The sequence below is a fragment of the Pseudomonas sp. UTLPPB19802 genome (assembly GCF_059730225.1).
This window is the reverse complement of the sequence record NZ_AP048545.1, coordinates 1,597,844-1,655,065: the sequence shown is the minus strand read 5'-3', so window position 1 is coordinate 1,655,065 and position 57,222 is coordinate 1,597,844. Positions and strand designations below refer to the sequence as shown.

52 protein-coding genes and 1 other RNA gene (2 of these 53 only partly in view) are annotated in these 57,222 nt (G+C 61.0%); 32 read left to right on the top strand and 21 right to left on the bottom strand.

The features are described from left to right. Positions 1–296, bottom strand: partial view of a ferric iron uptake transcriptional regulator gene (gene fur / locus AC6I6U_RS07500; protein ID WP_497881353.1) — the 5' portion only. The gene continues 109 nt to the left of window position 1, outside the view; only the first 296 of its 405 coding nucleotides appear in the window; it begins with the start codon at positions 294–296; its stop codon lies beyond the left edge, outside the window. Between the two features lie 98 nt (positions 297–394). On the opposite strand from fur, the gene AC6I6U_RS07495 reads away from it, so the two are divergent. After that, positions 395–922 (top strand): outer membrane protein assembly factor BamE, encoded by a 528-nt coding sequence (locus AC6I6U_RS07495; RefSeq protein ID WP_497881352.1) that lies wholly within the window; start codon positions 395–397, stop codon positions 920–922. A 121-nt stretch (positions 923–1,043) separates the two neighbouring features. On the opposite strand, the gene AC6I6U_RS07490 is transcribed toward AC6I6U_RS07495, so the two are convergent. Next, positions 1,044–1,358, bottom strand: a complete 315-nt coding sequence (locus AC6I6U_RS07490; protein WP_497881351.1) for an RnfH family protein — start codon at positions 1,356–1,358, stop codon at positions 1,044–1,046. Continuing rightward, positions 1,351–1,785 carry a type II toxin-antitoxin system RatA family toxin gene (locus tag AC6I6U_RS07485; protein WP_497881350.1) on the bottom strand — a complete coding sequence of 145 codons (435 nt, stop codon included), beginning with the start codon at positions 1,783–1,785 and terminating at the stop codon, positions 1,351–1,353. Before AC6I6U_RS07485 ends, AC6I6U_RS07490 begins: the two co-directional genes overlap by 8 nt. A 127-nt stretch (positions 1,786–1,912) precedes the next feature. On the opposite strand from AC6I6U_RS07485, the gene smpB reads away from it, so the two are divergent. Beyond that, positions 1,913–2,395: an SsrA-binding protein SmpB gene (gene smpB / locus AC6I6U_RS07480; protein WP_010447282.1), complete on the top strand. Its 483-nt coding sequence runs from the start codon at positions 1,913–1,915 to the stop codon at positions 2,393–2,395. 202 nt (positions 2,396–2,597) lie between these two features. Here the strand turns inward: smpB and AC6I6U_RS07475 are convergent, their stop codons facing one another. After that, the gene (locus AC6I6U_RS07475; RefSeq protein WP_497881349.1) at positions 2,598–3,365 is read right to left on the bottom strand and encodes a GntR family transcriptional regulator; all 768 of its coding nucleotides are present in this window, start codon (positions 3,363–3,365) and stop codon (positions 2,598–2,600) included. A 263-nt stretch (positions 3,366–3,628) separates the two neighbouring features. Between AC6I6U_RS07475 and AC6I6U_RS07470 the strand changes: the two genes are divergently transcribed. The 5 genes from AC6I6U_RS07470 (at position 3,629) to ssrA (ending at position 10,360) form a co-directional block, all read left to right on the top strand. After that, on the top strand, positions 3,629–5,323 hold the full coding sequence (locus AC6I6U_RS07470) for a lactate permease LctP family transporter (protein WP_497881348.1): 1,695 nt from the start codon (positions 3,629–3,631) through the stop codon (positions 5,321–5,323). An 81-nt stretch (positions 5,324–5,404) separates the two neighbouring features. Further along, positions 5,405–6,550 carry an FMN-dependent L-lactate dehydrogenase LldD gene (lldD, locus tag AC6I6U_RS07465; RefSeq protein WP_497881347.1) on the top strand — a complete coding sequence of 382 codons (1,146 nt, stop codon included), beginning with the start codon at positions 5,405–5,407 and terminating at the stop codon, positions 6,548–6,550. An 81-nt stretch (positions 6,551–6,631) separates the two neighbouring features. Then, positions 6,632–9,436, top strand: a complete 2,805-nt coding sequence (locus tag AC6I6U_RS07460) for an FAD-binding and (Fe-S)-binding domain-containing protein (RefSeq protein WP_497881346.1) — start codon at positions 6,632–6,634, stop codon at positions 9,434–9,436. 170 nt (positions 9,437–9,606) lie between these two features. Then, positions 9,607–9,885 carry a PA2433 domain-containing protein gene (locus tag AC6I6U_RS07455; protein WP_497881345.1) on the top strand — a complete coding sequence of 93 codons (279 nt, stop codon included), beginning with the start codon at positions 9,607–9,609 and terminating at the stop codon, positions 9,883–9,885. An 86-nt stretch (positions 9,886–9,971) separates the two neighbouring features. Beyond that, positions 9,972–10,360: a transfer-messenger RNA gene (gene ssrA, locus AC6I6U_RS07450) on the top strand. Between the two features lie 64 nt (positions 10,361–10,424). On the opposite strand, the gene AC6I6U_RS07445 is transcribed toward ssrA, so the two are convergent. The 6 genes from AC6I6U_RS07445 to AC6I6U_RS07420 all read right to left on the bottom strand — a co-directional run bounded on the left by AC6I6U_RS07445 (position 10,425) and on the right by AC6I6U_RS07420 (position 17,531). Further along, positions 10,425–11,774: an MFS transporter gene (locus AC6I6U_RS07445; RefSeq protein WP_497881344.1), complete on the bottom strand. Its 1,350-nt coding sequence runs from the start codon at positions 11,772–11,774 to the stop codon at positions 10,425–10,427. Between the two features lie 80 nt (positions 11,775–11,854). Further along, entirely contained in the window at positions 11,855–13,258 is a 1,404-nt protein-coding gene (bufA1, locus tag AC6I6U_RS07440; RefSeq protein ID WP_497881343.1) for a BufA1 family periplasmic bufferin-type metallophore, read from the bottom strand. 15 nt (positions 13,259–13,273) lie between these two features. Continuing rightward, positions 13,274–14,263 (bottom strand): LysR family transcriptional regulator, encoded by a 990-nt coding sequence (locus tag AC6I6U_RS07435; RefSeq protein WP_497881342.1) that lies wholly within the window; start codon positions 14,261–14,263, stop codon positions 13,274–13,276. A 169-nt stretch (positions 14,264–14,432) separates the two neighbouring features. Further along, on the bottom strand, positions 14,433–15,080 hold the full coding sequence (gene leuD / locus AC6I6U_RS07430) for a 3-isopropylmalate dehydratase small subunit (RefSeq protein WP_497881341.1): 648 nt from the start codon (positions 15,078–15,080) through the stop codon (positions 14,433–14,435). A gap of 17 nt (positions 15,081–15,097) precedes the next feature. Then, positions 15,098–16,525 carry a 3-isopropylmalate dehydratase large subunit gene (gene leuC / locus AC6I6U_RS07425; protein WP_497881340.1) on the bottom strand — a complete coding sequence of 476 codons (1,428 nt, stop codon included), beginning with the start codon at positions 16,523–16,525 and terminating at the stop codon, positions 15,098–15,100. 103 nt (positions 16,526–16,628) lie between these two features. Then, positions 16,629–17,531, bottom strand: coding sequence for a LysR family transcriptional regulator (locus AC6I6U_RS07420; RefSeq protein ID WP_497881339.1), 903 nt, complete (start codon positions 17,529–17,531; stop codon positions 16,629–16,631). Between the two features lie 359 nt (positions 17,532–17,890). On the opposite strand from AC6I6U_RS07420, the gene AC6I6U_RS07415 reads away from it, so the two are divergent. From AC6I6U_RS07415 to AC6I6U_RS07385, 7 genes are all read left to right on the top strand, one after another. Further along, complete coding sequence (locus AC6I6U_RS07415) at positions 17,891–19,021, top strand: iron-containing redox enzyme family protein (protein ID WP_497881338.1); 1,131 nt, start codon at positions 17,891–17,893, stop codon at positions 19,019–19,021. Between the two features lie 20 nt (positions 19,022–19,041). After that, complete coding sequence (locus AC6I6U_RS07410; RefSeq protein WP_497881337.1) at positions 19,042–20,319, top strand: pyridoxal phosphate-dependent aminotransferase; 1,278 nt, start codon at positions 19,042–19,044, stop codon at positions 20,317–20,319. Next, entirely contained in the window at positions 20,307–20,525 is a 219-nt protein-coding gene (locus AC6I6U_RS07405; RefSeq protein WP_497881336.1) for a tautomerase family protein, read from the top strand. Before AC6I6U_RS07410 ends, AC6I6U_RS07405 begins: the two co-directional genes overlap by 13 nt. A 52-nt stretch (positions 20,526–20,577) precedes the next feature. Next, a complete protein-coding gene (locus AC6I6U_RS07400) occupies positions 20,578–21,222 on the top strand; it encodes a glutathione S-transferase family protein (protein WP_497881335.1) in 645 nt (214 codons plus the stop codon). Between the two features lie 79 nt (positions 21,223–21,301). Beyond that, positions 21,302–22,336 carry a cyclase family protein gene (locus tag AC6I6U_RS07395; RefSeq protein WP_497881334.1) on the top strand — a complete coding sequence of 345 codons (1,035 nt, stop codon included), beginning with the start codon at positions 21,302–21,304 and terminating at the stop codon, positions 22,334–22,336. A 76-nt stretch (positions 22,337–22,412) separates the two neighbouring features. After that, the gene (locus AC6I6U_RS07390) at positions 22,413–23,648 is read left to right on the top strand and encodes an MFS transporter (RefSeq protein ID WP_497881333.1); all 1,236 of its coding nucleotides are present in this window, start codon (positions 22,413–22,415) and stop codon (positions 23,646–23,648) included. A 110-nt stretch (positions 23,649–23,758) separates the two neighbouring features. Continuing rightward, positions 23,759–25,711 (top strand): aconitase family protein, encoded by a 1,953-nt coding sequence (locus tag AC6I6U_RS07385; RefSeq protein WP_497881332.1) that lies wholly within the window; start codon positions 23,759–23,761, stop codon positions 25,709–25,711. Here the strand turns inward: AC6I6U_RS07385 and AC6I6U_RS07380 are convergent, their stop codons facing one another. Continuing rightward, the gene (locus AC6I6U_RS07380) at positions 25,712–26,500 is read right to left on the bottom strand and encodes an HvfC/BufC family peptide modification chaperone (RefSeq protein WP_497881331.1); all 789 of its coding nucleotides are present in this window, start codon (positions 26,498–26,500) and stop codon (positions 25,712–25,714) included. It lies immediately after the preceding gene. Then, positions 26,490–27,314: an MNIO family bufferin maturase gene (bufB, locus tag AC6I6U_RS07375; RefSeq protein WP_497881330.1), complete on the bottom strand. Its 825-nt coding sequence runs from the start codon at positions 27,312–27,314 to the stop codon at positions 26,490–26,492. Before bufB ends, AC6I6U_RS07380 begins: the two co-directional genes overlap by 11 nt. Before the next feature lie 694 nt (positions 27,315–28,008). Between bufB and AC6I6U_RS07370 the strand changes: the two genes are divergently transcribed. Continuing rightward, positions 28,009–29,718, top strand: coding sequence for a DUF262 domain-containing protein (locus AC6I6U_RS07370; protein ID WP_497881329.1), 1,710 nt, complete (start codon positions 28,009–28,011; stop codon positions 29,716–29,718). Between the two features lie 94 nt (positions 29,719–29,812). On the opposite strand, the gene AC6I6U_RS07365 is transcribed toward AC6I6U_RS07370, so the two are convergent. Beyond that, positions 29,813–30,070: an acyl carrier protein gene (locus AC6I6U_RS07365; RefSeq protein WP_497881328.1), complete on the bottom strand. Its 258-nt coding sequence runs from the start codon at positions 30,068–30,070 to the stop codon at positions 29,813–29,815. After that, on the bottom strand, positions 30,045–30,626 hold the full coding sequence (locus tag AC6I6U_RS07360; protein WP_497881327.1) for a hypothetical protein: 582 nt from the start codon (positions 30,624–30,626) through the stop codon (positions 30,045–30,047). The genes AC6I6U_RS07365 and AC6I6U_RS07360 overlap by 26 nt, the downstream gene beginning before the upstream one ends. Before the next feature lie 386 nt (positions 30,627–31,012). Here AC6I6U_RS07360 and AC6I6U_RS07355 point away from each other — a divergent pair, with 386 nt between their 5' ends. From AC6I6U_RS07355 to AC6I6U_RS07345, 3 genes are all read left to right on the top strand, one after another. Further along, a complete protein-coding gene (locus AC6I6U_RS07355; protein WP_497881326.1) occupies positions 31,013–31,612 on the top strand; it encodes a type IV toxin-antitoxin system AbiEi family antitoxin domain-containing protein in 600 nt (199 codons plus the stop codon). Continuing rightward, a complete protein-coding gene (locus AC6I6U_RS07350) occupies positions 31,609–32,526 on the top strand; it encodes a nucleotidyl transferase AbiEii/AbiGii toxin family protein (RefSeq protein WP_497881325.1) in 918 nt (305 codons plus the stop codon). Before AC6I6U_RS07355 ends, AC6I6U_RS07350 begins: the two co-directional genes overlap by 4 nt. A 264-nt stretch (positions 32,527–32,790) precedes the next feature. Continuing rightward, on the top strand, positions 32,791–34,098 hold the full coding sequence (locus AC6I6U_RS07345; RefSeq protein ID WP_497881324.1) for a Fic family protein: 1,308 nt from the start codon (positions 32,791–32,793) through the stop codon (positions 34,096–34,098). 32 nt (positions 34,099–34,130) lie between these two features. Here the strand turns inward: AC6I6U_RS07345 and AC6I6U_RS07340 are convergent, their stop codons facing one another. Continuing rightward, complete coding sequence (locus AC6I6U_RS07340) at positions 34,131–36,044, bottom strand: AAA family ATPase (RefSeq protein WP_497881323.1); 1,914 nt, start codon at positions 36,042–36,044, stop codon at positions 34,131–34,133. A gap of 231 nt (positions 36,045–36,275) precedes the next feature. Between AC6I6U_RS07340 and AC6I6U_RS07335 the strand changes: the two genes are divergently transcribed. The 4 genes from AC6I6U_RS07335 to AC6I6U_RS07320 are packed head-to-tail and all read left to right on the top strand — an operon-like array spanning position 36,276 to position 39,094. Next, positions 36,276–36,617, top strand: a complete 342-nt coding sequence (locus AC6I6U_RS07335; RefSeq protein ID WP_497881322.1) for a hypothetical protein — start codon at positions 36,276–36,278, stop codon at positions 36,615–36,617. 2 nt (positions 36,618–36,619) lie between these two features. Continuing rightward, positions 36,620–37,831, top strand: coding sequence for a PfkB family carbohydrate kinase (locus AC6I6U_RS07330; protein WP_497881321.1), 1,212 nt, complete (start codon positions 36,620–36,622; stop codon positions 37,829–37,831). Continuing rightward, positions 37,828–38,433: a 7-cyano-7-deazaguanine synthase gene (locus AC6I6U_RS07325; RefSeq protein WP_497881320.1), complete on the top strand. Its 606-nt coding sequence runs from the start codon at positions 37,828–37,830 to the stop codon at positions 38,431–38,433. Before AC6I6U_RS07330 ends, AC6I6U_RS07325 begins: the two co-directional genes overlap by 4 nt. Further along, the gene (locus tag AC6I6U_RS07320) at positions 38,411–39,094 is read left to right on the top strand and encodes a nitroreductase family protein (RefSeq protein WP_497881319.1); all 684 of its coding nucleotides are present in this window, start codon (positions 38,411–38,413) and stop codon (positions 39,092–39,094) included. Before AC6I6U_RS07325 ends, AC6I6U_RS07320 begins: the two co-directional genes overlap by 23 nt. On the opposite strand, the gene AC6I6U_RS07315 is transcribed toward AC6I6U_RS07320, so the two are convergent. Together AC6I6U_RS07315 and AC6I6U_RS07310 are read right to left on the bottom strand one after the other, a co-directional pair. Continuing rightward, entirely contained in the window at positions 39,091–39,861 is a 771-nt protein-coding gene (locus AC6I6U_RS07315; protein ID WP_497881318.1) for an 8-oxoguanine DNA glycosylase, read from the bottom strand. The genes AC6I6U_RS07320 and AC6I6U_RS07315 overlap by 4 nt on opposite strands. Continuing rightward, positions 39,861–40,694 carry a DNA adenine methylase gene (locus tag AC6I6U_RS07310; RefSeq protein WP_497881317.1) on the bottom strand — a complete coding sequence of 278 codons (834 nt, stop codon included), beginning with the start codon at positions 40,692–40,694 and terminating at the stop codon, positions 39,861–39,863. Before AC6I6U_RS07310 ends, AC6I6U_RS07315 begins: the two co-directional genes overlap by 1 nt. Positions 40,695–40,839: 145 nt before the next feature. Between AC6I6U_RS07310 and AC6I6U_RS07305 the strand changes: the two genes are divergently transcribed. The 3 genes from AC6I6U_RS07305 to AC6I6U_RS07295 all read left to right on the top strand — a co-directional run bounded on the left by AC6I6U_RS07305 (position 40,840) and on the right by AC6I6U_RS07295 (position 45,222). Continuing rightward, positions 40,840–41,223, top strand: coding sequence for a nucleotide pyrophosphohydrolase (locus tag AC6I6U_RS07305; RefSeq protein WP_497881316.1), 384 nt, complete (start codon positions 40,840–40,842; stop codon positions 41,221–41,223). 29 nt (positions 41,224–41,252) lie between these two features. Next, positions 41,253–43,154, top strand: a complete 1,902-nt coding sequence (locus tag AC6I6U_RS07300) for a DNA/RNA helicase domain-containing protein (RefSeq protein WP_497881315.1) — start codon at positions 41,253–41,255, stop codon at positions 43,152–43,154. Between the two features lie 316 nt (positions 43,155–43,470). Next, positions 43,471–45,222, top strand: coding sequence for a DNA/RNA helicase domain-containing protein (locus AC6I6U_RS07295; protein ID WP_497881314.1), 1,752 nt, complete (start codon positions 43,471–43,473; stop codon positions 45,220–45,222). A 79-nt stretch (positions 45,223–45,301) separates the two neighbouring features. Here the strand turns inward: AC6I6U_RS07295 and AC6I6U_RS07290 are convergent, their stop codons facing one another. Together AC6I6U_RS07290 and AC6I6U_RS07285 are read right to left on the bottom strand one after the other, a co-directional pair. Continuing rightward, positions 45,302–45,658, bottom strand: coding sequence for a hypothetical protein (locus AC6I6U_RS07290; RefSeq protein WP_497881313.1), 357 nt, complete (start codon positions 45,656–45,658; stop codon positions 45,302–45,304). A gap of 417 nt (positions 45,659–46,075) precedes the next feature. Next, complete coding sequence (locus AC6I6U_RS07285) at positions 46,076–47,758, bottom strand: AMP-binding protein (protein ID WP_497881312.1); 1,683 nt, start codon at positions 47,756–47,758, stop codon at positions 46,076–46,078. A 235-nt stretch (positions 47,759–47,993) separates the two neighbouring features. Here AC6I6U_RS07285 and AC6I6U_RS07280 point away from each other — a divergent pair, with 235 nt between their 5' ends. The 5 genes from AC6I6U_RS07280 to AC6I6U_RS07260 are packed head-to-tail and all read left to right on the top strand — an operon-like array spanning position 47,994 to position 52,221. Further along, on the top strand, positions 47,994–48,449 hold the full coding sequence (locus tag AC6I6U_RS07280; protein WP_497881311.1) for a type IV pilin protein: 456 nt from the start codon (positions 47,994–47,996) through the stop codon (positions 48,447–48,449). Beyond that, on the top strand, positions 48,449–48,913 hold the full coding sequence (locus AC6I6U_RS07275; protein WP_497881310.1) for a pilus assembly FimT family protein: 465 nt from the start codon (positions 48,449–48,451) through the stop codon (positions 48,911–48,913). Before AC6I6U_RS07280 ends, AC6I6U_RS07275 begins: the two co-directional genes overlap by 1 nt. Next, positions 48,897–49,310 carry a hypothetical protein gene (locus AC6I6U_RS07270; RefSeq protein ID WP_497881309.1) on the top strand — a complete coding sequence of 138 codons (414 nt, stop codon included), beginning with the start codon at positions 48,897–48,899 and terminating at the stop codon, positions 49,308–49,310. Before AC6I6U_RS07275 ends, AC6I6U_RS07270 begins: the two co-directional genes overlap by 17 nt. Beyond that, a complete protein-coding gene (locus tag AC6I6U_RS07265; RefSeq protein WP_497881308.1) occupies positions 49,307–50,044 on the top strand; it encodes a PilW family protein in 738 nt (245 codons plus the stop codon). Before AC6I6U_RS07270 ends, AC6I6U_RS07265 begins: the two co-directional genes overlap by 4 nt. Before the next feature lie 11 nt (positions 50,045–50,055). Further along, on the top strand, positions 50,056–52,221 hold the full coding sequence (locus AC6I6U_RS07260) for a beta strand repeat-containing protein (protein WP_497881307.1): 2,166 nt from the start codon (positions 50,056–50,058) through the stop codon (positions 52,219–52,221). Positions 52,222–52,256: 35 nt separating this feature from the next. On the opposite strand, the gene AC6I6U_RS07255 is transcribed toward AC6I6U_RS07260, so the two are convergent. Both AC6I6U_RS07255 and AC6I6U_RS07250 read right to left on the bottom strand, forming a co-directional pair. Next, positions 52,257–52,964 (bottom strand): dienelactone hydrolase family protein, encoded by a 708-nt coding sequence (locus AC6I6U_RS07255; RefSeq protein ID WP_497881306.1) that lies wholly within the window; start codon positions 52,962–52,964, stop codon positions 52,257–52,259. A 105-nt stretch (positions 52,965–53,069) separates the two neighbouring features. Beyond that, on the bottom strand, positions 53,070–54,710 hold the full coding sequence (locus AC6I6U_RS07250; protein WP_497881305.1) for a glycosyltransferase family 39 protein: 1,641 nt from the start codon (positions 54,708–54,710) through the stop codon (positions 53,070–53,072). A 237-nt stretch (positions 54,711–54,947) separates the two neighbouring features. On the opposite strand from AC6I6U_RS07250, the gene ggt reads away from it, so the two are divergent. Beyond that, complete coding sequence (gene ggt / locus AC6I6U_RS07245; protein ID WP_497882998.1) at positions 54,948–56,732, top strand: gamma-glutamyltransferase; 1,785 nt, start codon at positions 54,948–54,950, stop codon at positions 56,730–56,732. Between the two features lie 150 nt (positions 56,733–56,882). Continuing rightward, a protein-coding gene (locus tag AC6I6U_RS07240) for an ArnT family glycosyltransferase (RefSeq protein WP_497881304.1) crosses the window boundary here: on the top strand, positions 56,883–57,222 show its 5' portion. The gene runs 1,115 nt beyond the window's last position; the window shows 340 of its 1,455 coding nt (coding positions 1–340); its start codon is at positions 56,883–56,885; the stop codon falls past the right edge of the window.

Below are 57,222 nucleotides of genomic sequence, written 5' to 3'. Positions count from 1 at the left end.
ATGACTTCACCGGAATCCACGTTGACCATATGGTCGTGGTGGCCGCCGTCCGCCAGCTCGAACACCGCATGACCGCCATCGAAGTTGTGACGGACTACCAGCCCGGCCGCTTCGAATTGGGTCAATACGCGGTAGACCGTCGCCAGACCAACGTCTTCGCCAGCCTCCATCAACGCCTTGTAGACATCCTCGGCGCTCATGTGACGCTGCTCGGCAGAATCGAGCATCTGTAGAATCTTGACCCGTGGCAGAGTCACTTTTAAGCCAGCTTTGCGTAGTTCGCTATTTTCAACCATGGTCAGCTTTCTCGCGGATGCTGCTTCGCAGCTTCTCTTAATGCGGGTATGATCGGGGTTTACGTTGTCCCAGCCAAGATAGTGGAAGTCGCCCACCGATGCAAAACACCAAGCTCTTGCTAACCAGTTTCACCTTAGTGGGACTGCTCGCACTCGCCGGTTGTTCATTCCCCGGGGTTTACAAAATCGACATCCAGCAGGGCAATGTCGTCACGCAGGACATGATAGACCAGTTACGCCCCGGAATGACCCGGCGGCAAGTACGGTTTATCATGGGCAACCCCCTGCTGACCGACACGTTCCACGCCAACCGCTGGGATTATTTGTACAGCCTGCAACCCGGTGGCGGTGAACGCCAACAGGAACGTGTCAGCCTGATTTTCAGTGATGATGACAAACTCATGAGTCTGGCCGGCGATTTCATGCCTGGCGTGAGTCGTGACGAGGCCATCCTCGGCAAGGACAGCGGCACCACCGTCGATGCCCCGGCCCAGAATGCCGAAAAGCCGAAGGCGGAAAAGCCGGCCAAACCGGGTTCGCTGCTCGATCAGATCCAGAAGGACGTCGATGGCGTCAAGGCCGTGCCGGTCCCCACACCGGAACCGCTGGACACCTCGCCGCAGTAATATTGCAATACAAAAAAGCCCGGCATGCCGGGCTTTTTGTTGCCTGTGGATCTGTCACTGCCGAGCACACAACAGCTTTTTTTGTGAGAGCCGGCTTGCTGGCGATTACAGCCCAAAAGCACTAGGGGTTCTGCAGACGAGCCTGTGCCGCCTTCTCCGCCCGCAACCGCCTCACCTCTTTCGGATCCGCCAACAGCGGGCGATAGATTTCGATGCGATCGCCCTCGGCCACGACCCTGGCCTCAGGATCGCTGACCACCTTGCCGAAAATCCCCAGCGGGCAAGCCGCCAGATCAGCTTCGGGAAACTGCCCGGCCATCCCCGACAAGCCAACCGCCGCCCGCAACGTCGTCCCCAGCGGCACCGATACTTCCAGCAGGCACTGACGCCCAACCTCGGCGTACACCACCTCGACGGTGACCCGCGACTCAGCCATTAATCTGCTTCGCCCGCTGGCAGAACGCATCCACCAGGGTATTCGCCGCCTGGTTGAACAGCGGCCCAAGGGTCGCGCGCACGATCGGCCCGGCGTAATCGAAGGTCAGATCCAGGCTGATCTTGCAGGCCTTCTCCCCGAGCGCCTTGAACACCCAAACACCGTGCAACTGAGTAAACGGCCCTTCCTCGAGATTCATCTCGATCGACTGGCCCGGCACCAGGATATTGCGGGTCACGAACTGCTGGCTCAAGCCACCCTTGGCCACCGACAGCGTCGCGCGCATGTGCACGTCCGAGCTTTCCAGCACCTGGGAAGCCGAGCACCACGGCAGGAATTCCGGATAACGTGCGACGTCGCTCACCAGGTCATAAAGCGCCTGTGCCGGATAGGGCAGCAAGGCCGAACGTTGAATATGGGTCGTCATGTCAGCGTCAATTCCACGGCTGGGCAGCATACAAAAGAGGGCGCATTGTCCGGGATTCATCCTACGCGCTCAAGCACGCAGCTTCACCGTAGCCGACGGACGCGCAACCCCCTATAATGCCGCCCCTATGGCTAAACAGAAGAAACACCCCACAGGGACCATCGCGCAAAACAAAAAGGCGCGCCACGATTACTTCGTCGAACAACGGTTCGAGGCTGGCCTGGTCCTGGCCGGTTGGGAAGTAAAGAGCTTGCGGGCAGGCAAGGCACAACTGGTCGACAGTTATGTGTTGCTCAAGGATGGCGAAGCCTGGCTGTTCGGCAGCCACTTCACGCCGCTGACCACCGCCAGCACCCACGTCATCGCCGACCCGACGCGCACGCGCAAGCTGCTGCTCAACCAGCGCGAGCTGGAAAAGATCTTTGCCGGCGTGCAGCAAAAGGGCTACACCTGCGTGTGCCTCTCGCTGTACTGGAGCAAGCATCTGGTCAAGTGCGAGATTGCCCTGGGCAAGGGCAAGAAGGAATACGACAAGCGTGATACCGAACGCGAGCGCGACGCCGGTCGCGAGCTGCAGCGTGCGGTGCGCAACAAGGGCAAGGAAGACTGAGCCCGGAACACCACAGCCCCCCCCTGTAGGAGCAAGGCTTGCCCGCGAAGCTTTTGGCGGCCTCGAGGCCCTCTTCGCGAGCAAGCTCTGCTCCTACAGGTCAGTGCAGTACGCCAATTCCGAGTACGACTCGATCACCGCGGGAGCCGGCTTGCTGGCGATTGCAATCCAAAGCCCCTCCTGAACAAACGCCACCGCCCGCTCAAATCCCCTTGCGCCGCTCTGCTCGCGCCACCCGCTGTACCTCCTGCCGTACCTCCTCCAACACCTCCTGCACATACAGGATATGCCGGCTCGACACCTCGCGCGCCTGCTCCGCCCGCCCCTCGATGATCGCCAGGTACAACTCCCGGTGCTGCTCGATCAGCATGTCGCGAGTTTCCGTACGCTGCTTGTACATCCCACCGATGTTGGTCACCACATTGCGCTTGAGCAGATCGAACAATCCACGAATGGTGTGCAACAGCACCGCGTTGTGGCTGGCCTCGGCAATCGCCAGGTGGAAGTTCGCATCAGCCTCGCCCTCCTCCGCCCGACTCACCTCGTCCGCCCGCGCATAGCAGCTCTGCAACAGCTCGAACGCCACCCGCAGCCGGTCCCGATCCACCTCGGTGGCACGCAGTGCCGCGTAATAGGCGCAGGACGCTTCCAGCGTGTGGCGAAACTCCAGCAGGTCGCGCTGGGCCTCGGGATTGTTTTCCAGCAGGTGCAACAGCGGATCGCTGAACGTCGAGCCCAGCGTCTCCACCACATAGTTGCCGCCGCCCTGCCGGCTGGCCAGCAGCCCCTTGGCCACCAGCTTCTGGATCGCCTCGCGCAAAGACGGCCGCGACACACCGAACTGTTCGGCCAGCGCACGCTCGGCCGGCAGGCGCTCACCGGGCTTCAGCGTGCCTTCGAGAATCATCCCCTCGAGCCGCTCGACAATATCGTCAGACAAACGGCGCTGACGAATCTGATCAAACCCCATCACTTACTCCTCACGCTCCCGAACCCTTGCCGGGGCTGCCTATTCTGGCCTATTGGCGCCGCGCCAGCACCCACCAGGCAGTGCATAAATCACCCGATCAGCGCCTTCTCCCAACCGCGCCTGCGACGAAAGTTTCAGGGCGGCAAATTGACACATCCCCCACAAGGCTTTTAACCTAGCGCACAGCGATTGTAAATTGGTATTACCAATTATCCAAATCAGCTTGTCTGCGCCTGACCAACAACAATTAGGGGCCACCCCATATGCAAACCTGGCAACAGCTCTACAGCCCGCTCGGCAGCCTCGGCCTGTCCGCTCTCGCGGCCGTTATCCCCATCGTGTTCTTCTTCCTGGCCCTGGCGGTGTTCCGTCTCAAGGGTCACGTGGCGGGCAGCATCACCCTGGCGCTGGCGATCCTGGTGGCGATCTTCGCCTTCAAGATGCCGGTGGACATGGCCCTTGCCGCTGCCGGCTATGGCTTCGCCTATGGCCTCTGGCCGATTGCCTGGATCATCGTTGCCGCGGTGTTCCTCTACAAACTGACGGTCAAGAGCGGCCAGTTCGAAATCATCCGCAGCTCGGTGCTGTCGATCACCGATGACCAGCGCCTGCAGGTGCTGCTGATCGGCTTCTGCTTCGGAGCCTTCCTCGAAGGTGCGGCCGGTTTCGGCGCTCCGGTGGCCATCACCGCCGCCCTGCTGGTGGGCCTGGGCTTCAATCCACTGTACGCCGCCGGCCTGTGCCTGATCGCCAACACTGCACCGGTGGCCTTCGGCGCCCTCGGCATCCCGATCATCGTCGCAGGCCAGGTCACCGGCATCGACGCGTTCAAGATCGGCGCCATGACCGGCCGCCAACTGCCCCTGCTGTCGCTGTTCGTGCCGTTCTGGCTGGTATTCATGATGGACGGCCTGCGTGGCGTGCGCGAGACCTGGCCTGCCGCCCTGGTCGCCGGCCTGAGCTTTGCCGTCACCCAGTACTTCACCTCGAACTTCATCGGCCCGGAACTGCCGGACATCACCTCGGCCCTGGCCAGCCTGGTCTGCCTGACGCTGTTCCTGAAAGTCTGGCAACCACGCCGTACTGCCGGCGCACAAATTGCCGGTGCCACTGCGGGCGCCGCAATCACCGCCAGCGCCGGCGGCTTCGGCCAGCCACGCCACACCCAGGCCTCGCCCTATAGCCTGGGCCAGATCTTCAAGGCCTGGTCGCCGTTCCTGATCCTCACCGTGCTGGTGACGATCTGGACCCTCAAGTCATTCAAGGCGATGTTCGCCACCGGCGGCGCGATGTACAGCAGCGTGTTCAACTTCGCCGTGCCGCACCTGGACCAACTGGTGATCAAGACCGCGCCGATCGTCGCCAACCCGACCGCCATCCCGGCAGTATTCAAGCTCGACCCGATCTCAGCCACCGGCACGGCGATCTTCTTCTCCGCCCTGGTGTCGATGCTGGTGCTCAAGATCGATTTCAAAACTGGTCTGACCACTTTGAAAGAGACCTTCTACGAACTGCGCTGGCCGATCCTGTCCATCGGCATGGTGCTGGCCTTCGCCTTCGTCACCAACTATTCGGGCATGTCCTCGACCATGGCCCTGGTGCTGGCGGCCACTGGCGCAGCGTTCCCGTTCTTCTCGCCGTTCCTTGGCTGGCTGGGCGTGTTCCTGACCGGTTCGGACACCTCGTCGAACGCCCTGTTCAGCTCGCTGCAGGCCACCACCGCACACCAGATCGGCGTCAACGACACCCTGCTGGTGGCGGCCAACACCAGCGGCGGCGTGACTGGCAAGATGATCTCGCCACAGTCGATCGCCGTCGCCTGCGCCGCCACCGGCCTGGTGGGCAAGGAATCCGACCTGTTCCGCTTCACGCTCAAGCACAGCCTATTCTTTGCCACCATCGTCGGCCTGATCACCCTGGCCCAGGCCTACGTGTTCACCGGCATGCTGGTGCATTAACGTAATGCCCTGACACGAGAATGCCGGGGGCTCCTGCAGACCCCGGCAACCGTTTCCAGTCAACCCACGCGGCGAGTTCCCATGATCATTTCTGCCTCTACCGACTATCGCGCAGCCGCCCAACGCAAGCTGCCCCCGTTCCTGTTCCACTACGCCGATGGCGGCGCCTACGCCGAGCACACCCTGCGCCACAACGTCGAGGACCTGGCCGGTATCGCCCTGCGCCAGCGCGTGCTGAAGAACATGTCCGAACTGAGCCTGGAAACCCGCCTGTTCAACGAAACCCTGAGCATGCCGGTGGCGTTGGCGCCGGTCGGCCTGACCGGCATGTACGCCCGCCGCGGCGAAGTCCAGGCCGCCCGCGCAGCCGCCGTCCACGGCATCCCCTTCACCATGTCGACGGTCTCGGTGTGCCCGATCGAGGAAGTCGCCCCGGCCATCGACCGGCCGATGTGGTTCCAGCTCTATGTACTGAAAGACCGCGGCTTCATGCGCAACGCCCTGGAGCGGGCCAAGGCTGCCGGTGTGACCACGCTGGTGTTCACGGTGGACATGCCGGTGCCCGGCGCCCGCTACCGTGACGCCCACTCCGGCATGAGCGGCCCGAACGCGCCGCTGCGGCGCATGTGGCAGGCCATGACCCACCCGCGCTGGGCCCTCGACGTCGGCCTGCTGGGCAAACCCCATGACCTGGGCAACATCTCCCGCTATCGCGGCAACCCGACGGGACTGGCCGACTACATCGGCTGGCTCGGCGCCAACTTCGACCCGTCGATTTCCTGGAAGGACCTGGAGTGGATCCGCGAATTCTGGGACGGCCCGATGGTCATCAAGGGCATCCTCGACCCGCAGGACGCCAGGGACGCGGTGAAATTCGGCGCCGACGGCATCGTCGTATCCAACCACGGCGGGCGCCAGCTCGACGGCGTGCTGTCCAGCGCCCGCGCGTTGCCGGCCATCGCCGATGCGGTGAAGGGCGAGCTGAAGATCCTCGCCGACTCCGGCATCCGCAGCGGCCTCGACGTGGTCCGCATGATCGCCCTCGGCGCCGACACCGTGCTGATCGGTCGCGCGTTCCTCTACGCACTCGCCACCGCCGGCGAAGCGGGCGTGAAGAACCTGCTGGAACTGTTCGAAAAGGAAATGCGCGTTGCCATGGTGCTCACCGGCGCCAAATCCATCAGCGAGATCAACCGTGACTCGCTGGTCCGTGAACTGGGCGCCTGAGCCGCGCCCGCACGACTTACCGCCTGATTGAACGGGGTCGCCCAGGGCACGCCAGATGCCACGGCCTCGTTAGGAGTTTGCATGAGCCTGCCCACCCCGTTCCTCCGTTCGGTAGAACAGCTGATCCCCCGCGAGCGACGCTTCGACGACCCGCTCTCGACCCTCGCCTTCGGTACAGACGCCAGCTTCTACCGGCTGATCCCGCAACTGGTGATCCGCGTCGAGTCCGAAGACGAAGTGGTCGGCCTGCTCCAGCTGGCACGCCGCGACCAGGTGCCGGTGACCTTCCGCGCCGCCGGCACCAGCCTGTCCGGCCAGGCCATCAGCGACTCGGTGCTGATCGTCCTCGGCGACAACTGGAACGGCCGCGAGATTCGTCAGCAAGGCCAGCAGATCCGCCTGCAACCGGGGGTGATCGGTGCCCAGGCCAACGCCTGGCTGGCGCCGTTCGGGCGCAAGATCGGCCCGGACCCGGCCTCGATCAATGCCTGCAAGATCGGCGGCATCGTCGCCAACAACGCCAGCGGCATGTGCTGCGGCACCGCGCAGAACACCTATCACACCCTGGCCGGCATCCGCCTGGTACTGGCCGACGGCAGCCGTCTCGACACCGAGGACCCGGCCAGCGTCGCCGCCTTCCGCCAGAGCCACGCCGACCTGCTCGACCAGTTGGCGACCCTGGCCCGCGAGACCCGCGCCAACAGCGAGCTGGCCAGCAAAATCCGCCACAAGTACCGCCTGAAGAACACCACCGGCCTGTCCCTCAACGCCCTGGTCGACTTCGACGAGCCGCTGGACATCCTCAGCCACCTGCTGGTCGGTTCCGAAGGCACCCTCGGTTTCATCAGCGCCGTCACCTACGACACCGTGGTCGACCACCCGCACAAGGCCTCGGCGCTGATCGTCTTCCCCAACGTGGAAACCTGCTGCACCGCCGTCACCGTGCTCAAGAGCCAGCCGGTGTCCGCCGTCGAACTGCTCGACCGCCGCAGCCTGCGCTCGGTACAGGACAAGCCCGGCATGCCGGCCTTCGTCCGCGAGCTGTCGGACAACGCCTGCTCCCTGCTGATCGAATCCCGCGCGGCCAGCTCGTCGCTGCTGCACGAACAACTGGCGCAGGTCATGGCCTCGCTCGCCAGTTTCCCCGTGGAAAAACAGGTCGACTTCACCGAAGATCCAGCGGAAAACGCCAGGCTCTGGGCCATCCGCAAGGACACCTTTCCGGCAGTCGGCGCGGTGCGCCAGACCGGCACCACGGTAATCATCGAGGACGTGACCTTCCCGGTCGAACAACTGGCCATCGGCGTCAACCGACTGATCGAGCTGTTCGACAAGCACCACTACGACGAAGCGATCCTGTTCGGCCACGCACTTGAGGGCAACCTGCACTTCGTCTTCACCCAGGGTTTCAACAGCGCCGCGGAAGTCGCCCGCTACCAGGCGTTCATGGATGACGTGGCGCAACTGGTGGCCGTCGAGTTCGGCGGCTCGCTCAAGGCCGAGCACGGCACCGGGCGCAACATGGCGCCCTTCGTCGAACAGGAATGGGGCAGCGACGCCTACCAGTTGATGTGGGCGATCAAGCGCCTGCTCGACCCCCAGGGCATCCTCAACCCGGACGTGGTACTCAGCGACGACCCACAGATCCACCTCAAGCACCTCAAGCCGCTGCCGGCCGCCGACGAGATTGTGGATAAGTGCATCGAGTGCGGTTTCTGCGAGCCGGTCTGCCCGTCCAAGGGCCTGACCCTCAGCCCACGCCAGCGCATTGTCATCTGGCGCGACATCCAGGCGAAAAAACGCGCCGGCGTCGACACCAGCGAACTGGAAGCCGCCTACCACTACCAGGGCATCGACACTTGCGCCGCCACTGGCCTGTGCGCCCAGCGCTGCCCGGTGGGCATCAACACCGGCGAACTGGTGAAGAAGCTGCGCAGCCGCGAAGCCACTCATGTGAAACGCGCCGACTGGCTGGCCAGCAATTTCGCCACCACCCTGCAAGGCGCCCGCTTCACCCTGCACGTGGCCAATGGCGCACGCATGCTGCTCGGCGCCCCACGCCTGGCGCGGTTGTCGGCCGGGCTGACGCGCCTGTCCAAGGGCCGCGTGCCCCTGTGGACCAATGCCATGCCGCAACCCGAACGCGCGGTGCGCTTCAGCCCGACGGTCAATGATGAACGCCCACGGGTGGTCTACCTGGCCGCCTGCGTCTCGCGGGTGATGGGCCCTGCTGCGGGCGACAAGGAACAGATGTCACTGCTCGACAAGACCCGCTCGCTGCTGGAAAAGGCCGGCTACCAGGTGGTCTTCCCGGACAACACCGACCAGTTGTGCTGCGGCCAGCCGTTCGCCTCCAAGGGTTACGTCGAACAGGCCGAACACAAGCGCCAGGAACTGATCGGTGCCCTGCTGCACGCCAGCCGCGGCGGCCTCGACCCGATCTACTGCGACACCAGCCCGTGCACCCTGCGCCTGGTCCAGGACCTGGGCGACACCCGTCTCGACCTCTACGACCCGGTGCGCTTCATTCGTACGCACCTTGTGGATAAGTTGACCTTCACCCCCCAGGACGCCCCGATTGCCGTGCACGTAACCTGCAGCACCCAGCACCTGGGCGAAAGCCAGGCGCTGATCGACCTGGCGCGGCGCTGCAGCCACAACGTGGTGATCCCCGAAGGCATCCACTGCTGCGGTTTCGCCGGCGACAAGGGCTTCACCACCCCGGAACTCAACGCCCACTCGCTGCGCACACTCAAGGACGCCGTGCAGCATTGCGAAGAAGGCATCTCCACCAGCCGCACCTGCGAAATCGGCCTGAGCCAGCACGGCGGGATCGACTACCACGGCCTGGTCTACCTGGTCGATCGTGTGACCCGCCCCAAATAAGCCTCCTCCTGCAACCCAGGGCCCGCTCCCACCAAGCCCCATCCCCCGCATCCTTGCAAAAAATAGAACCTTGGCCCCACCCCGCAGTCCACTGTTCAGGCCCCCAACCGGGGGCCCTTCTGTCCATCCGGCAATCTCGCTGCCTGAACCCCAGGTTCAAGGAGATCTACATGAAACGTTCCGTACTGCCAGGCCTGTTCGTTGTCACCGCACTCCTTGCCGCTCCGGCCTTCGCCGACGGCGAAAAAGACCTGTGCACCACCAACCTGCAAACCATCAACAACGCCAAGACCACCATCATCGCCGCAGACCTTGAGGGCGAAATCGCCAACAGCGTCCAGCAGGCCCAGGCTGCCCAGGCGAAAAACACCGCCGAAGGCACCAAGGACTGCATCGCCATCACCCAGCGCGCGATCCAGCAGATCCAGAACAGCCAGAAAGGCGGCTAGTCCAAACCGCACGCCACGCTTTGGGATGGCCTTTCGAGCCACATTGGCGTACACTGGCATTGCCTGCTGGAAAGCACAGCAGGTTCGGGGCCGTTTAGGATTCGACGCCGGTTGCGAAACTCTAGGTGCATGCCGAGTTGGTAACAGAACTCGTAAATCCACTGTTGCAACTTCTATAGTTGCCAATGACGACCAATACGGTGCTGCTCTCGCTGCTTAACTGCAGCTGACATGCACTCCTGGTACCTTCGGGTCCAGCAATCATCAGGGGATGTCTGTAAACCCGAAATGATTGTCATATAGAACAGAATCGCCGCGTAGTACGTTGTGGACGAAGTGGCTAAAACTTACACAACTCGCCCAAAGCACCCTGCCCGTCGGGTCGCTGAGGGTTAACTCAATAGACACGGCTACGCATGTAGGACCGACAGCGGAGTACTGGCGGACGGGGGTTCAAATCCCCCCGGCTCCACCACTTCAACAAAAAAAGACGTCTCCGGACGTCTTTTTTTGTGCCTGGAATCCAGGGCCTTGATCACTCACACGTGAGAGCCCCGGCCATTCGCGATCCGCCTCGCGCTTTTTGAATCATCCGGCAGGCCCCAGCGAATCAGCGCCGCACACAGCACGCAGAACGGAGCCAGCGCCAGCATGCCCATGTAGGTGTTGCCGCTGACGTCATTGATGTAGCCAACCAGCAACGGCGCGACCATGCCACTCAACTGGCCGACGGTATTGACCGCGGCAATGCCCCCGGCGATCGCCAGCCCACTGAACGCCTGCTGGGGAATCGTCCAGAAGATCGGAATGGCGATGAAAATACCGGCCGTGGCCAACACCAGGAACGCCGTCAACAGGATGTAGTGCTCATTGAAATAGCACGCGGCGAAATAGCCGACCGCACCGACCATCATCGACATCCACAGGTACTTGCGCCGCTCGCCGGATGCATCCGAGCGCCGGGTGATGACGACCATGCCAACCGAGGCCACCAGGTATGGCAGGGCCGTCAGGAACCCCACCGTCAGTTCGCTTTTTATCCCCGCCGCGCCAATGAGGTGTGGCATCCAGAAGTTCAGCCCATAGCCGGTCAACTTGATCATGAAATAGATCACCGACAGCACCGCGACCTGGCGGGTGAAGATCACCTTGAACAGCGAGGCATGGATCGGCTGCGACTCCTTCTTGTCGTTGTCCAGGTTGCGCTGCAACACCTCCTTTTCGTCCTGGGAGAGCCACCTGGCCGACTGGATGTCGCGATCGAGCTTGTACAGCACGACAACCCCCAGCACGGCACAGGGTAGCCCGGACAAAACGAACAGCCAGTGCCATCCGGCGAGCCCGAGAAAACCATGCAGGTATTCGAGAATCAGGCCCGACACCGGCGCGCCGAGCACGCCGGCCAGCGGGATCGAGAGAAACCAGATGCCGTTCATGCTCGCCAGGTTCTTTTTCGGAAACCAGCACGCCAGGTAGAACAACAGCGCCGGGCCAAACCCGGCCTCCATCACTCCGATCAGGAAACGCAGGAAGTACAAGGCATATTCGTTGTAGGCAAACACCAGTGCGGCGGTCGCCAGCCCCCAGGAAATCATGATGCGGCAAATCCAGCTCGGCGCGCCGTAGCGCTTGAGCCCGTAGCTGCTGGGCACTTCAAACAGCACATAACCCAGAAAGAAAATGCTCGCGGCGAACCCGTAGGCAGAATCCGAGAGCCCCAGTTCGGCCTGCATCTGGGTCTTGGCGAAACTGATATTGATGCGGTCGAAATACGAAAACAGGAAGCACACCATGGTGAGCGGAAGAATGCGCCAGGCAATGCGCCGATAGAGCAGAAGTTCATCGACGCTGGCGTTACCCACCACAGCGCTCTGAATGGCAGTCGTCATGGTATTTCTCCGTAATTGTAGTTGTTGGAGATCATCTGTTCCGGATATGCACCGCACCCCGGTCGTAGCATCAACAGGTTCTACAGTTCACGTACCACCCTGAAGCCGATATTGCTGGTCCGCCCGACGACCTTGTAACCGGCACGACTGGCCGAGCGGATGAATGCCGGAATATTGCCCCAGGCACCACCACGGATGACGCCCTGGGTACATTGCGACTCATGCCAGGCGCTGCCGTCCTGCGGTGCAGAATGGTAGTCGCGGTGCCAGCAGTCATCAGTCCACTGCCAGACGTTGCCCAGCATGTCGAACAGGCCAAAATCGTTCGCGGCAAAACTGCCGACAGGTGCCGTGTTCAACCACTGATCCTGCCCCGCCACGAACCCACCGCAACGAATCTGTGCCGGACAATCGTCCGGGCCATAGTTGGCGTGGCTGCGATCGGCCGAGTCGCCCCACCAGCGCGCCGTGGTGGTGCCCGCCCGCGCGGCGTACTCCCATTGCGCCTCGCTGGGCAGAGAGTAATGATGGCCGGTCTTGTTCGAAAGCCACTGGATGTACGCACGGGCATCGTCGAGATTGACGTTGATCACCGGCCGCGTCCCCCGCCCCCAGCCTTCGTCGCCAGGCTTGTAGCCATTGCAACCGCCATCGCTTGCACAGGCATCCCACTGCTCGAACGTGACCGGGGTGACGGCCATGGCGAACGGCTTGGCAATGTTCACCGGATGCTGTTGCTCGTTACCGAAGCGCTGGGCCTCGCCCGGCGGCGACCCCATGGCGAAATCACCTGCCGGGATCGGCATCAGGGGCGGGCAACCGTCCTGGCAATCGCTGAACGGATCATCGGGCCGCAGCTTCGCCTGGCTCAGCACGGCCACCAGGTCTTGCCCCCGGAGCTGGTTCGCCACGCTGACCGGCTGGCGTGACTCGAGAAATCGCGCGATGTTCGCCACGTCCCCGTCAGTCAAGGACTTGGCCGCAACGCCCATGATCGGCGAAGCTCGGGTACCGTCACGAAAGGCGCGCAACTGGCTGTCCAGATAGCTGGCGAACTGCCCCGACAGTTTCGGAAATGCGCTGTTTTGCGATTCGCCGGCCGCGCCATGGCACGCCGTGCAGGCCGGAATCGCGCGCGCCTGATCACCCTCGGCATAGAGCCTGGCACCCGCCTGCAGATCGGCCGCCGCGGACAACGCTGCCGTGTGCGCCGAGCAGGCCTGCGGCTGGGCGGCAACCGTTCCGCCTGACTGCACGCAGGTACCCTTGGGCACCATGGTCCACTCGCCCGGGTCATTATCGACACTGCTCATGCCCGAGCAGGAGTGAAAACAGTGAGTGTCGGCACAGTCGTTGTGGCCAGCCTTGGCCACGCCGTAACATACTTCGTTGTCGGCGGGTTTCTGCGCGGCAGCCGCCTCGTCCGCGACCGTTGTGCCGATGGAGGCCAAGGCCGAGGCCAGCAGAAGATCTTTGAGATTCATCGCGAAGGCCCGGACTCAGGAAATGAACAATTGATGTGGACTGCAACCCGGCACCCGCTCGCCGGCGCGGGCGAACCACACGGCGGTGGGGTGATGGTCATTGGCCTGGGTCAGGTGTTTGAACAGTTTGTTGGCCGCCGGCGACAACTGCCGCGGATCGCGCACGACCACCTTCAAATGTCGCCTGGTCCACTCTTCACACAAGTCGAGGGCAACCAGCCCCTTCAGCGGCCCGAGGCTTTTGAACACCTGATAGGGAATCAACCCGACACCCACGCCGGCATGAACCATGCGGCATAGCACTTCAAAACTCGGCACCTGGGTTTGAATGTGCAACGGTTTGCCGGCTTCCTGCGAATTTTTCAGCACATGACTGACAATCCAGTTGTTGCCGTGCAATCCGATGTGATGGCAATCCAACGACTCTTCGAAGCGAATCTGGCCGCGTTTCGCCAGCGGATGCTGGTGATGCACCACCATGACCAGGCGATCCTCGCGGTAGGGCTCGCAATACAGGTCGTGCGACATGCCGTTGTCCGCATACACCCCGATATCGACCTTGCCCGCCTCCACGGCCTGCAGCACATTGAGGCTGGAATCTTCCCGCAGGTCGATGCAAATCCGCTTGTGGGCGTTAAGAAAGTGACTGACGTCGTCGGGCACGAACTGGGCGATGGACGATGGGTTGGCCGCGACCTTGACACAATCCTGCGCCTGGCGCGCATGCTCCATCAGGTCAGCGTGGATCCGTTGCGCGCCCTGCAACATCTGCCGGGCATGGTCGAGCAAGGTTTCACCGGCGGAGGTGAGCGTCATGCCCTGGGACTTGCGGATGAACAACGGCAGGCCGATGGCTTGCTCCAGGCCAAGCAATCGTTTGCTCGCCGCCGAAATAGCGATGGACTCTCGTCGTGCACCGCGGGTCAGGTTGCCTTCCTCGCTGATCGACAACAACAGCTTCAGCGTGGTCAGGTCCAGGTGGTGTAACAAACTGATTGGATACATCTACTCACTCCGTTAAACCTGTGCGCGCCAGGGCGCGCAACGGGTATCCATTCCTTTCCCCCGGTAGCCGCTTGCAGCGCGGCGCCGTGCAGGTCATTTCGATGCCCTGGGGAGTCGGGCCGGATGCCCGGTACCGATCCCCCACGTTAACGCGGTCAGTGCTGTCGCTTTACAACGTGTTGAGTAGCCATGGATAGCGTTGGAGATGGTTGTGCTCGAAGTCTCGAATCTGCGCTTCGCGCTGCAGAGTCAGGGCAATGTCGTCGAGTCCATTGAGCAGGCAGAATTTGCGAAACGGATCGATCTCGAACTCGATGGCAATGCCGTGTGCCTCGCTCGCAATGCGCTGCTGCTCAAGGTCGATGGTCAAATGCAGCGGTTCGGCCTGCGTTGCCGCAGCGAACAACCGATCAATCTGCGCGTCCTCCAGCACAATCGGCAACAGCCCATTCTTGAAGCTGTTATGGAAGAAGATGTCGGCAAAGCTCGGCGCGATCATCACCCGAAACCCATACTGCTCAAGAGCCCACGGCGCATGTTCGCGCGACGAGCCACAGCCGAAGTTGGCCCGCGTTAGCAGGATCGACGCGCCCTGGTAACGTGGCTGGTTGAGGATGAACTCCGGGTTCAGTGGCCGCTGCTCACAGTCCTGGCCGGGCTCGCCATGATCGAGGTAGCGCCACTCGTCGAACAGATTCTGGCCGAAGCCCGTACGGCGGATCGACTTGAGGAACTGCTTGGGAATGATCGCATCGGTGTCGACGTTGACGCGGTCGAAAGGTACAACCAGGCCGCGATGTTGGATCAATGGCGTCACAGTCATTTCCTTTATAGTTATGGGTGTTGAAGCGTACGGATGTCGACGAAACGGCCGGCGATTGCCGCCGCCGCCGCCATCGCCGGGCTGACCAGATGCGTTCGTCCGCCTGGCCCCTGGCGCCCTTCGAAGTTGCGATTGGAGGTCGAGGCACAACGCTCGCCGTTGCTCAGGCGATCGTCATTCATCGCCATGCACATCGAGCAGCCGGGTTCGCGCCATTGGAATCCGGCGCTGATGAATACCTGGTCCAGCCCCTCCAGTTCCGCCTGGCTCTTGACCAGCCCGGAGCCGGGCACCACCATCGCCAGCTTGATGTTGGCCGCCAGCGAATGCCCGCGCACGACCTCGGCGGCGGCGCGCAGATCCTCGATTCGCGAGTTGGTGCAGGAGCCGATGAACACCTTGTCGAGGACGATATCCTCGATCGCCGTGCCGGCTTGCAACCCCATGTAGGCGAGCGCCTTGACCATGCCGTCACGCTTGACCGGGTCTGCTTCCTGGCTTGGGTCAGGCACACGCCCCCCGACCGGCGCGACCATCTCCGGCGAAGTCCCCCATGTCACTTGCGGTTGAATGGTTGTCGCATCCAGAGTCACCACTTCGTGAAACTGCGCACCCGCATCCGAATGCAGGGTCCGCCAGTATTCGACCGCCTGATCCCAGTGAGCGCCGGTCGGCGCAAGCGGCCGGCCCTTGACGTAGGCCAGCGTGGTGTCGTCGAAAGCGATCAGCCCGGCCCGCGCGCCCGCCTCGATGGACATGTTGCAGATGGTCATGCGTCCCTCCATCGACAGCGCTTCGATGGTCGAACCGGCGTACTCGATCGCACAGCCCGTGCCGCCAGCGGTACCGATCTTGCCGATGATTGCCAGGACAATGTCCTTGGCCGTCACGCCGGGCGGCAACGGGCCATCGACCTGGACCTTCATCGACTTCATTTTCTTCGTCAGCAGGGTCTGGGTGACCAGTACATGCTCGACTTCCGAAGTCCCGATGCCATGGGCCAGACAAGCGAAAGCGCCGTGGGTCGAGGTGTGCGAATCGCCACACACCACCGTCATGCCGGGCAGCGTCGCGCCTTGTTCCGGTCCGATCACATGTTCGATACCCTGACGGGCATCGTTCATCCCGAAGTAGGTGAAGCCATAGGTCTGCGCATTGGCGTCCAGTGTCTGCACCTGCATCCGCGAGAACGGATCACGGATCTTGCCGCCGGCACGATCGCTGGTCGGCACGTTGTGATCGGCGACGGCAAGGTTCGAAGCCACTCGCCACGGCGTGCGCTGGCTCAGCTTCAGCCCTTCGAAAGCCTGTGGGCTGGAGACTTCATTGATCAGGTGGCGATCGATGTAGAGCAGCGTAGTACCGTCTTCATCGGTAGCAACGGCATGCGCATCCCAGAGTTTTTCGTACAGGGTTTTGGCTGGCGTGGCGGTGGTCATGAGACAAGTCCCGTCGGAGATATTTCCAAATATTACTATTCGGATCCAATCCCAGACGTGACATGTCGAGATGGCTAACGTGCCGATTGGCGAGTGACAGGACTCAGTGTTTGTTGGTGAGGTAGTTGACCAGCGCCGCAGCGGTGGCAGTAAGGCGATCACGATGACGAAACACCACCACCAGTTTGCGGATCGACCACGGTTCGACAATGGGCACCACGCGCAGGTCGAGCGCATTCACATTCAACTCGGCCACCAGTTGCGGAACCACGGCGACCCCGAGTTTGACGTGCACCATCCGACACAACACATCGAGACTGCGCACGCGGATCTTCACGTCCAGTTCCCCGCCGATATCCCGGGCGCGCTGCGCCAGCAACGTCATCAACGAGGTTTCCTCGGACAAACCGACGAAGCTTTCGTGGGCGATATCAGTGAACGTCACCGAGCTGGCTTCCGCCAGGTGGTGACCGCGCGGGACGATCAGCACCAGGCGATCGGTGCGGTAGGGCAAAAACTCCAGTTCGCCGGTGCCGTAATTGGCATTGCAGATGCCGATCTCCGCAGAGCCCTCCGTCACACTGCGCACCACGTTGGCGCTGCTGTTTTCATCGACGAGGATTTCCACTTCCGGAAACAGGCGCTTGAACGCCGCCAGGTCTTCCGGAAGAAACTGGACAATGGCCGACAGGTTCGCGGCGATCTGCACACTGCCCTTGGCGCCCGAAGTGAACTGCGAGAGTTCGGCGTTGAGGCTTTCCAGGCTGGCGATCATCGCCTTGGCGTGGCGAATGATCATTTCACCGACCGGTGTTACCGAAATACCACGCGATTCCCGATGAATGATCGGCAGGCCGACAATCGCCTCGATCTCGGCGATGCGCCGGCTGACGGCCGATGGCGTGATGCACTCGCGCTCGGCGGCGCGAGCGATATTTTTCTCCTGGCAAACCGTCACGAACAAGCGCAACGAAGTGAAATCCAGTTTTCTGACTAAGTGATTCATGGCCCCCCCTGGACACAACAGACTCTCAACTCCAGACACATCACACAAACACGAACAATTCTTATTAGATGCTATTAAACCGCCACTTCCTCAGATCCCGAAGTGCGATTTGCTGTACGGAATACACGCTTTTCAAGGCCATTGGAAGTGCCAGCCAAGCGTGTGCAGGCTCAAGAAAATCGCTTTGCGCCGCACCTCTCAGAGCAATAAGTGGCATCAAACCAAGCGGATCGTTCTCGATAAGTTGAAGGCTGTAGAAAATTCGAGAATTGATTTTCAGCGCACCCGCACTGACCATAGAACACAACTGAATAGCGCCCTAACTACTTGTACTAAGAGAGCCACCCGCGACTCCGCCAGTGCAGTGTTTTTGCGAGTCACTATTTTCCCGTGAACGTTGTTTAATTCGTCCGAAGGAGTGCACGATGCAAACGCAAAACTTCAATTTGCTTTCATTCATCACCAACTATTGCAAGCAGGGAAACAGTGGTTCGCAGCTGTACGCGCTCAACGGTGAGCTGCGCCAAAAAGTCCTTGAAGAGTGCCTGCGCCTGCGCCGTCTGTGCGCTGCAGGCCAGCAGGAGTCGCGTGAGGAACTGCATCGGGTACTGGCCGTCATCTATGACTACCGCTTCTCGGTACCGGCAATAGAAACCGTCGACACCGATGTTTCCTGCGTATTCGCGGATATCACCACGGTACTTGAACCGGCCATTCTGCAAAATGAAATCGACAGTATTCCCGCGAACATCTTCGATGAAATGCCAACCAGTGGAGCTGGCTTTGTAAGTTGGTTCAAGCAACTTATCTCGCAACATCCGGCAGGCGCGCATCCGTTTTTCCAGAACTACCTTCGCGACACGGCAAGTGTTGAAGGCTTCAGAACTTTCCTTGCCCAGGAAACCACTCTGGATCCACGCTTCGACGACATTCTCGCGCTGATGCAAGTGGGCACTGTCGGCGTCGAAAAAATGGAAATCGCCAAGAACTATTTCGACGAAATGGGCAATGGGGACGAACAAGAGGTGCACACCCGGCTGTTCAGCAAAGCCCTGAAAGCGGCGAATGTCGATGCCGCCTACATCGACAACGCGCTGCTTCCCGAAGCACGGGTGTGCGGCAACCTGTCTGCCTGCCTGGCCCTGAGCCCGCGGCATCACTACAAGGCCATCGGCTATTTCGGTGTGACCGAGTACCTCGCCCCGCGCCGCTTCAAGAAACTGGTGGCCGGTTGGCGCCGCCTGGGGCTGCCGGAGTTCGGCCTGGCCTACCACGACCTGCATATCCGTATCGACGCGATTCACGGCAAAGGCTGGTTCGACAACGTCATCCAACCGGCGGTGGAAGAAGATCCGCGTGTCATCAAGGAGATCCTCTACGGCGCACTGATCCGCCTCAATTCGTCGAACACCTTCCTCGATGCCCTGCTCGGTCACCTGCAGCAGCAGGATCGGCTGCTCGAGCCACAGAACGTTCTTTCGATTGCCTGAGCCGGCTGAGGAATACGTCCGTGACTTCCTTGAACAGTAGCAAAAAACCGCTGCCCGACTCGGTGCTCGATGCGTTCGAACACCTGGCAACGTTCGACCTCGATCACATTGCCGGCTCGCAACTGGTCGGCGTGGCCCGAGAGGCGTTTCGCCTGGGCGACGTGGACTTCCTGTGTTTCGGCGAAAGCGATCATCCCAGCCCCGTCTCGGCGCAAACGGCGCTCAAGCAGGCGCTCGATGCCGGGCTCACACGCTACCCGGACATTCGTGGTGTGCCGGCCCTGCGCCAGGGGCTCGCCGACTACTTGAGCGACCTGCACCAGGTGCCCGTCAGTGAAGACCGGATCGCCGTGACCGCTTCCGGCATGGCCGCGATCAACGTCGCCTTCGCCGCCCTGCTACGCGAGGGCGACACGGCGGTGCTGATTTCACCGGCATGGCCCAACCCGGGCAACCTCGCGGCACTCAAGGGTGTGAACGTGCGCGAGGTACCGCTGGAGCTCGACGACCAGGGGTTCAGTCTGAACCTGGAGACCCTGGAAGCGGCGTTGCCGGGCAGTCGCGTGCTGTTCCTCAACTCGCCCAACAACCCCACGGGCTGGACTGCCAGTGCGCAGCAGATGCAAGCGATCCTGCAACTGTGCCGCCGCCACGGGGTATGGATCGTCAGCGATGAAGTCTATTCGCGCCTGACCTACGACGGTCGGCGGGCAGCGCCGTCGATGCTCGACATCGCCACGGCCGAGGATCGCCTGGTGGTGTGCAACAGCTTCAGTAAAGCCTGGGCCATGACCGGCTATCGCGTGGGCTGGCTGGTGGTACCGCAGGGCCAACGGGACAAGCTCGGCGAACTGATCGAATTGACCCATTCCGGGGTCGCCCCCTTCGTCCAGATGGCGGCGCTGGCAGCCTTGCAGGATCGGGCGTTCGTGGACGATTTCCGCGGCTACTGCCTCGCCGGGCGGGCGATCGTGACCGAGGCCCTGGCCGGTGTCCCGGGCATCCGCTACCACCAGCCGGACGCTGCCTTGTATGCGTTCATCCAACTGGAGGGCGTCAGCGACAGCCTGAGCCTCGCCATGGCGCTGGTGCAGCAGCATGGGGTCGCCATCGCCCCGGGCAGCGCGTTCGGCCCGGCGGGCGAAGGCTTCATCCGGGTGTGTTTCGCCCAGAAACCCGAACTGGTGCGCCGGGCCATGGAACGGCTGGCGCGCGGTTTACAGACAGAACTGGCGAAGCGCGGCCTGGTGCCGAGCCTCGCCGCCGCCAACCCGAGGAGCGTTGCATGCCTTACGTAAATATCAAGATCACCGATGAAGGCGTTACCCGCGAGCAGAAACGCGAGTTGATCGCAGAAGTCACGGCGGTACTCGAACGCGTGCTCAAGAAAAACCCGCGCAGCACCACGGTGGTGATCGACGAAGTCTCTGTCGACAACTGGGGCATGGCAGGCCTGCAGGTGCCGGAGTATCGCGAAACGTTCATGAAAAAGCCGGCCGAGTAAGGCCGATCCACACAAGCAGTACCCATCCAATTAAATCGTATGAGGGATGATCATGTTGACAGTTTGGGGTAGAGAACGTGGTTTGTGCGTCAAGAAGGTGCTGTGGTGCCTGGAAGACCTGAAGCTGGATTTCGAACGAATCGATGCCGGCCGCCAGTATGGCCGCACCAACGAAGAGGAATACCTGCGCCTCAACCGCAATGGCCTGGTACCGACCCTGGTCGACGATGAGTTCGTGCTGTGGGAGTCCAACGCGATCATGCGCTACCTGGCGCTGCGCTACGGCCCGCCGAGCCTGTATCCGTCCGAACCGAAGCTGCATGCGGACTGCAACCGCTGGCTGGACTGGTCCGTCGGCGCCCTGTGGCCGGACATCGTGCCGCTGTTCACCTCGCTGATCCGCACCGCCCCCGAGCGTCGCGACATGAATGCCGTGCGCATCCAGTCGACCCGCCTGGCGAAGAACTGGACCATCGCCGACGAATACCTGGCCGGCAAGCAATTCATCACCGGTGAAAACTTCACCATCGCCGACATCGCCCTCGGTGTCCTGGCGCAAACCTACGAAACCTTCGAACTCGACAACAAGCCCGTCACTCCGCACCTGGATGCCTGGTACCAGCGCATCAGCCAGCGTCCGGGCTTCAAGCGCTTTGCCGTGCTGCCGCCCGAGCCGGACCCGACCGAGCACAACTGAGTCGAACCAGCACACGCTGTGCATTTGAGTTGAAACGGGCAGCCTGCGGGCTGCCCTCTGGTCTGAGTGGAGGAACAACATGCGCTACAAGCAACGCCCGGCGGGTTCGAACTGGGGAGACTTCGGTCCCGATGATCAACTCGGACGGCTGAACCTGCTGACCCCGGAAAAAATCCGCCAGGGCGCCGCCGAGGTCCGAGCCGGCAAGTCGTTCTGCCTGAGCCTGCCACTGGACCTGCCAGGGGGCTCGAAGTGGAACTCGCGCCGCCAGCCACCGGTGCTCAAGCCGGTGCTGCGCAACAACCGTTCGAACATCGACTACCAACTGCGCCAGGATGATCCGCACCTATCGGATGTGCTGTGCGACCACACCGTGACCCTGCACACCCAGTATTCGACCCAGTGGGACAGCCTCGCCCAGGTCGGCAGCCTGTTCGACATCGACGGCGACGGACGCCTGCAAAGCTGCTTCTACAATGGTTTTCGCGCCGAGCAGGACGTGTTTGGCGAAATCGTCCGTGAACCCGATGCCCATGGCGATTTCCCGGCGGCACCGGCCAGGTATCTCGGGGTCGAGCACATGGCCGCCAGCGGCCTGCAGGGCCGCGGGGTACTGATCGACCTGCACAAGCATTTCGGCCGGGAAAAACGCCGCGTCGGCTACGCCGACATTTGTCAGGTCATGGAAGCCGACAATATAGTGGTCGAGCCCGGCGACATCGTGCTGTTCCATACCGGCTTCGCGCAGATGCTGGTGGATATGCAGGGGGATCCGGACGTGCATCTGCTCGAACACTCGTGCGTCGACCTCAACGGTCGCGACGAAGCCTTGCTACGCTGGATCGACGAAGCGCAAATCAGTGCGATTGCGGCGGATAACCATGCGGTAGAGGCTTTCCCGTCCGAGAAGCTCGACTTGCCGCACTACCCGATTCTGCCGCTGCACGAGTTGTGCCTGTTCAAACTGGGCATTCACCTGGGCGAACTCTGGTACCTGACGCCTCTGGCGCAATGGCTCCAGGAAAACGGTCGCAGCCGTTTCCTGTTGACCGCACCGCCCCTGCGCCTGACCGGAGCAGTGGCTTCGCCGGTCACCCCGGTGGCCACGGTCTGATACCCGCGCCTGCGAGCGCATCGACAGGGCGCCTGGAACGCCCATGCGCTCGATCATTTCTACAGGGATTCATCACATGAGTAACGTGTACTGGCAACGTAACCTGGCCATCTGCTTTTTCGGCTCGTTCATCAATATCGTTGTCATGACGTTGCTGTTGCCTTTCCTGCCGATCTACATCGAGCAGTTGGGGGTCGAAGGCCATGCGCAAATCGTCCAGTGGTCGGGCATCGCCTACGGCGCCACGTTTCTTTCCGCGGCACTGGTCGCCCCACTGTGGGGCCGCCTGGCTGACCGCTATGGCAGCAAGCAGAACCTGATTCGCGCCAGCCTGGGCATGGTCGTGAGCATGGCGCTGATCGGCCTGGCGCAAAACGTCTGGCAACTGGTTCTGCTGCGGCTGCTGGTCGGGCTGGCGGGCGGCTACACCTCGGGCTCCTACGTCATCGTGGCCGCGCAAACGCCCAAGGATCGCTCGGCCTGGGCGCTGGGCACGCTAGCCTCGGGGATCATGGCCGGGAGCCTGGTCGGCCCGTTGATTGGCGGCGTGCTGCCGGCACTGCTGGACATCCGCAGCATTTTCTTCCTCGCCAGCGCCTGCATTTTCCTGAACTTCCTGGCCACCTGCCTGTTCGTGCGCGAAGAAAAACGCGTACCTGCCGACAAGACGAATGCCGCGGCCAAACCCGCGCCCGACGTCGGCATGACCGATACCCAGCGCACCGTGGTGTTCTCGATGCTCGCCACGGCGTGTTTGCTGATGATCGCCAACATGTCGATCGAGCCGATCATCACCGTCTACGTCCAGCAATTGCTGGATGCCGCCGGCAGCGTGACCTTCTACGCCGGCTTGACCATGTCCGCCGCCGCGCTGGGCAGCATCCTGTCGGCACCGCGCCTGGGCAAGATCGCCGACCGCATCGGCGGCCTGAAGGTGGTCACCGCCAGCCTCGCGCTGGCCGGCCTGCTGCTGATTCCACAGGCCTTTGTCAGCGACATCTGGCAACTGATCGCCCTGCGTTTCTGCATGGGCCTGGCGCTCGGTGGCCTGCTGCCCTGCCTGACCTCGCTGATCCGGCACAATGTCGACGATCGCTCGGTCGGGCGCATGCTCGGCTATTCAACCTCCGCACAATACGCCGGACAAGTGCTGGGGCCGGTCGCCGGCGGCTTCTTTGCCGGCCACATCGGGATTCGCGCGGTGTTCATCGCCACCTGCGTGCTGCTGCTGGGCTGCGCCCTGTGGATCGGCCGGTTGAACCTGCAACAACGGCGCAAGCCCCTTGGAGAACAGTCGCCGATCGACGTCTGACCAGGACAGCAGCGCTTGCCCACTCGTCTCCAATCGACATCGCTGCGTTCTCCAACCATCAGCGCGGCGCCATTGGGCCGCTGATAGAGTGCAGCCAGGAGAACTCATCTATGAACAATGCCATTCGCTTTTCCGGGCGCGCCCTGTACCTGTCGCAGAACCCCGAATGTATTCGCCGCCAACTGGCCGGGGAAGACCTGACGCTCGCCAGCGCCGGGCCGCTTCGCGACAACATCTCGACCGACGAGATCACCCCTGTCACCGTCATGATGGTCTACGACGAGCGCCTGGGCGAATTCCCCTACGTTGGCTTCAAGGCCGGCGATGAATTGCCGATCGCTCGCCATGCGATCAAGCAGGCCGGTTTCGAAATCACCGTCGCCGGCAAACGCTACGGCAAGGGATCGTCACGCGAATCCTCGCCGGTGGCTGAACTGTCGGCCGGTATCCGCCTGATCGTGGCCGAGAGCTTCGAACGGATCTACCAGCAGAACTGCGACAACATCGGCATCTTGACCACCACCGATTTCACCGTGCTCGACCGTATCGCCGCGGGCGAGGCCATCGAGTTCTCGACGTTTCTGGAAGGCCGTGACGAGCTGACGCAGCAGATCATCCGCAGCGGCGGGCTGCTCAAATACAGCCGAGCGGCGCAGTGGCCGTTGCCGGATCGCGGGCAGGTGGCCACGGGCAAGACCGGCCAGACCCTGGTCGAGAAAATCATCGCCCGCCACCTGCATCCGCACACGCAGGGCGTGACCCGTGGCGAGGGCGTGTTCATCGCGGCGGATTACCGTTTCAGCCACGACTACTTCACCGGCATGAGCGCCCACCTCATGCACCAGGCGTTCGGTCAACCGGCCAGTCTGATCGATCCGGACCGGATCATTGCCTTCGAAGATCACCTGGTGCTCGCGCCGCAAAGCATTCCGCACATCCAGCAGGGCCTGCTCGACGGCGTGGCGGACCTTGCCCGTGGCCACACGCATTTCTCCCGGCAGTACCCGGTGCGCTCACACGGCGCGCTACAGGACAAATCCGGATCCGAGGGTATTTGCCATGCCTTGATGATCGAGCGCTATGCCCTGCCCGGCCAGGTGGTCGCCGGCACCGACTCACACACGCCGCACTCCGGCGCGCTGGGCTGCCTGGCGTTTGGCGTCGGGGCCACCGAAATGGCCAACAGCTGGGTCACCGGCTACGTGCGCTGCAAGGTCCCCGACACCATCCGGATCGAAGTCAGCGGCACCCTGGCGCCGGGCGTGATGGCCAAGGACCTGGTGTTGTACCTGCTGCAAATGGAATCGATCCAGGCCGGCGGTGCGATCGGCGCGGTGTTCGAATATGGCGGCCCGGCCATTCGTGCAATGGGCATCGATGAGCGCGCGACCCTGACCAACATGGTCGCCGAACTCGGCGGCATGACCGGCATCGTCGAGCCGGATGAAAAAACCGTGATCTTCCTCAAGGAGCGGCGCGGCATCGACTTCCAGCTCGAGGACTGGATGCACAGCGATGCCGATGCACACTACCGCGAAGTGATCCGCATCGACGGCACGCAGTTGCAGGCCATGCTCGCCCGCCCCGGCGACCCCGGCAACGGCGTGGCGGTGGCGGACCTGTCGCAGCCGGTGAAAGTGGACATTGCCTATGGCGGCTCCTGCACCGCCGGCAAGCGCAGTGACTTTGACTGCTACCACGAAGTTCTGGCCTGGGCGCTGGAAAACGACTACCCCATGACCCCGGACACCCGGCTGTTCCTGCAGTTCGGCACGATGGACGTGCACGACTACTGCCAGCAGCGCGGCTACCTGAAAACCTTCGAACAGGCCGGCCTGGTACTGATCAAGCCGGGTTGCGGTGCCTGCGCCAACTGCGGCCCCGGCCAGTCGACGTCGGTTGACCAGGTGACCATCAGCGCGATCAATCGCAATTTCCCCGGTCGCTCGGGCCCCGGCAGCGTCTGGCTGGCCAGCCCCTACACCGTGGCCGCCAGCGCGGTGGCCGGCAGGATCACCACCTTTGCCGAGCTTCAGGCGACGCGGGCGGCTGGCGCGCCATAACTAGCCGCTGACAGTCACCAGCAGCGTATCGCTCAACCAGCGCGTGACCAGCGCTGCGCTGTCGATCCGCTGCGACGGGGGACGGCTCTCGGCGAATCGCGCCTGGGCGGCCAGCAAGGCCTCGCCCAGGCTGGCCCCGCCACTCAGGCAAGCCAATCCCGCCGCTTCGCAAGGCTCCAACTCCCGCACCTTCACCGCCCAGCCGAGGCGATAGACCAGCGTCGTCCGCTGTTGCACCTGCAAAGCCGGAAAGGCCTGGCCCGGCGTCACATGAGCCGTCCATAACGCCGCGCAGGGCCAGTTACCCTGCAACAGCGAACAGGCCGGGTGCAGGCTCAAGCGCTGGCCATCGAGCCGGCTGGCGCTCATTGCCGCCAACTCGGCGGCACCGAGTGCCACGGCGTCCGCCGCGAACGCCGCACACTGCACCGCCCACTCCAGCGCCGCCACGTCGGCAAAATACGGATAGGCATGAACGGCCGGGTAATCCGTGAGAAACGCCGCGAGCTGCGCGCCGAACATTTTCAGATCGCCCTCGCGCGAGGGATATCGCTGGCCATAGGCATGCGCGAGCGTGCGGAAAAACTCATCGCCGACCAACGTCTTGATCACCGGATAAGTCAGCGCCAGCGAGCGCTCCTGATGCTGCCAGAGCGCACTGCGGTAACGCGAAAAACGCTGCCGGTCATCGGCCCCGGTCGCATCGAACCAGCCCTGCGGCAGAGTGGACGGCTGATCCAGGCTCGCCACGAAATCGGCCTGCAGCGCCGCCAACTCTTCACGCGTCAATCGCCACCTCCGCCGCCAGCGCCCGAGCCATCTCGACCTGCCCCAGCAGCTCTTCGAGCGGCGGCAGGCGAGTGTCCCACTCGATCAGCACCGGCACCTGGCCAAACCGGCGCAATGCACTGCGATACAGCGCCCAGACCGGCTCGGCAACCGCACTGCCATGATCATCCACCAGCAAGCCCTGTTCGTGACTATGACCTGCGAGGTGCAACTCCCCCACGCAGCCAGCCGCAAGCGCGTGCATCGCCGCCAGCGCCGGTTCGCCATGATTGCATTGGTTGACATAAAGATTGTTCAGGTCCAGCAGCACCGCACTGCCGGTACGCGCCACCACCTCGGCGAGAAACTGCGTCTCACCCAGGGTGTCCCCCTGGTAGCGCAGGCTTGTAGAGACGTTCTCCAGCAACAGTGGCTGGCCGAGGACATCCTGCACCTGGCCGACACGCTCGCAGACCAGGCCCAGGGACGCTTCAGTCAGCGGCAGCGGTAGCAGGTCGTTGATGCAACGCCCTTCCACCGCGCCCCAGGTCAGATGTTCCGAAACAAGGAAGGGCCTGACGCGGGCTGCCAACTGGCGAATGCGCTCGACATGCGCCATGGAAAACCCATGTACCGAGCCGATACCCAGGCCCACCCCATGCAGGCTGATCGGATAGTGATGGGCCAGCCGTTGCAACACATGCAGGTCCCAGCCACCGGGCCCGAAATAGTTCTCGGTATGCACCTCAAGCCAGTCGACGGGCGGCAGAGTCTGCAGGAAGTCGGGGTAATGCGCGGCACGCAGGCCAACGCCGATCGGCGGTAACGGGCGCATCCGTGGCTCGTCGTGCTGTGGGTTCGGCCCATTATGCGGACAGGATCGATCTGCGCAACCACGTACCGGATGAAAACTGCGCCTCGCTCCTTGTAGGAGCAGGGCTTGCCCGCGAATACGCCAGTCGCCCCGCCACCGCCCCACGGCCAACCCCCACGCGCGCCCTCTGGCCCAAGCCTCCCGACCTGCCCACCCGCATTGCGAAAATGAACTTTTCGCAAAAACAGTGTCAATTTGATAGCGCTGCATAAGCGTCAAGAACTGTCGGTCCCAGCAGTGCCAGGCTGCCCCCTGGTCAATCATGGAAGTGTGTAATGAACGTCATCATTGCGACGCTGTGGATGCTCACCGATTACCTCCCTGCCGGCTCCCGTTGCCCGCGCGGCAATGGCCCGCGCGCCTACCGGCTGCTGTGCCGCAACAAGCGGTGAGCGCCATGGCGCGCTGCCGACACAGAGCCCCGCGCCCCTTCACTGGCACCCTGAACTCCTGAACGGACACGCGTCGGATCGGCATCCGTCACGGGAAAGGCATGCCCAAAAACAGCAGGCGAAAACCGCCCCACCCGAGTTCGCCAGAAACGCAGGACTCGGCAGGCGCTCGCCCCGCAATCGAGTCTGTCGTACCAGGTGTCCCACGCACCATGGAGAGCTACAACAGCGGATTACTCACTATTTTTGAGTAGAGATGAAATATGAAAAACCCCGAAAAGATTAGTGTTCACGAGACCTTCGATGGCTCCGTCCGGTACGCCGCGCCTGTGTACCAGCGATACTATGTCTGGGGAAACGAACCACTGCAGGCGCTACTGGAAGACATCGAAAATGCCGGGGACAAGGACCCGGAGCAGTTCATTGGCGCGACCGTCGTCCAGGACTTCGGCAAGAAAGGCGGCAGCCAGTCGCCCAACGAATACCTGATCATCGACGGGCAACAACGCCTGACCACCCTGTACCTGCTGATCTGTGGCCTGGTCTGGAGCTACCTCAAGGGCGGCCGTGACGAAGACGCGCTGACGCTGGCCCAAACCTACCTGTCCTTCAGCGCAGGCCGCCACGCCGGCATGCCGAAACTGTTGCCGACCGTGCAGGATCGTCGGCAACTGTTCGACCTGCTGCAGGACGAGATCACCTGCATCGAATGGAACTTCAAGGAAGAAAGCGTCGACGAGCACTCCACCCGGCGCGGCATTGCCGCGCAATGGGACAACATCAAGGCGCAGTTCACCGCGGACTTCTTCAGCGAAACCGGGCGCATCCTGAAAAGGAAGGTCGAGTATTTCCAGGAGCGGCTGCTCTCGAAGATCGTCTTCATCCAGGTAACCCTCGAAGCGTCCGACGATGCCAACACCGTGTTCTCCAAGCTGAACTACGAGGGGGTGAAGCTTTCCCTGTCGGACCTGGTGAGAAACGACATCCTCTCGCGCATTCCGGAGAAAAACCGCGATGGCCTGGACAAGCTCTACGAGACGGTCTGGAAGCCGTTCGAGAAGTCGTTCCCCGGCAACTCGTTCGACCAGTTCATCACCACCTACTCGTCGATCAAGTTCAACGGCGCGGTCTCCCGCTCGCGGGCCTTTCCCGCGTTGCAGAAAGCCTGGGCCGGCAGCGACCCGAGCCTGATCGTCGAGGAAATGAAGGCCTACGCCGACCTCTACTGCGCCCTGGTGAAATACAGCCCCATCAAGGGCATCAGCAAGGAAGTCGGCGAACGCATCCACCGCTACAGCCTGATGCCGAAAACCACCGTCACCTGGCCCTACATCATGGAATTGCTGAAGGCTCATCGCCAGGGCCAGGTCAGCAAGGCCAATACGCTGCTGTGCCTGTCCATCGTCGAGTCGCTGCTGGTGCGGCGCGCCGTGGTCGGCCTGGAACCGAATGGCCTGCATCACCTGTTCAAGGGCCTGTGGGAACGCGCCGGCGCGGAACCTTCGTGGTTGCGGGAGCGTATCGCCAACGCGGCCACTGGCTGCCCGGACGACCAGCACATCCGGGAAACCCTGAAGAGCGGCGACATGTATTCGCGCAAGATCACCAAGTACCTGCTGATTCAGAGCGAGCTGCACTACAACAAGGAGAACGGCTACGACAACGCCACGGATGACTTCACCATCGAACACATCCTGCCGCAGAGCCTGAATGCCAAATGGGCGACCTTCTTCACCAAGGAGGAACACAAGGCGCTGCTGCACACCATCGGCAACCTGGTGCCGCTGAGTGAACGGCAGAACGGGCGGATCAAGGACCAGGACTGGGCGAACAAGAAGACCCATATCCGGGGGTCGAACTGGAAGATCACCCAGAAGGTGGCGCTGGCGAGGAATTGGGACAAGACGCAGATTCAGCGGCGGGCGAAGCAGTTTGCGGATTGGGCGGTGGTGGAGTGGCCGGATGTGAGGTGACAGGTTGGGTCGACCGGGGCAGTCCGTATTTTCGAGAACCGCGCCAACTGCGCCAACGTAAGTGGCGCAGTTCTACAAACTGCGCCATGCGCCTCTAGGAAGCATCACGCATGATGAGATCGACGATCTGCCTGATCGTGGTGATGGCGTCCCAATCCTTCTGAGAGGCCTGCAGCCGGAACTGCCATTGCACCTGCATGACAAAGCAACTCAGGTCGTCATCGATGATCTTGAAATCATGAATGAAATCGGTTTGCTCGGTGACTTCATGCCGCTCAATAAAACCGATGATGTCGACGAATAGCTGAATGACCTGTTCGGTCACTTCATCTCGATTGTGCTTGCTTGCCATTCCTAGCCTCGTAGGCGCACAGGCCGATACTGACCAGGTCGAAGACCGCCAGGCCCGCTGCGACAAAGGGGATGCCGCGACCTATGATGCCGAATACGCGAACAGTACCGAAAGTCGCTTTAGCCATTCTGGCCGCAGTGGGTTGCCTGATCAAAGTTCTTGGAAAGAATTTCCAACCTATGTAGCTCGCCAGGTTGGTGGTTTTACTTGAGCCGGAGTGAACCCAGGCGCCCACTGCCGTTTTGTTGATAGGGATGCCCGCCATGCCGGAGAGAACGGCGGCGGCTGTCAGCCCATAATGCTCCTGGGTGCAGGCCCACAGGTTATCGAGAGTTGTATCCGGAAGGGTGACGGGACTGCTGGATGCCCTCACCACTTCGTAGCCGTCGGGGCGCTGGGTATCTGGCGGTGTAGCCAAAAGCATCACGGCAGAGCAGCTCATCATTGAGCTATTGATTTCGAACGCCAGGCGCGTAGACGGTCCCAGGTTGATGTTATGCCGCTTTAGCTCCCATGAACCTTGAGTGATTGCGCTGAATAAATCCGTTTCTTGCATGATGAAGTTTCCCAGCATCAGAGACTTGGTTTCCGATGCTAGCGGAGTCGAGCTCATGGAATATCGACGACCAGTCGAACCGGACACGGCTGACGGCACATAAGGAGGCCACCTACATTTCAACCGGCGGTCCGGGTGGCCAGCAAATTAGAGAGCCCTAAAGAACGGCGACATGTATTCCCGTAGTCGCCCGTATTCTCGAAAACCGCGCCAACAGCGCCAACATAACTGGCGCAGTTCTACAAACCGCGCCAAAACTGCGCCACTCTCCTCACCCGCTCACCTGTAGGGGCTGGTGATGCAGCGATCCAACTTGCTCGTAAAGAGGATGTTGCATTTCGTCGGTAGTTATTGGCAACTACCGACGAAATGCAACATCATGAGGTATGGAAACGTCCCATCAGCATATTCTGGATCTCGCCACCCGGCGCGGCCTGATACGCCCACGTGATCTCGCGGAGTGTGGGCTGCCCAGTGTCGCTCTCACGCGTCTGGTTCGGCAGGGGCTACTGACCCGCGTGGGCCGTGGCCTGTACGCCCGGCCTGATCGCACCGTGTCCGAACATGGGGCGCTGGCCGAGGTCGCGCGCAAACATCCGCAAGGCATCATCTGCCTGCTATCAGCGCTGCGCGTGCACGATCTCACCACGCAGTCGCCGTTCGAAGTCTGGCTCGCCATTCCCAACAAGGCCCGTGCACCGAAGATGGATTATCCACCGCTACGGATCGTGCGCTTCTCCGGCGCCGCATTGACCGATGGCATCGAAGACCATCAGGTCGATGGCGTAACCGTGCGCGTGACCAACGTCGCCCGGACGGTGGCCGACTGCTTCAAGTTTCGCAACAAGATCGGCCTCGATGTGGCCCTGGAAGCGCTGCAGGAGGCTTGGCGAGCCAAGCGGGCCAGCATGGATGAACTCTGGCGTTATGCAAACCTGTGCCGTGTGGCCAACGTCATGCGCCCCTACATGGAGAGTCTGTCATGACGGAACGAAACATCGCGGCCTCGGTGCGAGCTCGTCTGCTCAACCGCGCGCGCGAGACCAAGCAGGATTTCAACCTGGTCCTCACACGCTATGCCATTGAGCGTCTGCTGTACCGGATCAGCATTTCGAAACACGCGGATCAATTCCTGCTCAAAGGCGCGCTGCTGTTTGACCTGTGGTTCGACATCCCGCACCGCCCGACGAGAGACGCTGACTTCCTGGGATTTGGCTCAGCGCAATTGCCGCACATCGAAGGCCTCTTCAAGGAACTCTGCGCAATCGAAACCAACGATGGCGTGACCTTTCAGCCCGACACCGTGCACGCTGCCGAGATCCGCAAAGAGGCGAACTATGCCGGTGTGCGCGTCATGCTCCGCAGCGTGATCGATGGCGCGCGCTGCCTGATTCAGATCGATATCGGGTTTGGCGATGCCGTGACGCCAGGGCCGGAGGAAGTCGAGTACCCGGTCATGCTCTCAGAGTTCGAGGCACCCAAATTGCGCGTCTATCCCCGCTACACGGTCGTCGCCGAAAAATTCGAGGCGCTATCGACGCTCGGTATCGCCAACAGTCGCATGAAGGACTATTTCGACTTGTGGATTCTGGCGCGGCACACGGAATTTGACGGAGACATCCTCCGCCAAGCTATTCAAGCAACATTCGAACGTCGCAAGACCGCACTGAGTGGGCACGCCCCCTTGGGGCTCACGCATGCGTTTGCGCAAGATCCGCAGAAACAAACGCAGTGGCAGGCATTCCTGAGAAAGAACCGACTGGAAGCGCTGGCGTTGAACGACGTCATTGCAGAGCTGGTCACCTTCATGTTTCCGGTCATAGAGGCGGCCAGTGCCAACGCGATATTTCCGGCTCGTTGGCAGGCTGGCGGTCCGTGGTTACCCGTGAAGGCTGGTTGATGTTCAGCGCGAAAATAAATTCGTCCCCGTTTTCCCCGTATCCCGTTTTCCGTACGTCCCCGTTTTCCGCCTGGCGCTTCCTAGGGAACAGGTCGTGACAGCCTCTGGTTTTCGAAAACCGCGCCAACTGCGCCAACCTAACTGGCGCAGTTCCAAAAACTGCGCCAAAATCGCGCCATCCCCCTCTCAAACTGCGCCAACACAGCCATGCCATCCAGCACCGAACTACTGAGCAGCATTCAGGCATCCACCCATGGATTGACCTTGGCCGAGCTACTTGCGCAGCACGACGGCATTGCCAGGCGCAGCGCCCAGCGCCTGATCGCGAAGCTCATCGAGAGCGGCCAAATCACTGCACAAGGTGAAGGTAGGGCCCGACGCTATTTCAGCGCTGGCGCCGCGGCAGCCAGTACGGAGCCACTGAACGCGCCAAGCGATGTTTTCCCAAGCGCGATTCCTCTCTCCGCCGACAGCCAGGAAGTGCTTGCCTACATCAACCTACCCCCGCAAGCGCGCAAGCCCGTGGGCTACCAGCGTGAATTTCTCGACGACTACCAACCCAATGCGACCTGGTACTTGCCCGAGCCGCTACGCCGCCAATTGCACAAGATGGGCAAAACCGCCGATATCAACGAGCCGGCCGGCACCTACAGCCGCGCCATTCTGAATCGGCTGCTGATCGACTTGTCATGGGCATCGAGCCACTTGGAGGGCAACACCTACTCACGTCTCGATACGCGTGAACTCATTGAGCATGGCAAAACGGCGCAGGGCAAGGCGGCCATCGAAACCCAGATGATCCTGAACCATAAGACGGCCATCGAACTGCTGGTCGCCAATATCGACAGTGCCGAGTTCAACCGCTACACCGTAATGAACCTGCACAGTGCCCTGGCGGAAAACCTGCTGCCCAACCCTTCGGACGAGGGGCGGATTCGGCAACATGCCGTCGATATCGGCCAAAGTGTCTACCGCCCGCTGTCTACCCCCCAGCAAATCGAAGATGCCCTGGATGTATTGCTGAGCAAGGCCAACCAGATTCGCGACCCGTTCGAACAATCCTTTTTCATCATGGTGCACCTGCCCTACCTGCAGCCCTTCGCCGACATCAACAAACGCACCTCCCGCCTGGCCGCGAACCTGCCGCTGTTCCGCGCCAACCTGTGCCCGCTGACCTTTCTGGATGTACCGGAGCAGGCCTACAGCCGGGCCACACTTGGCGTGTATGAAATGACCCGAGTGGAGTTGCTGCGAGACCTCTATGTCTGGGCATATGAGCGCTCGACGCAGGAATACCTGGCTATCAAGCAGGATTTGGCCGAGCCGGACCCTTTGCGATTGGCGTGGCGCGATCTCATCAAGCAGGCTATCCGTGAGGTCATCCAACAGCCCGAACTTGATCCGCTCAGCGTGATTCAGCAAGTTGTGAGCGATAGCGTTCCAGAGCCCGAACAGGCCGACGTCAGGGCTTTGCTGATTGAGGAACTACGGCGGCTGCATGAGGGGATGTTGGCGCGTTATGGCTTGCGGCCGTCTGAGTTCGCCGCTTGGAAAGCGAAGCATGGGCATTGAGGGGTACTAACGTCGCCCCTTGCAAATAACTACTAGCCCCTAGTGCCTGCAGTGAGCAAAAGTCCGTCAGTCGACAGTGTTGAAATGCGTTTATCTAGGAATGCCAACACTTTGTAGAGATTCTGCAGACCTTGGGCCGAGAATATTTCCACCGATGTATCCGCCCTGTAGAAGTACTCTGCCAAGATCAGGCCATACTGAGCCTTGGTGGGTAGCGAGCTCAAGCCCAAGCTGTTCTGAGCGATCTCCAGGCTGTCTTGCCCCACAAGCGCCTCCAGCGCCATTCCTTCGAATGAGGCATCGACGTCTGCCAGGGTAATCACGACCTGGTTAGGCAAGATCCATTCCTGCCGGTAGCGATCCCTGGCTTTTCGCCCTTCTTTATCGTCGTCGAGCAGAACGATGAATTTCTCGCCGCGCCCCATGAGTAAGCTGATCAGGTTTCCTGATGCGCTTGAGCCGACACCTGGAATCAAGTTGAACCCCAGCTTGCCTCCAGTCTGCAATGCTGCTGCTTTGAGCGAGTAGTAATCCGAGATCCCTTCCAGGATCACGCAAGGCGAAGTCCCTACAATTTCAGGAACGACATATTGCAGGCGATCAATCACTGGCTGGAAATAGTGTGTGCGGCTAGGGAAGGAGTTCAGGTACTGCTTGTACTTTATTGCGTTAACTTCGGCAGGCGTGAAGTCGAGATCATAGTCTTCATCACCCTGGCCAGCCGGACGGTTCTCGATGATGTAAGCCCCAGATAGCCACTTCGGGTTAACCATGTGGTGGCTATGAGTTGAGTAAATGATCTTGTCGCCGCTGGCTGCCATTTTCTCGAAGTAACCCAGCAGCTCTGCCTGAGCACGGGAATGCAGGTTTGCGGCAGGCTCGTCAAAGACGTAGATTTTATGCTGATTTTCACGTTCGAGCTTAAAGCCCGTGAGCAGCAAGAATGTGAAAAACCATCTGAAACCAATCGATCGCTCGGCGATCTTGTAAGTCGTATCGCGGTTGCTAACAACAAATGAAACGACAGCAGTGGGGTTATCAGCGCCGGCAACTGTCCACTTGAGGTCTACCCTTTTTGCTGTGGCATTGCGCGAAAGAACACGCCGCCAACGACCAATCACCTCAGCAGAGAGTGCGTTGGAGACCTGTTGAAAGACACTATCAATCAGGCCTTTTTCTGTGCTTCGCTGAAATCTCTCGTACCAACCATCACCGTTAGCAGCCCGGTACGCTTCTATAGGCCTGTTCACATCCCTGTCAACATCGTAGCCAGCGAACTTTATGATGCGCTCAACAATCTCCCGATAATGCCTCTTCTCATACCCCTCATAATCATGAGACGCGAGAGGTATTTGCTCAGGCACATTGATCAGAAACGTTGGAAAGTAAGCGACTTTGGGTATCGTAGCCTCGATCAAATCAGCCGTGCTCTTCCACAGATTTTCGTCTTCATCATCCGGCTGGGCGTAAACCTCAAACTCCCCTTCCCCACACGGCCTGACCCTTAAGTCGAACCCTAGGCTAGCAATCCTTGACTTCGGTATGCTGTTTTCAAAACTGAACTCCCTTGCAATCTTGAAGGGCTTCGCTAAAGCCTCAGTGTCTACGTCCAATCCGGTACGACTCGCCAGCGCCTTGATTAACTCCAGATCATGTGCTTCGAGCTGAACGGTTGCAGCAATCGATACCGTATTGGTAAACGCGCCTTTCTTACTGGCGGGGATGAAGGTGAACTGATCTTTGTTTTCAGGGCTGAAGAAGTAAAGCCTTGAGACCGATCGATCGCTGCTCACAAATTGTGATATAGCTTCCAATATCGTGGTCTTACCACTTTCATTAAGTCCAATGAGTGTCACGACTGGGTTATCCAGTCGTCCTGTCAGCTCAATTCGTGTACTTACAATCCCTTTGTAATTCTTTATCTCAAAATCGAGGATTTTCGACATCAGCGCACACGACCTTGTGTAGACACGAATTGGAGCACAGCCAAGGGCTAAATCTGGCCGGTTTGAACCCTGTCAATCATGCCCTGCCGCTAGGAAGCGACCTACTGGCAAATTGGATCCGACAGGGGTAGAGTGCTGGCACTCTAGCATCAAGCCAACCGCTGTCAACTGGCCTTGATTTGACGCCAGGCCACCGTTGCGTTGGTTCACATAGGGAAGATGGGGAACGTAATGTCAGGTTCTGACGGAAAGCTTTTTAGAGATTACACAGCCGGTGCTCCGACCGAGACTGCCTGCGATACGCTGTACCTGCAGACCCAGCTTGCTTCTCCAAAGCCCGAGGTCGTGAGCGAGATCGAAGTCGGAGACACGCTTGGAATTGGTCTTGGTGAAATAGAGGGAAGCGTCGTCGCCTGCGCATATTGGAACAGGCATATTGCCGGAGGTATTGCATCTCCTAAAGTTATTAGGCTGATCGCCTGCATCCAAAGCGGCACGAACTATTCAGCAATAGTTACGGCAAAAATGGGCGCTCAGATCTCTATCAAAATCTCGCCGATTAAGGAGGATTGATTTTGATCAAACTGACTGGCGGTGTGTATTACGAGCAGTGCATGTGTCCTATATGGCAAGAGCTGTTTGGCTCCGGAGGTCGAGCTGCCACGGCGATTGCGCGCCTTGGAGGGCAAGTGACCCTGGACACATATGCCGACAGCACGGCAGAGGCCATTCTTCGCCAAAGAGCTGTGCTGGAAGGGTTTGCCGTTGCAACCCATGCAATCGACCAGAGCCTGCACTTCCGGTATACCCATGGCCTTGCCAAGCCTTCTATCCACCCGGCGCCGGAGACGCCTTCGGCGAGTCTTCGAATCACCGCCGAGAATGTGGTCCGCTTCGGACTGCTCGAAGGTGATTGCGTCGTCGATGCCCGCAGTGCCGTTTACGACCCGCAGAGCTCCCGACACCCTGTGCCCTTTCACGAGAATGGCTCCAAGGCTGAGCGGCTTGCTCTTGTCCTGAACAGGAGTGAAGCCGAAGCGCTGTATGGCAGTGACGAGCTGAGCGCAGCGGATTTGGCTCGTGTGCTATCGAAGTCGCAGAACGCCGAGGTCGTCATCATCAAGATGGGCCCTGCCGGCGCTATGCTGTTCCATGAAGGCCAATCGCATCACATTCCCTCCTTCGTGACGCCGCAGGTGTGGAAGATCGGCTCAGGCGATGTGTTCGTCGCGAGCTTCGCGCACTTCTGGCTCGAGGAGGGGCTTGCGCCACTCAAGGCAGCCATGCAGGCCTCATATGCCACGGCGTACTACTGCGAGACGAAGGGCTTTGTCTCCAGAGCAGAGCTGGACACCTATCACCCCGTCGCCGCAGGCCTGCCGAAGAAATCCAGAACTGGCAAGCCTCCACTGGTCTACCTCTCCGGCCCATTCTTTTCGCTGGCACAGCTCTGGCTCATCGAGGAGACCCGCGCCCGGCTTTTGGATATGGGGTTGAACGTGTTTTCCCCCGTCCATGACGTTGGCCATGGGTCTGCGGATGAAGTAGTGCAGAAGGATCTCGATGCGATCCACGAATGTGACCTCATGCTCGCGATTGGAGACGGCCTCGACGCCGGGACAATCTACGAGATTGGCTACGCACGCGCACTCAAGAAGCCCGTCATCATGTACGTTGAGAATGAGTCGGAAGAGGATCAGAAGATGATGGCCGGCTCCGGATGCACGCTAACCGAAGACTTCGTCACCGCCATTTACCAAACCGCCTGGAGGGCAGCCGAGCTATGAAGCGCGCCCTTCTTTTATCAGGTGGTATGGATTCGCTCGCGGTGGCCTGGTGGCTACGTCCTGAAGTCGGCATCACGCTGAACTATGGCCAGCTCGCCGCTGAGGCAGAGATCTGCGCCTCAAAGGCCATCTGCGAGCAGCTCCAGATTGAGCACCATGTCATTTCCATCGACTGCCGATCGGTCGGCTCCGGCGACATGGCCGGAGGCCAGGCTGATGCCCATGCTCCTGCAAGTGACTGGTGGCCGTACCGGAACCAGATGCTCGTCACCCTGGCGGCCATGAAAGCCATCAGCCTCGGCGTGAACAAGCTCTACTTGGGCACCGTGAAGTCCGATGGCTCCCACCGAGACGGCACTCCGGAGTTCATCGCGGCCATCAATCAGTTGATGGTCATCCAGGAAGGTGAGATGACCGTTGAGGCGCCTGCAATCGAGTTGAGCACCAGTGAGCTGGTGAGAACTGCCGGCGTTGCATCGTCCATGCTGGCCTGGGCTCACAGCTGCCACAAATCGAACGTCCCGTGCGGCAACTGCCGAGGCTGCAACAAGTACTTCGAGGTCTGGCACGAGATCGAACATGGATTGGATCAACCTCGGTAGCCCCACGGTAAGAGTGGAGCCTGGCCACTATCAGCCCTTCATCTGGCCTGATGGAGCATTCCACGCTCTGCCCGAGGTCGAGGATACCGGCGACGAGGGCATCCTCAACCTTCTCGATCACAGGCGCACCAGGCGAACATTCAGTTCCTTGAGTGAACGCCAACTGGGCCAGTTGCTCTGGCGCTGTGCACGAACACAAGCCATTGCCGAGTCGGACTATGGCTTCGACCTCGAATTACGACCGGCGCCATCTGCCGGCGCCATTCACCCTATCCATATCCTGGTTCACCTTCCAGGCGCATCGAACTGGCGCCGCTACGATAGTCGCCGACACGGCCTTGTCGATTTGCCAGAATCAACGGAGGCCTTCGCAGGATTGGAAGAGCAGTGCCATGACGCCCTGCCCACAGAGCAAGCAACGCGTTTGCTCCTGGTGGCTGAGCCCGGTAAAACGTGTGCCAAGTACCAGCACGGTGAAAGCCTAATATGGCGAGACGCCGGAGCACTCCTGGCGGTCATGGCCGTGATTGCTGAAGCCTTGGACTACTCGTTTTGCCCGCTGGGGGTTACGGGTGAACCGTGGGCTGGTCGACTCGCACCTGCAGGCGTGCTCACTGGGGTGGGCGTTGCGCTCGTTGGTGGGCCGACGCCGAAGCGCTAGGCGGCCTTCAAGCCCGCTTGGTTCAGCAGACCGTGGACAATGGTAGGTGCCGACATCATTTGGTACCACATCAGGGCGTCGAGCTTGGATGGCCGAACGTCAATAGCTTTGCTCAGCGCAAGAAACTCAGCTTCGAGCTGCAGATAGTGGCGCTCCACGGTGAGGCCGGGGGAGAAAAAGCCAGCCAACGCCCCTGCGCGCAGGATGTGGATGTCCAGGATGGCGACATCATCAGCGTCCAACCAGTTGCGAGCAACCCACGAGGCGGTCTTGTAGCCAATTCCTGGCAGTACCAGCAGCCAGTCCCGAAGGGCTCTCCCGGAATGAAGAGGAACACCCCCTGCGGCCAGGGCTGCAAGCGCTGTATGAAGGTAACGCGCCTTCTGCTTGGCGAAGCGGTAGCGCACTGAACGGCTACCGATTTTTAGCGGAATGGTCAGCCACTCTTGCAACTGCGCCTCACTGGGCACTTCAAAGTCAAAGGCACCAAGGTTTCTCAGGTGGGCGAAAGCCGCCAGTCCGACGTTCGCCGGAATGCCATGGCCACCCAGCAGACACGCCCCGACTTCTTCAGCCAGCGTGGCGCCCAGTTTGTAGTTGAGCGGTTCGGGTTCCTGCTCGTTTGCCCAAACCTGATACGCCCAGTACGCAGGGGTCGGGAATGCCTCGATCAAGCCCCATGAAACACCAGGGAGTACTTCGCTCATGGCATCAGGGAACTCGCGGCTGTAGATCTTGGACTCTACGAAGACAACACCGTTTTGCATTACCGGGCCTCCTGAACGGAGCCATAGGTCTGCGTGATCCAGCGTAGGAAGTCGCTGCGCTCTAACGGATCCATCGCAGTAACACGATCGCGGAGCCGGGATTGGCGCCGGGCAATAGTCTGCCGATCGCGGAACGTGTCACCTAAGTAACGACTGTCGTGAAGTTCTACTGGGGCAGCGTAGTTCATCCAGACGCATTCCTCCCTGACATCAGTGTGCGTCTTCGCCATAAACGTCACCTTCCTCCATCCTTGGAGCGTTTCGTTGTACAAGGCACTGTCGTAACCGGAAATCATAACCTTGCACGGGATGCCGCACAGCGTGCGTAGCAGTTGCTCATGCTGGGACTGGTCATATTCGTAGCGGTAGATCTTGGCGCGACGACGCGTCTGTGTGACATACGGAGGATCAGCATAGATCAGCTCGCTACCGTCGTATGAAAAGCTGCTCAGGTAGTTCGAAGCATCGCCCTGGATGAGCTCAAGGCCCACCACTTGGTGATCCGCCCAGGCATCATGAACGGCGGGATCTACGTCCACACCGATGTTTCGGGCAGCAGGTTTCTTGTGGCGCAGGACAGCGCCCGCCCCCAAGTGCGTCTCGATGTAGGTCTGATGCGGAGGCATCAGGTTGATCAAGCGCTGATAGCACTTGCCTTTCCCGCCTGGATATCTCATGCACCCATCATCGTCAAAAGTGACGATGATGTCAATGAAGGCTACCGACCAGAAAACTCTAAGAGTGGCGTGAATGCGGAAATGGGGACGTGCGGAAATGGGGACAAATTTATTTCTCCATTTCCAGACTTGCTCAAGCAGGTCATGCTGAAACAAACCAAACAATCTCCCTCATACATCAAAGAAATGTCGTACGCACTTCCTCCTATCGACTGTAGGAAGTATGGTGTCGAGCACCCGTAATAAAAGGCAAAACACTGGCCCTTTCGCCCTTGCCTGCTCAATACCACAGGACACCTCCGTGACCATCCCAACCGCCGAGTCTACCCAGCTAGTCGACACCACCCGGCTCGCTCAAGCCCTCGAAAAATTCGCCAGCGACCGTAACTGGGCCCAGTTCCACTCCCCCAAGAACCTGGTCATGGCCCTGAGCGGCGAGGTCGGGGAATTGACCGAAATTTTCCAGTGGCTCACCGAAGACGCGTCCAAGGCCGCCGCCCGCACGCCCGAAACCGCCCAGGCAGTCGAAGAAGAGCTGGCTGACGTGCTCATGTATCTGGTGCGCCTGGCCTCGGTGCTTGGCGTCGATCTGAACGCCGCGGCCCAACGCAAGCTGCAACTCAACGGCGAGAAGTACCCGGTCGAGAAGGCTCGGAACAGCGCAAAGAAATACGACCAACTCTGATTGCCTGGCTCCAGTAAGGAAGAAGGACCTTGATCGTTTACGAAGCGACCAAACAACAGTTTCAGAAAGACAACGATAACGACGACATCGAGGACGTGATCCTCCGTAGTTTCGAGTCAGCCACCGGCCGGATCGTCGCAGCCGCAGAAATGAACGCCTGGAAGAACTCTCTCGGGGCCATGTCACGGGTGTTGCGCGACGAAGAAATTCCCAATGACATCGGCGTGGCCATTGAGCTGCACATCCCGCAGACCTCCAAGCGTATCGACATCACCCTGACCGGCATGGATGCCAGCGGCAAGCAAAACGTGGTGCTGGTGGAACTGAAACAATGGGCTGAAGCCAGTGCCACATCCAAGGACGCCATTGTCAAAACCCTCCTAGGTCGCAGGATCCGGGAAACCGTACATCCGTCCTATCAGGCGTGGTCGTATGCCTCGCTGCTGGAAGGATTCAACGAGGCTGTGTATTCCGGCGGCATCCAAGTGCATGCCTGCGCCTATCTGCATAACTACATGCCAGATAACGTCATCGACGGACCGCAATACCAGGCATACATCAGCAAGGCCCCGCTATTCATGAAAGGCAAAGATGAGCTGGCCCGCATGCGGACGTTCATCAAGCAGCACATCGCCAAAGGCGATGAAAAGCGCGTGCTGCATGAACTGATGGCGAGCCCCATCCGCCCTTCGAAAGCGCTAGCTGACTCGCTGGTAAAACTACTGAAGAAGCAGACTGAGTTCGTTCTTATCGACGACCAGAAAGAAATCCATGAAAACTGCATAGCCGCCGCAACAGGCGCTTCGACGGAGCGCCCGAAAGTGGTGATCATCGAGGGCGGGCCGGGTACCGGTAAATCCGTAGTGGCACTCAATCTGCTGGTCAACCTCACCAGTCGCGGGCTGGTGGGCAAGTACGTATCGAAGAACTCCGCCCCTCGACAGGTGTACGAAAGCAAGCTGACCGGCGCCCTGCCCCGCAGCCATTTTTCGCAGTTGTTTACCGGCTCCGGCTCGTTCATGGAGTCATCCACCAGCGCATTCGATTTCCTGGTGGTGGACGAAGCCCATCGCCTGACCGAGAAAAGCGATCTCTACGGCCAGAAAGGCGATAACCAGATCAAGGAACTGATCAATGCCGCGAACTGCACGATCTTCTTTATCGACGAGGACCAACGCGTCACGCTGAAAGATATCGGCAATCGCGAAGCGATCCGCACTTTTGCCAAGGCTCGCGGTGCCGAGGTCGAGGAATACGTTCTCACCTCGCAATTCCGTTGCAGTGGATCGGATGGTTACCTGGCCTGGCTCGACAATGCACTCCAAGTGCGAGAAACAGCAAACCGGCATCTCGACACCGAGGAATACGAGTTCAAGGTATTCGACACGCCGCAAGCCATGCATGCCGCGATCCAGAGCAAGAACGGCAACAACAAGGCTCGCGTTGTTGCCGGCTACTGTTGGCCCTGGAACAGCAAGAAACGGGCAACCGAAGACGATATCGTCATTGGTGAGCACTACCGTCGTCAGTGGAACCTGGAAGAAGACGAGAAACGCTGGATCATCGCGCAGAACTCTGTCGAACAGGTGGGTTGCATCCACACCTGTCAGGGCCTGGAAGTGGACTACATCGGCGTGATCATCGGTCCCGATCTGATCATTCGAAACGGCAATGTGGTGACGGTCCCGGAGCAACGTGACAAGAACGATCGCTCGGTCTTCGGCTACAAAAAGCTCATGAAAGCCGAGCCGGAAAAGATGCGGCAGCTACTCGACCTGATCATCAAGAATACCTACAGGACCCTGATGACCCGCGGAATGAAGGGTTGTTACCTGTACTGCACAGATGAGGAAACGGCCCAGTACTTCCGCGAACGCTTACTCGTGCGCGAGGCAAACGTTCCCGCTCTTTCCGAGCAACTATTGGCCTAGTGCAATAGCTCTCATTGGGCCGCTTGGGCCCAATGATTTCTTCCCTCAATCATAAACGAAAATTCGTACGTACTTCCTCATATTGTCTGTAGGAAGTATGGTGTCGAGCATCTGGAATAAAGGCGAAATAGTGGCCACCACCTTCTCGCCTGCTCAACACCACAGGAATCTTCGTGACCATTGCTGCCGCCTCCCTCCCTGTCGAAACCATTCGCCTCGTCCTTGAGCAATTAACCAGCAACCCTGACTGGCCCCGAACTTGTGCCCCTGGCGCTGCTTTGGCGCTGGTTAATGACTTCGACATGGGGTTTTGAAAATGGCGGCTCTTGCGACCCTAAAGATCGAAGACTTCTGCTCGAAAGCAGCAAAGCCGGAGTTCATCGAAAGTCTGTGCACGGACTTCGCCCTGACGTTTCCCGATTCGGAACTATCAGAATCCGAAATCCGCTCCTGGAGGAACTCCCTCCCTGAGCTCGCCAAGTTGCTCCAGCAACAGCAACCGCCACTCCAGGGGCATATCCTGATCGAGTACCCGATGCCGATTGGCTCTGAACGTGCCGATTGCATCCTGGTAGGCGAGAGCGAAGCGGGTCCGGAAATCATCGTCATTGAGTTGAAGCAATGGACACAAGGTTCCGTCACATTGCACGGCAAACACGGCGTCACCTGGCTGAAGATTGCCGCCACCGATCCTTACACAAGCAAACACCCCTGTGAGCAAGTGAATATCTACCGATCGGCGCTGGAGCATGCGCTCAACTTCGGAAACTTCAAGCCCATCATCAACACACTGGTTTTTCTTCATAACTATCAGGAAAAACCGAAAGAGGAAGTGTTGCGTGCCAGTGAGTTCAGCTCACATGTCAGCAGTTCCTTGCTCCGCTCTCTAAACCATGGAGAACAGGATGCAGCACTGCTGCTATCCCGGCTTAAGCGCCCTACACAAGCGCTTTCGCACCTGACCTCGCCACAGAGAAAGTACTCGGACGCGTTCATCCTGAATTTCAGCGAAAAACTCAATTGCAGTGACCTCTTCAAGGCAACTGATCAACAAACGCATGCTTTCCAAAGGATTGCGCCACTGGTGCAACAGGTTCAGACGAACACTTGCGTCATCATCCACGGATTGGTCGGCACCGGAAAAACCGTTCTCGCCATGAAGCTTGTGCAGCACCTCATGAAGCTGGGCAAGAATCCGAAGTATTACGTCAAGTCAGCCGCTATCGGCCAGTGCATAAAAGGCTTGGACTTCGCGGTAAATGGCAGGGCGATCACTCCTTATCTGGTCGTCGATGAAGCCCATCGCCTGACAAAAGCAACAGCCGCCGGCTTGATGGACAACAAGCACCTCATTGTCTTTTTCATCGATGATTCTCAATGGATCAGTCCAGATGAGAACTGCCGCAGCGATGACATCCAGCAAATGGCCCATGCACGTGGTTACCACGTGATAACCCATGTACTGGACGAGCAGTTGAGATGTCGTGGCGCCAACAGCTATGTGGATTGGGTCTACGATCTGGTATTCGGAGCAGCAACCCAGGCGTATTCATCAGTGCCGGAATTTTCAGTGCAGGTGGCTGAATCCCCCCAAGCCATGGAGGACCACCTGAGAGAGCAGGCTCAAGGCAATGCATCAGGCCGAATCGTGGCGGGTTACTGCTGGCACTGGCAGACGGAGCGCACTCCTGGGGTAGGCACAGACATCCATATTGGGCCATGGCAGGCTCGCTGGAACCAGAAAATGGCATTCAAGGAGTGGAATCAACTCGTCGGATACCATGAAGAAGTGGGTGCCATTTATACGGTACAAGGGTTTGAGTATGACTATGTGGGAGTCATTCTTGGGCCGGACATCGTCCTGAGAAATGGTCGAATCGAAATTGACCCAAGCCGCAATGCGGACAAGAGACTGAGCAATATGCGAACAGATCCAGCCGTACGCGAACAAGTCATTCGCAATATTTATTACGTACTTCTCACAAGGGCTCGTCGAGGGGTTGTTCTATACGCGATCGATCCGGCGCTGCAGCAGTTTCTGTTCACAAACATCAACAGCGAAAGTTAAAAGTCACTGACATCCTCTCTATGACGGTTGCAACGAAGAAGCCGCCCTACTGAGGCGGCCTCATGCTTGTGTTGATCAATCAAACATCCAGCGACGGCGGCGAACCTTCAAGCAATGCATCCACCACAGCCTTCGCCACCTCCACCGAATGCAACATCCCCCAGAACAACGTCCGCTCCACCGGGTTCTCATGCAGGCTGATTTCATCCCCATTCAGCTCAGCAACCTCCAGCAATTTCGACACATAGCTCAACGCATCATGAGCCGTGACACCAGGCTGGATAGCAAAAATCGGGGGACAAAGCGGGTCAGCGTGATTGACAGTTTTGGAAAGGGTCAAAGCGAGGGTATCAAGCAATCGGGCAGCATCTGGCCGCGCGGACTTCACAAGATCATCGGAAACAGGCGGTGGATCAGGAGTGATTTTCTTCACCATGGTAGATCTCCAAAATCATTTAGGGGATCACCACACTGGCTGCGAAACCAAGGGTGGCGAACTGTACGCAGGTTCGCAGACCGGTGATCTTGGAAACCGGCAGGCATAAGCCTCCTGCGCACAGCCCGCCATAACGCTGGCAAAGAAAAGCCGCTTACGCGGCACTGTGCGCCAAGACACTACACGGGCTGCGAAACCCATATCGCTGAATTTGCAGCGACATCGAGAATGTAGGCACGGTCATTGGCGCACACAACATTCTCCCACGCCTAAATCACGTAGGAAAAGTAAGTTCATTTTGAAAGCTATTTCTACTCATTACGAGACACCATCGAGCCATAGGTGAGAAGGGAAAAACCTCTCACCTACCCGCTCGAAAACGCCGACATCAGCCGGGGTAAAAATCGGAGAAAGTCCTCACCCCACCTTCTCCCCCACCAACCTCTCCAAACTGATCTCCCGCATCCGAAACTTCTGCACCTTCCCCGTCACCGTCATCGGAAACGCCTCCACGAACAGGAAGTGCCTGGGCACCTTGAAGTGCGCAATCTTCCCCTTGCAGAACGCCTTCAACTCTTCATCACCCGCACTATGTCCCGGATGACACTTCACCCACGCCACAATCTCCTCGCCATACCGCTCATCCGGTATCCCGATCACCTGCACGTCCGCCACCGCTGGGTGCCTGAACAGAAACTCCTCGATCTCCCGCGGATACACGTTCTCGCCACCCCGAATGATCATGTCCTTGTTGCGTCCGACGATGCTCACGTAGCCGGCCTCGTCCATCACCGCCAGGTCGCCGGTGTGCATCCAACGCGCGCCGTCGAGGGCTTCGGCGGTCGCTTCGGGGTTGTTCCAATAGCCGAGCATCACGCTGTAGCCACGGGTGCACAGTTCACCGATCTGCCCGCGCGGCACGATGCGCCCGGCTTCGTCGATGATCTTGCTCTCCAGGTGTGGCTGGGTACGGCCGACGCTGGCCACGCGGCACTCCAGGTCATCGTCTGCGGCGGTCTGGGTCGACACCGGGCTGGTCTCGGTCATGCCGTAGGCAATCTGCACCTCGGCCATGTGCATCTCGCCGATCACCCGTTTCATCACTTCGATCGGGCAGGTGGCGCCGGCCATGATGCCGCTGCGCAGGGTCGACAGGTCGAACTCGGCGCGGCGCGGGTGATCCAGTTCGGCGATGAACATGGTCGGCACGCCATACAGCACCGTGGCACGCTCCTCGGCCACGGCCTGCAGGGCGGTCAGCGGGTCGAAGGCGTCGCCCGGATAGATCATGGTGCTGCCGTGGGTCAGACAGCCGAGGTTGCCCATCACCATGCCGAAGCAGTGGTACAGCGGCACCGGGATGACCAGGCGGTCCTGCTCGGTCAGGCCCAGGCTTTCGCCGACCATGTAGCCGTTGTTGAGGATGTTGTAGTGGCTGAGGGTCGCGCCCTTGGGAAAGCCGGTGGTGCCGGAGGTGTACTGGATGTTGATCGGCTCGTCGAACTGCAACTGGGCGCTGCAGGCGCGCAGGTCTTCGGCGGCGACACACTCGGCGCGCTCCTGCAGCGCCTTCCAGCCGAGCATGCCGGTGGCCGGGCTCTGGCCCAGGCTGATCACGCCGCGCAGTTCCGGCAGCAGGCGGCTGTGCAAGGCGCCCAGGGCGCTGCCGGCGAGTTCGGGCAGCAGTTCACCGAGCATGGCGTGGTAATCGCTGGTCTTGAAGGCGTCGGCGCAGATCAGCCAGCGGCAGCCGGAATGCTTGAGCGCGTACTCCAGCTCGCTGACGCGGTAGGCCGGGTTGATGTTGACCAGGATCACGCCGACCTTGGCGCTGGCGAACTGGGTGATGCACCACTCGGCGCAGTTCGGTGCCCAGATGCCGAGGCGGTCGCCCGCCTGCATGCCGATCGCCAGCAGCGCACGGGCGCAGCGGTCGACCTGTTCGGCCAGCTGCGCCCAGCTGTAACGCACCTGCTGGTGGCGGACCACCAGCGCCTCGCGCTCGGCGAAGCGTGCCACGGTCTGGTCGAACGCGGCGCCGATGGTCATCGCCAGCAGCGGCTTGTCCTGTTGGCCACGGGTGTAGCTGGGTGAAGTCATGGTGTCCCCTCGATCTTGTACTTGTATGCCGTCCTGGCGGGGAGGCTTTGCCTGAGGATGCCAACCAGTGAAGTACAAAACTGCGGAGGACGCGAAATCCCACAGCGAAATCCAGCGGACAGCCGGAGCAAAAAAGATTACCCAACGGTAGTGGGGACAGTCACCGAAACGTTACGCGATAGTGGCATAATGCGCCGCGCCCACGGGGTCCTCGAAACACATCGGTCAAACATCCATGAAGCACAATCCAGCACAGTCGGGTTTCACCTTGGTGGAACTGATGGTCAGCGTCGTCGTGGTCGCCATCCTGGCCGCCATTGCCGTTCCGGCCTACAGCAGCTATATCAACAAGAGCACGATCAAGGCAGCCCAGTCCGACCTGGTGGCCCTGAGCCTGAACCTGGAAAACACCTACCAGAAGCAACTGGTGTATCCGACCTCCACCGCCAGCGGCACCACCCAGATCCAGTGCGCGCTGATCGGCAACCCGTCGCCGTGCACCAGTCCATCATCGGGCTGGCAGCCGAGCCAGTCGGGCAAGTTCAACTACTCGATCAGTTCCACCTCGACCACCTACACCGTGACCGCGACCGGCAACGGCGGCGCGCTCAACGGTTGCACCATTACCCTGGACCAGAGCAACAGCCGCAGCATCGCCTCGTGCAGCTCGTACAACGGCAGCTGGTTGTAATGCGCAGCCGCGGTTTCACCCTGGTCGAATTGATGATCAGCATTGCCCTGTTCGGCCTGATCCTGTTCGTCGGCGTGCCCCTGACCCAGTCCTGGACCAACAGCAGCTACCAACGCGATACCGCCGGCCTGCTCAAGCAGGGGATCAGCCGCGCCAAGGCGACGGCCCTGCGCAACCAGGGCGCCGTGCAGGACAGCGCACCGGCCGCCGTGCTGTGCCGCTCCGGGCAGAACCTCAAGCTGTTCCGGCTCAACGCCGGGCAGTCGATCGATTGCACCGCCACCAGCCAGCCGGTCTGGAGCAGCACGATTCCGGCCGTCGCGGGAATCAAGGTAGGCGGTGTCGACATGGCCTGCGTCGCCTTCAGCAACCGCGGCCTGGCAGTCAGCGGCAACTCCTGCAGCACCGGCACGTTGCAGGTCACGGCGGGTAACGAGAGTTCGGTCGATGTCCCGCTCATTTAAGTCGAGGGCGCGCCAGCGCGGTGATGTGCTGCTCGAATCGCTGATAGGCATCCTGCTGATGTCGACCATCGGCCTGGGTATCACCTATGCCTCATCGCGGGCCGCGGTCAGCCAGCGCGACATGAAGTTGCAGAACATCGTGGTCAATCAGATGCGCAGCCTGCTGGAGCAGAACGGTGCACTGCTGTGTTCGAGCAAGGCCGCGCTGCTGGTGGTGTCCATCCCCAGCCAGACCGACGCCGTGCCGATCACCGCCACCTGCACCAATGCGCCAGCGGTCACCGTCGGCACCAGCACCCTCACCGGCGGCACGCCGCAAAGCCTGGTGGTGCTCACCACCCGTGCCCAGGACAGCAGCCTGTTTGGCGGCATCATTCGGGTCGGAGACGAGTCGTGAACCGCCAGCAGCGCGGCTTCACGCTGATCAGCCTGCTGATCGGCACGACCATTTCCCTGATCAGCATCCTGGCCATGCTCGCGCTGTACAAGAACGTGGTCTACACCTCGCTGAGCTCGATCCAGAGCTCCCGGCAGGACGGCCAGGTGGCCTCGGCGCTGATCACCGCCCAGCGCGAACTGATGAACGCCGGTTTCTGGAGCGGCAGCGCCACGGCGCGGGCCACTTCCGACATCGACAACAATTTCATCCTGCTGTCCGGTGCACTGCTGAGCAATGGCACCCTGACCGGTAGCGCCACGGCCCAGACCAGCTTTCCGACCCTGACCAGCAGCGCGCCGAATGGCATCGTCGGCAATGCGATCGTCTGGTCCTACCAGGCCAGTTCCACGGCAACCGCCAGTTGCGCCGGACTGCTGATCAGCAATGGCGCCCTGCTCAGCCTGAGGGCCGCAGCCAGTTGCACCCAGGCCTCGACGCAATGGAGCAGCACCACCTGGACCAGCACCGCGCTGATCGAGAGCGGCCAGGGCACGGCATCGTTGTCGGTCGGTTTCGCCACCTGCTGGCCCTACGGCCGGACCACCGACACCACCAACAGCGCCTCCCGGCTGCAAGTCAGCCTGACAGCCAACAACAGCACGCTCGATCCCAACAGCACAGATCCGCAGCCTGCGTATGTGAAAAGCAAGGCGACGGCCTGCCTGATCAACTTCGAAAAACCCACTTCCTGACCGAGCGCCCGATGCCTGCACCCGCGTTTTTCCGATCGACGCGCGCCTCCCAGCGCGGCATGGCCGCTACCCTGATGATCCTGTTCGTCGGCATGGCCCTGAGCGTGACCGCCCTGAGCATGATGTACGGCATCAGCGGTGCCCAACAGCAGCAGATGGCCGCCCATGCCACCTCGCCGGCGGAGTCGCGGGTCTGGAGCGGCGTGGAATGGGTACGCCTGTACCTGCAGGGCCAACTGACCCAGGACAGCACCCTGGCCAACGTCACCGTGGGCAACCTGCCGATCAGTGCCACCGGCCTCAGTGCCCAGATCATTTCCAAAGTCGCCAGCGGCGGCAGCACCCTGGTGACCGCGACGATCACGGCCACCAATAACCTGGCCACCAATACCCTTCAGGTCGTCTACGTGCTGACCCCGGCGAGCACCGTGACCACGCCGCCCAGCGGCAACCTGCCGCCAGCGTTGCAGTTCAACGGCAACTTCAACTACACCGGCGGCAGCCTGTCGATCACCAACGGCACGACCCTGGCGAACATCGTCGTCAACGGTATCCTGACCATTTCCAACGGTTCCAAGGCCTATGTTTCCGGCTGCGCCAAGGCCGGCATCAACCTCAGCGGCGGCGGCATCGCGGACAACGCAACGCTCAACACCGAGGGGACCTTTTCCATGAGTTCCAGCAGCGCACCGGTGAACCTCACGGTGGGCGCCAAGTCGATCAACATCACCCAGTCCGGTGGCAGCTACGTGGCGATCCAGGCCGGCGCATTCCGGGCCAACGTGCTGTCGAGCGGTTCGACCGTCGGCACCGCCCTGGTCGGCGGCACCCGCAACAGCGACAACTCGATCACCGCCGCCAGCACCGGCACAGCGCTGATCACCCTCAGCTCCGGCGCGATCTACACCCTCGACCTGAGCAAGGCCACGCAATCGGCCGGGGCCATCAGCACCAGCGGCGCGCAACTGATCTCCGGCACCGGCACCCTGCCCGCCAGCATCACGCTGAGCTACAACGCGGTCTACGGTGGCGACATCAACTTCCTCACCGGCACCGTCGGCACGTTCTGGGGCAATACCATGGCGCTGACCGGCTACAGCGCCACCTACAACACGCTCAAGGCCAACAGTGACGTCTCGATCATCACCGCCAACGTCGGCAAGTTCCAGGGCGGCGGCAACCTCAGCGTGACGCAGTGGAACACCCCGACCTTCAGCACCGCCAGCCAGATCAGCGGCCAGATCCTCAACCAGAACGGCACGCCCTATACCGGCAACACCATCGCCAACCTGACACCGAACGTCGCCGGTTCTTCACCCGGCCTGCCTGGCGTGCCGTACTGCAACATCACCGCCGTGCCGGTGGATGTCACGCCGCTGAAAAGCCAGGCCAACTATGTGTTCTCGTTCTCCGGCAGCACGCCGATGCTGACCATCCAGAATGTCAAGACCGCAGCCGGTACCACGGTTTCCGCCGGGCCCTACAACCTGGCGACCACCGACATGCGAACCCTGCTGGGCAGCAACTTCATGATCTGCAACTACGGCAACAGCACCTGCGGCAACACCGCCACGCCGAGCGGCGGCTGGAACCTGACCGGCATCACCGCGTTCCCGCCCGGGGTGTTGTGGTTCGATGGCAACGTCACCTTCAACGGCGTGCAGAGCATGAGCCGCCTGACCAACACGGTACTGACCACCGGTGACGTGACCCTGACCAGCAGCGGCATGGTGCCGCTGTATTCGCCGAATTTCTCCGGCTACTCGAACCTGTGCACCGGCTCGTTCTATCCGACCAACCTGTGCAACAAGAGCGCCTCGCCCCCAGGCCTGGCGACCTGGACCGACTCGTCCAACGTCAGCCACAGCGGCCTGCCGATCGGCAACATCGCGATCGAGGCGAACGGCGGGCTGTCCACCGCCGGTTGGACGCTCTACGGCAACGTCATCCTCGGCGGTCTGGTGAACACCTCGGGCGCCACCACCAACATCAAGGGCTCGCTGACCACCGGCAACAACGGTTCAAGCCCGACCACCATCTCCCAGGGCGGCATCGCCATCGACGTCTCCTCGGTGACCGCCGACCAGACCATCACCACCCCGACGACGCCGAGCACCGGCGGCAGTGGCAGCTCGACCCAGGCGACGACTCGGGTGCGGTGGGTGCGGGCGTATTGACTGTTACGCCGTCAACTTATCCACAGGGCTGAGCATCAGTCCCGCCACAAGGTCTTGCCAAAGAACGTCAGCGTGCGATCCCAGGCCAGTTGCGACCAGACCGGGTCGAACTGGGTGCCGGCGATACGGCCGTTGCCCACTGCGGTTTCGTTGGCGAAGGCGTGGTGCGCCAGGTAGCGGTGGAAGGAGGCATCGACACCCGCTTCATGCAGCTTGGCTTCCAGCGCATCGACGGTTTCGATCGCGAAGAACAGGTCCTGGGTACCCCAGTGGCCGAGCAGTGGCGCCTTGATCTTCGAGGCGTCGAGGTATTCCAGTGGCGGGAAGCCGTACCAGACCACCCCGGCGGTCAACTCCGGAATCGCATTCAGCGACAACAGGGTGAGCGCGCCGCCCATGCAGAAGCCGGTGATACCGATGTTCTTCGTGTAGCCACCCAGATACTGCACCGCGCCACGGATGTCCTGGGCAACCGCTTCGGCGAAGTCGAGCTTGCTCATCAGGTGATGGGCTTCTTCCTCTTCCACCGTGGACTCGCCACGATACAGGTCCGGTACCAACGCCAGGTAGCCGCTGGCGGCCAGGCGATCGGCGACGCCACGGATCTGGTCGTTGAGGCCCCACCACTCCTGAATGACCACGATGGCCGGGGCGCCTTCCAGCTTGGCCGGGCGGGCCAGGTAGCCACTGACCTCACGGCCGTCCGGACGTTTGAAGCTGACCAGGTTGTTTGCTTGGGACATGGGCTCGTCACCTCGAATCGGGTTGAATGGAATCGGGTCCGATTAAAGCCCCACGCCCCAGCCTTGGCGAGTACTATTTCAACGCAGGCGCCGAACTTCAGTCGCTCATTTCAGTTCAAACACCAGGCAGGGATTGCCGTTGAAACGCCCTTCGAACGCCGGTTCCGCCTTCTCCAGCGACGTGCCCGCCAGCAGGCCCCGCGCCTTGCGCGACAGGATCACCCAGGCCGGGCGCGGCAGTGCGTCCAGGCTGGCCGCATCCTTCCCGGCAACGAACAGCGGCTTCTCGTCGTGGTCCAGGTTCATCATGTAGCGCACCGCCCAGGTGTCCTGCCCCATGTCGAGGAATACCAGCGGCCCCGGACTGGCCGCACGCAGGTGCTCCACCGGGCCGACGAAGCCCCTGGTGTCGAACTCGATATCCTTGGCCGGCTCGACCACCTTGACCAGCAGCAGCCACTGGGCCGCCAGGGCGATCAGGCTCAATAGCACCAGGCGCCGGCCCGGCTCACTAGATTGTTTCAGCCAGAGATGGGCGGCGATAACCTGCATCACCAACAACACACCGACCAGCAACGGCAACGACACCTGCGGCCAGAACCCATGCTTGAGCCAGGCGTGGTGCAAGACGAACACCACGATGATCCCGAGCCCCGGCAACAGCGCCACCAGTCCGGCATAGAAACGCCGCACGCCCACCAGCCAGCCTTGCGCGTTCAGCAGCCCATGGGCCGCCACCGCCGCGAACATCGGCACCATCGGCAGGATGTAGTAGGCACGCTTGAAGTGTGGCACCGACAACCCCAGCAAAATCATCAGGCCGCAGGCACCGAGCCGCAGGACCAGTTGCACATCACGGTCGCGATCACGCAGCAACCACTTGTGGCGCAGTGCGATCAGGGTCGCCAGTGCCAGCGGCACCACCGGGAAGTAGCGGTAGAGGCTGAGCTGGAAGTAGAAGAAGAACGGCTCGCCGCTTTCGCCCAGACGACCGCCGATCTGCATCGTGTAGACCTGCCTGGCGAAATCCTCGCCGCCGCTCAGGCGGGCCAGGCTCATCAGGGCCCACCAGCAGGCGACCAGCAATAGCAGGCCGGTCACGCCGTAGCCCAGGACCTTGCACAGCCGCTGCAGCCTCTCGGTCCGCGAATGGGAAACGCCCACGGCCCAGTAGACACAGGCCACGCCACAGATTTCGATCAGCCCCAGCGGCCCGCGAATGACAAAGCCCAGTACGAACAGTGGGAAGACTGCATATTGCCGCAGCTTCGACCCCAGGCGCTCGCCTGTGTGCAGCAGGTAGAAGCAGGCCAGGCACAGCAACGAGGTCATCTGGTCCAGGCAGACCGAGCGGGACTTTTCCAGCAGTTGCGTCGTCAGTGCAGTCAGCAGCACCGTCAGCAGCGCCCAGTTGCGGCCGGACGGCGCCAGCAGCCGGTAGATCATCGCCAACACGCCCGCCGAGGCCAGTGCCGTCGGCATCACATTGGCCAGGTGGTTCGGCGTGCCGAACAGCTGGGCGAACAGGTAGCTCAGGAAAGTCGCGGTGCCCGGATAGTCGGGATAGGGCTCGCCATAGGTCGTGGCGAAAAAGCCTGGCCCATGGCGGTACATTTCCTCAAGGAACAGCCACCAGCGCCCGTCGAAACCCTGGGCGGTCTGGTCCCAGATTCCAAAGGTGAAGAGCAGCAGGGCAACCAGAAAGATGGACAGGGATTCAAAGCCAAGGCGTTTTTCGTAGGCCATCGGTATACGACTCAATTCGCAACGACAGGGTGGACGGGCAAACCAGCATGGTGCCGTCAGCAGCGCTGAATGCTCCCTGAACGAAGGCACAGAACCCACGCGACTGGGAATACTTCTCGGCAAAGCGGGTTGTGCTGTCCCCGACTCCTGGCACCCTCTATAGTCCCGAGTCAGTCCAAGGTAGGAGCCTACGCAGTGCACTCCAGAATCATTCCCCGCCGCCATCCCATTCGCGTCCTGACTTTCGCCCTTTCGCTGGCCTTGTTCAGCGCCCAGAGCCATGCCCTTGCCCTGCCCGACGCACCGGAGATCGCCACCGGCTATCGCAGCGGCATGCTCACCCAGCACGCCAGCAAACACATGGCTGCCGCCGCCAACCCGCTGGCCGCCAAGGCCGGGCGGGAGATCCTGCGCCAGGGCGGCTCCGCCGTGGACGCCGCGATTGCGATGCAGGCCGTGCTGACCCTGGTCGAGCCGCAAGCCACCGGGATAGGCGGCGGCGCCTTCATCATGGTCTGGGATGGCAAGCAGGTGCATGCCTACGATGGCCGCGAAACCGCTCCGGCCGGCGCCAACGAAAAACTGTTCCTGAACGCCGATGGCACCCCGATGGCGTTCACCCAGGCACAAATCGGTGGCCGCTCGGTCGGTACGCCCGGGGTGATGCGAGCCCTGGAGCTGGCCCATCGCAGCAACGGCCGGCTGCCCTGGGCCAAGCTGTTCGAGCCGGCGATCCGCCTGGCCGAGCAGGGCTTCCCGATTTCGCCACGCCTGCACAAGCAGATCGCCGCCAGCCCGTTCCTGCCGAAATCGCCGGCCATGGCAGCCTATTTCCTCGAGCCTGACGGTCGCCCGAAAGCGGTCGGCACGACATTGAAGAACCCGGCGCTGGCCGCCGTGCTCAAGCGCATCGCCAATGAAGGCAGCGATGCGCTGTACAAAGGCCGTGTCGCCGAGGAAATCGTCGCCGCGGTCAATGGCAGCGCCAACCCCGGCAGCCTGTCGCTGGCCGACCTGCAGGGCTACCAGGCCAAGGAGCGCACGCCGATCTGCTCCGACTACAAGCAATGGAAACTCTGCGGCATGCCGCCGCCCTCTTCCGGCGCGATTGCCATCGCACAGATTTTCGGCACCTTGCAGGCGCTGGAGGCCCGAGACAAGCACTGGGCATTACCGGCGCTATCGCCTCTGAAGACTTCGACGCCCGCTGGCCTGGAACCACGCCCGGAAGCCGTGCACCTGATCTCCGAAGCCGAGCGCCTGGCCTACGCCGATCGTGGCCTGTACGTGGCCGACAGCGATTTTGTCCCGGTACCCGTGGCTGGCCTGATCGACTCGGCCTACCAGGCTGAACGCGCCCGGCTGATCAGCGAACGCAGCCTGGGCAAGGCCGAACCCGGTGTACCGGCTGGCCTGCAGGTCGCCCTCGCGCCCGATCGCTCGCCCATGCGCATTTCCACCTCGCAGATCGTCGCCGTGGATGACCAGGGCGGTGCGGTGTCGATGACCACCACTGTGGAAAGCTCGTTCGGTTCGCACCTGATGGTCGAGGGCTTCATGCTCAACAACCAGTTGACCGACTTTTCCTTCATCCCCAGCGAAAACGGCAAGCCGGTGGCCAACCGTGTCGAGCCGGGCAAGCGTCCGCGCTCGTCGATGGCACCCACTCTGGTGTTCGACCGCCAGAACGGCGAATTCCTCGGTACCGTCGGTTCGCCCGGTGGTTCGCAGATCATCGAGTATGTGGCCAAGACCCTGGTCGGCCTGCTGGACTGGCAGCTCGACCCACAGGCTGCGATCAACCTGCCGAACTTCGGCAGTCGCAATGGCCCGACCGAACTGGAGCCGGGCTTGTTTTCCCAAGGCTCGATCGACAGGCTGAAGAAGCAGGGTCATGACATCAACGAACTGGAAATGACCAGCGGCACCCAGGCGATCATGCGCGTGCGCGATGCCCAGGGCCGCTCGTCATGGGCCGGTGGTGCCGATCCGCGCCGCGAAGGCGAAGCCCTCGGCGACTGACCTGCAAGAGCGGTGGCGAACCTGCTCGCCACCGCTGTCGGGCAAGCTGAACCAGGTAAACAGTCATTCACAATTTATTAAGATCTTTGTCCGTATAGTGCCGGGTTATCTGGAGGCCCCAGGGCTGACTTTCCCTTTGCCGGTATCACCATGCGAACGACACGTCCCGTTATCCTGCTGCTCCTGCTTGGCTGTCTCGTCTTCTTCTTTGCCCTGGGCAACCATGAACTGCAGGGTTCCACCGAGTCCCGGGTCGCCGGGATCGCCATGGAAATGCACCTGAACGGCGACTGGATCACCCCGCGCCTGCTGGGCGATTCGTTCCTGGAAAAACCACCACTGAGCCTTTGGCTCGATGCCACGGCGATCAAGCTGCTGGGGGGCACGCCATTGGCGGTACGCCTGGCCTCGGCGTTCGCCGGGCTGTTCACGGTGCTCGCGCTGTACGGCTTCATGCGCAAGATCGGCCGGCCGATCCTGCTGGCCTGGG

Coding starts and splice junctions, on each gene's coding strand:
- AC6I6U_RS07495 (WP_497881352.1), top strand. CDS start 395: ATGCAAAACACCAAGCTCTTGCTAACCAGTTTCACCTTAGTGGGACTG.
- AC6I6U_RS07490 (WP_497881351.1), bottom strand. CDS start 1,358: ATGGCTGAGTCGCGGGTCACCGTCGAGGTGGTGTACGCCGAGGTTGGG.
- AC6I6U_RS07485 (WP_497881350.1), bottom strand. CDS start 1,785: ATGACGACCCATATTCAACGTTCGGCCTTGCTGCCCTATCCGGCACAG.
- smpB (WP_010447282.1), top strand. CDS start 1,913: ATGGCTAAACAGAAGAAACACCCCACAGGGACCATCGCGCAAAACAAA.
- AC6I6U_RS07475 (WP_497881349.1), bottom strand. CDS start 3,365: ATGGGGTTTGATCAGATTCGTCAGCGCCGTTTGTCTGACGATATTGTC.
- AC6I6U_RS07470 (WP_497881348.1), top strand. CDS start 3,629: ATGCAAACCTGGCAACAGCTCTACAGCCCGCTCGGCAGCCTCGGCCTG.
- lldD (WP_497881347.1), top strand. CDS start 5,405: ATGATCATTTCTGCCTCTACCGACTATCGCGCAGCCGCCCAACGCAAG.
- AC6I6U_RS07460 (WP_497881346.1), top strand. CDS start 6,632: ATGAGCCTGCCCACCCCGTTCCTCCGTTCGGTAGAACAGCTGATCCCC.
- AC6I6U_RS07455 (WP_497881345.1), top strand. CDS start 9,607: ATGAAACGTTCCGTACTGCCAGGCCTGTTCGTTGTCACCGCACTCCTT.
- AC6I6U_RS07445 (WP_497881344.1), bottom strand. CDS start 11,774: ATGACGACTGCCATTCAGAGCGCTGTGGTGGGTAACGCCAGCGTCGAT.
- bufA1 (WP_497881343.1), bottom strand. CDS start 13,258: ATGAATCTCAAAGATCTTCTGCTGGCCTCGGCCTTGGCCTCCATCGGC.
- AC6I6U_RS07435 (WP_497881342.1), bottom strand. CDS start 14,263: ATGTATCCAATCAGTTTGTTACACCACCTGGACCTGACCACGCTGAAG.
- leuC (WP_497881340.1), bottom strand. CDS start 16,525: ATGACCACCGCCACGCCAGCCAAAACCCTGTACGAAAAACTCTGGGAT.
- AC6I6U_RS07420 (WP_497881339.1), bottom strand. CDS start 17,531: ATGAATCACTTAGTCAGAAAACTGGATTTCACTTCGTTGCGCTTGTTC.
- AC6I6U_RS07405 (WP_497881336.1), top strand. CDS start 20,307: ATGCCTTACGTAAATATCAAGATCACCGATGAAGGCGTTACCCGCGAG.
- AC6I6U_RS07400 (WP_497881335.1), top strand. CDS start 20,578: ATGTTGACAGTTTGGGGTAGAGAACGTGGTTTGTGCGTCAAGAAGGTG.
- AC6I6U_RS07395 (WP_497881334.1), top strand. CDS start 21,302: ATGCGCTACAAGCAACGCCCGGCGGGTTCGAACTGGGGAGACTTCGGT.
- AC6I6U_RS07390 (WP_497881333.1), top strand. CDS start 22,413: ATGAGTAACGTGTACTGGCAACGTAACCTGGCCATCTGCTTTTTCGGC.
- AC6I6U_RS07385 (WP_497881332.1), top strand. CDS start 23,759: ATGAACAATGCCATTCGCTTTTCCGGGCGCGCCCTGTACCTGTCGCAG.
- bufB (WP_497881330.1), bottom strand. CDS start 27,314: ATGCGCCCGTTACCGCCGATCGGCGTTGGCCTGCGTGCCGCGCATTAC.
- AC6I6U_RS07370 (WP_497881329.1), top strand. CDS start 28,009: ATGAAAAACCCCGAAAAGATTAGTGTTCACGAGACCTTCGATGGCTCC.
- AC6I6U_RS07365 (WP_497881328.1), bottom strand. CDS start 30,070: ATGGCAAGCAAGCACAATCGAGATGAAGTGACCGAACAGGTCATTCAG.
- AC6I6U_RS07360 (WP_497881327.1), bottom strand. CDS start 30,626: ATGCAAGAAACGGATTTATTCAGCGCAATCACTCAAGGTTCATGGGAG.
- AC6I6U_RS07355 (WP_497881326.1), top strand. CDS start 31,013: ATGGAAACGTCCCATCAGCATATTCTGGATCTCGCCACCCGGCGCGGC.
- AC6I6U_RS07350 (WP_497881325.1), top strand. CDS start 31,609: ATGACGGAACGAAACATCGCGGCCTCGGTGCGAGCTCGTCTGCTCAAC.
- AC6I6U_RS07340 (WP_497881323.1), bottom strand. CDS start 36,044: ATGTCGAAAATCCTCGATTTTGAGATAAAGAATTACAAAGGGATTGTA.
- AC6I6U_RS07335 (WP_497881322.1), top strand. CDS start 36,276: ATGTCAGGTTCTGACGGAAAGCTTTTTAGAGATTACACAGCCGGTGCT.
- AC6I6U_RS07325 (WP_497881320.1), top strand. CDS start 37,828: ATGAAGCGCGCCCTTCTTTTATCAGGTGGTATGGATTCGCTCGCGGTG.
- AC6I6U_RS07320 (WP_497881319.1), top strand. CDS start 38,411: ATGGATTGGATCAACCTCGGTAGCCCCACGGTAAGAGTGGAGCCTGGC.
- AC6I6U_RS07315 (WP_497881318.1), bottom strand. CDS start 39,861: ATGCAAAACGGTGTTGTCTTCGTAGAGTCCAAGATCTACAGCCGCGAG.
- AC6I6U_RS07295 (WP_497881314.1), top strand. CDS start 43,471: ATGGCGGCTCTTGCGACCCTAAAGATCGAAGACTTCTGCTCGAAAGCA.
- AC6I6U_RS07290 (WP_497881313.1), bottom strand. CDS start 45,658: ATGGTGAAGAAAATCACTCCTGATCCACCGCCTGTTTCCGATGATCTT.
- AC6I6U_RS07285 (WP_497881312.1), bottom strand. CDS start 47,758: ATGACTTCACCCAGCTACACCCGTGGCCAACAGGACAAGCCGCTGCTG.
- AC6I6U_RS07280 (WP_497881311.1), top strand. CDS start 47,994: ATGAAGCACAATCCAGCACAGTCGGGTTTCACCTTGGTGGAACTGATG.
- AC6I6U_RS07275 (WP_497881310.1), top strand. CDS start 48,449: ATGCGCAGCCGCGGTTTCACCCTGGTCGAATTGATGATCAGCATTGCC.
- AC6I6U_RS07270 (WP_497881309.1), top strand. CDS start 48,897: ATGTCCCGCTCATTTAAGTCGAGGGCGCGCCAGCGCGGTGATGTGCTG.
- AC6I6U_RS07260 (WP_497881307.1), top strand. CDS start 50,056: ATGCCTGCACCCGCGTTTTTCCGATCGACGCGCGCCTCCCAGCGCGGC.
- AC6I6U_RS07255 (WP_497881306.1), bottom strand. CDS start 52,964: ATGTCCCAAGCAAACAACCTGGTCAGCTTCAAACGTCCGGACGGCCGT.
- AC6I6U_RS07250 (WP_497881305.1), bottom strand. CDS start 54,710: ATGGCCTACGAAAAACGCCTTGGCTTTGAATCCCTGTCCATCTTTCTG.